The sequence below is a fragment of the Proteus sp. G2618 genome (assembly GCF_009915995.1).
Taxonomy (GTDB): domain Bacteria; phylum Pseudomonadota; class Gammaproteobacteria; order Enterobacterales; family Enterobacteriaceae; genus Proteus; species Proteus terrae.
The window spans coordinates 288,358-346,028 of the sequence record NZ_JAABNI010000026.1 but is presented as its reverse complement, the minus strand read 5'-3'; the positions used below and the strand labels follow the sequence as shown (position 1 = coordinate 346,028).

Sequence of the window (57,671 nt, the reverse complement as noted above, 5' to 3'; positions counted from 1 at the left end):
TAAAAAAGGTAAGCTTTGAGCTAACTGCTGTAATCTAGTTGTCAGCAACTCGCCTTGATTAATTGCATCATAAAATTGCTGATAACAGAGTTCGGTGAGGGTTTCTTGTAAGCCAGTTAATTTAGCGAGGCTAGTTTGCTGTGCTTTAGCGCGAACAATGGCATTCTCAATTTCTAAACATTGCTGTTCAAAGCCCTGTTTTTTCGCTGATTGAATGGACTCAACAAAATGTTCAGATTGAGGATATAACGCTAATATCGCAATATCATCATTACTAGCTTTAAGCTCAATGAGAACATTATTTATTGTGTTCTGCCACTGCGTATTTTGTCGATTGAGGTGCTGTTCTAGCCCTAATTGTTGATAAATAGGTTGCAGCTCTTGGTGCAACAAACGCCATTGTTGTTCTGTGGTGATGGTTTTATGTAGCGTAATATAGTGTTCGGCTTTATCGTCGATACCACTTTGCGCCATAAAGTCTTTTAACTTACTGTTTCGACTATAATAATAAGGATTTAAGAAGCGTAAGAATGAAGGTTTGATCTTATCAGTAGCCGCTCTTGATAACGTTGCTAACATGGCATTATCTAACGGAGCGAGTAAGCGGAAAATTAAAGGATCGCAACCTTCACTATCAATTTGCTGTAAACGTGTCTCTAATTGCGCCAATTGAGCAATTAACTGCTCACCTTTACCTTGCTTACCTTGTTCATTTAAAAACAGAGTTAACCAACGAGATAAATTATCCCATTGTTGAGTATTACGATTTTTTAACTGCTGTTTACACTGCTCTAGTGTTGTTTCGTGAGTCGTTAATTTATCGATTGTAATTTGTTGATAAGGCAAGTTGTATGCTGCATCACGCTGTTTTTCTGCTTCGATAAATAGCGTGATATTTTCATTAAATTGGCGATATAGCGTACTTTCAGGTGAGAACAATACAACACCATTTAATGGTGTGTTTTCATAATTAATCGCATACCAATCTAAACCATATAACGTTAAGTTATCGATAAGCTGAACAAAAGTTGTTTTATTATATTGAGAAAGCAGTGAGGTTAATTTATCCGAACTTATTGTTAGCTTTTGTTGTGACTCTAATTCGAGTAATCCAGATAACACTTCTCGATATGAATAATCATATTGTTTATCCGTTAGATATAACGCTTTATAGTAGGCATCTAATGTTGTTTCATAAAATTGAATTAAGTTAAGCATTCTATCACGATTAAAAGGGGTATCTTGCTTAACATCTGCAATCAACTGCCGTTTACGCTCTAATTGTAGTTGTTCTCTAATTGCTGAAATAATCTCTCGCCCTTTAGGGTTTTGATGAATAATCAGCACCCTATCTTGCAATCCATTTGCAACTAATCGTTTATACACTACATCCAGCGCGGCAGGCTTTTGGCAAAGCACCAGTGCTGTTTTTTGTCGCCCTATTGCATCAGCAATTAAGTTAACAATAGTTTGGCTTTTACCTGTTCCTGGAGGTCCTTCTATTAATAACCCCGTTTGCTTTCTTGCCGCTTGAATAATGGTATTTTGAGAAGGATCTGCCAACGACAGCAAATAGTTATCAGCCAATGGATCTTGTATTTCTAACGTTTTTGCCTGTGTATTGACTTGCAACATAGTGGCAAGAGCCGTGCCGTTGATAGGTAAATTGGCAATTTGTTGTAAATCAGCACTTATCATTTGCCCAATAAAAGAGGTGTGAAATAACACTGCTGAACAATGAATATAAGCACTGTTTTCTGGTATTTCTTTAGTTAATGAAGGCAACGAGCTTAGTGAATGTTCAGTTGTGGTTAATAACGACGAAAGTGTGCTCATCATTTCACTGACACTCAAGCCCGTTTGTGACATTAAGCTATCGAGTACTTTTTGCCATTCATTAGCCGCAGGAATACCGACAAAATTCGCCAGAGCAGGATTTAAACGCACTGAGGCACGCTCTGTATCAAACCCAATTTGCACAGCACCTTGAGTGCCACCCAAAATATTCATTGAAACAGGCCACAAGAAAAGCGGTGCAATACGCGGTTTTATTTTATTAGGTTGCGTATTTAGTACTAAAAAAGGAAAGCCTAAATACATGCCGTTAATACCCGTATCTCGTTGGTAAGACTGAGTATTCTGTTGCAAGAGCCACAAGCGATTATTTAATTTTTCACGTTGACGTAATACTTCACCCTCTAATGAAAACAGCCTTTTCTTGCGGTTAATTAAATGCTCAAGTAAGTTTGTCACTTTTTCATTATCAGAACAGCATTCAGTTAAATCAACACGCCCCGCATTTGGCGTTAAACGCATTCTGACTAAATTACCGCGTTGACTTGTGGAAACTAGTTTCTTAGCAAAAAAATGCAATACTTCTAAAATATATTTTTGTGATTCAGGTACTTGCCATTGTTCAACGGGAATACAGAGCATCACAATAATATGCTCAAGAGGCAATCTACGAGTTAAAAGAAAATCATCAGCCCATCTATCAATAATATCGATATTAACACGCTTAAAATCCCCTATTCTTTCACTAAGCTGTTCAATAAGTTGATATCGAGGGGTGGCTAATAATGTTTTTGCTTGCTGTTTATCAAACGTCTTTATTGCAAGATTTCTGGCTAATTTAGCCGCATTATTCACCAACGAATCTATCGCGATATATTGCCCAATCTCTGCACTTAATAACAAAATATAGTCATTTTCATGCATGTTTTTACGATCAATTAATGCCCGTAGATTTTCATTATAGGCATCAGGAAATTCAGCACGAAGGATCTCCCAACGAGCCACTAATTGACTTAAAGAGGTGATTAACAAATAAAGCTGTAAACTTTCTTCATTTAATGGAATACGTTGTTGCTGAGCCCTCTCACGAACAGCGCATTGACGATAATAGAGCTGAACAAGCCAATGTGTCTCATCAATAGATTGCAGTTCCGTAGCAATAGGCTGACAAATTAATTGATAACCTAATAAGGGATGCTCTAAAAGCCATGAAGGTGTAATGATCTCGCCACGGTGAATCAATGGCATATTCGGATTTAAAATTCGTAACGCGAGAGTAAAACGTAAACTTGGCTCAATATCTTGTTTTTCAACTAATGACTGCAATTGGGTAACTTGCTTTCCACTATTATCAAATTGGCTTAACCAAGTCGTGATTTCACCATGAAGAAGTAATTGTGTGGCTTGATCCCAATATTGTGCTTGTGCCGCCACCATCGCAAACGCATCAGGTTGATTGAATTGATGATCTGCAAATTGAAATTGATAATATTGCTGATTTCCATTGTTGTGATTAATATCTGGCGCTTGTACCGCTAAACCTTGTAACCACGCATTAACTTCATTCCATTGCCAGCGTTGAAAGCGATCACGGCAGAGCAAGCCGCGTAAAAGTAATTGAATGTTGGGTTCTAAATTATCCGGTAATTCAACACCATTAGTCATTACTTGAATTAAAAACGCATTATCATGGATATGTTTAAAACAGGCTCCTTGCGTTAATTGCTCAAGTAAAATGATCCCCAAACTCCACCAGTCTGATGCTGCCGAAACACCCCCCGCTAATATTTCTGGCGCACTATAACGTGAAATTTCAAGCGGAGAGACAATATCGAGATCGAACTCAGATAAACATGCCGAGCCATATTCAATCACCACAATATCAAGAGGATCACGAGCACGGATCATCAAGTTTGAGGGTTTTAAATCACGATGGCGCACACCATGTTCAGTTAATGCTGCAATCGCCGTACCTAATTCGGAGACTAATACATTAATTTCATCCGATTGCCAAAAGTCACCGCGTTCAATAAATTGGCTTAGTGAACCACCGTTTAATCGCTCAGTAACGTGCCAAGCGCGATCCTCCCATCGACCCGTTTCGTAAAATACAGGAATATGGTCAATAGAGATCAGATTTAAGACTTGATAAATAGCAGGATCAGGCTCTTCACCTTTAAGATAGAGTGTTAATACACCTTCTTGATCTGTTTTGATATTGCTTACGTTATAGCGTTCTCTTTCACTATTAATAGAATTGATACGTTGTTCAAGACGCCAATCACCAATCAATCTAAACGTTTCATTATCGCTAACGTCGTTATTTTCAATCTCATCAGCCGGATCAGCACCACATTCAAAACAGATAAAATCATCTTCTCCCATCAAGTGTCCGTTAATACACTTTCTAGGCTGATCGTGATTAAGATCGGGAATTATCGCAGGTGTATCAATGGAAGAAGATATTGGAGGAGATGGACGCCACCCTGACTCATGAATAGGTTCAATCGTTAGATCCCATCCACAAAGCTTATCATTCACTTGTCCTGCACAGAAAATTTCGGTTAACTGACGCTCAGTTTGGCAGTGAGGACAAAAACGTATCATGGTCATCCTTTATTCCATCTCTCTTATCTTTTTATCTGTTTTAACTGAATATCTTGTTGTGCTAATACTTCACGCAAACGAGCCATATCGCCCTTTTGAGGAATACCTGTAAGGTAAATACGTCCTTGGTTATCCATTGAGAGATCAAGCACTTTATCTTCTTCGGTCACGCTTCTATCAAAGGCACTAAAACGCGCACGCCCCATCGCTGTTAAGCAATGAAGTTGCTGATTATCACTGCCTCGTAACATCAAACTTTGCGTGGTTTCCACTTGATATCGACCACTCATCAACGCATCAATTAAGCCTGACATTTTAGTGACTTGAGGTTCTATCTCATCCCAGTGATAACCACTGTAAATAAAAATATCCCCTGTGAATTGCTGACGTAGCGCGATTAATAACGCATAAAGCGCCTCTGGCTGTTCAAAAGGTTCACCACCCGAAATCGTAATACCATCAGCAAATGCAAACCAAGGTTGAATTTGTTGAATAAGTGCATCAACTGAGGAGCTTTCGGCTTTGCTTTCCCATGTATCTGGTGATAAACAGCCTTTACAGCGTAAAGAGCATCCTTGAAACCAGATACCAATTCGTTTTCCTGGCCCTAATGTTGTCACTGGAAAGTGAATCCGAGATAAACTGATCTGCATTAATTTGCCTGTGGCACCAAAATAATATTGGTCATTTCACCTATTTGAATATCCGCAATTTGATAGGCTTTTCCTACTGCTAAATCACTGTCAAAAATAGCCCTTGAGAGCGGGTTAATTAAATAAACCTCTAATTGGTTACGAATACCACGGCCACCATTTGATAAATCAGATAAACAGTAGGATTTTAACGTTGATTTAGCCGCCTCTGATATCGACAATGTAAGCGATTGTTTATCAAGGCTAGATAAGATATTTGCTACCATTTGTTCAAATATCTGCTCTGCGACATCTTCTCGAATAAAATCAAAAACGATAATGTTTTCACCTATACGGTTTAATAATTCTGGTCGATTTAAAACTAATTTAAAATGACGCTCTATTTCACTTTTTACTTTACGGCTGACATTTTCAAACGGTTCATGAGGCAGAACATTCGCCACTCTTTCACCATTATTATCAACGCGATAAATTCCAAGGTTTGAGGTGAATATAATTAAAGCTTCAGAAAAATAGACGCGATCACCACGCCCAGAGGTTAATACCCCATCATCAATAATTTGTAGGAATTTATCCATTAAATGAGGATGTGCTTTTTCTATTTCATCAAATAACACAACACTAAAAGGTTTTTCACGAATAGCATTGGTTAATTCACCACCAGAGTCATAACCGACATAACCTGGAGGCGCACCAATTAAACGTTGATCTGCATGTTCGGCACTAAATTCAGACATATCAAAACGAATATAAGCACTTTCATCACCAAACAGCAGTTGTGTCACCGTTTTCGCTAACTCAGTTTTACCTACACCCGTTGGTCCTGCTAAAAATAGCACGCCCCGAGGTCTTCCGCCTTTATTGCTACCGACACCCGTCATTGCACGCTTAATAATATCTAATAAATGCATGACAGCATGTTGTTGCCCTTTAACACGACGTTGTATAACTTGTGGTGCGTTACGAATTTTTTGTTTATCGATTTTTTGCCAAGGATCTTCCGTAATACCGACTTTGTAACGTCTTACCGCATCACTAATTCGCGTTATTTCCACTTCTTCGATACGCGCTAATTGCACTATCGCGACTAAATCCAGCAGTAATAGCCCCTCTGTTTCATCAATAAAATCATTAAGAAGTGACTCTTTTTCACTCTCAATAAGCGATGAAAATCCTGCCAATGACACCAATAAATTAGGTGCTAGCGCTCTGCGGATCTGGCTATCGGGTTTTGCAACAGGAATGGCGCGAATTCGAGGATTATTAACGGTAAACCAATCCGGTAAATCAGTCTCTTTTTCCACTACCCAAAAAACGCTATTAAAGAAAGGTTGATTATGTTCGCCGGCGGGTCTTGCTTTAGCTTGATGAGAAGTCACTAATGCTCGTGTAAATAAGCTATGTTCGGCAGGCGTAAGATTATCACGATGAGAAAGCAAGCAAGAGGCGAAATCGATACATAACGCAATCGGCTGACCTGTTATTGTTTGCCATTTTTCTAATACGCTATTTAAACTGTCGATATTGCCTGATGCGCGATCGCCCGTAACTGTTAATCCTAATTGTTGCATTAACATTGCGCCATCTTGTAAAGATTGCGTAGGATTAGCTACCCATTGAAAACCCGTTAACGGCGTGTAAGTGATGATATGAACGTAACCCACTTCATACAAACTGTTATAAAGTGTCTGGTTAAAAGGCAGTGGTGTTATTATATTGGGCGCAATTTCACTGGCTTGTAAGTCGCGTACATTACCAAATAACACAAACTGGCTTTTCAATGGAATAAAGCGAAGTAAATCACGTAACCAGCGTGGTTTTTGAAAAGCAGTATTCATATCATCCCTTAATGAAAATAAAATATATCTTACCTTAGTTCCTCAATATACAGGCTGTTTATATTGAGGACAGTGTTAATTATCTAGAGAGTTTGATCATAAAAATGAAAATAGAGCCATAAAGACTCTATTTAAAATAAGTGTTGTTGTAAGCCACATTACCACCAGCGATGAAAATGATGTACAGGGCCGAAGCCTTGTCCAACTTCTAAACTATCGGCATGTTCTAGCGCTTGTTGTAAATAGGCTTTTGCTTGTTCAACACAAGTTTGCCAATCAGAAACTTGAGGACGAATAGCCGCTAAAGCGGCTGAAAGAGTACATCCTGTACCGTGGGTATTTTTTGTATTAACGCGTTTTGAAGTAAATCGCCACTCGCCATCTTGAGTAAATAACCAATCAGGGCTTTCATTTTTAGTTAAATGCCCCCCTTTCATCAACACCGCTTTGCATCCTTGTTTTAGTAATGCATAACCTTGTTGTTTCATCGTTATTTCATCTTTAGCGACCTCACAACCTAGCAGTGCGGCCGCTTCAGGTAAATTAGGCGTGATCAAATCAACCAAAGGCAAAAGCTGATTAACCATTTTATTAACGGCATCAGGCTGCAATAGCGGATCACCACTTTTTGCAATCATTACGGTATCAAGTACAACAAAAGGAATGGCATATTGCTGAAGTTTGTTACAAACCACATCAATAATCGCGGCATTAGAGAGCATACCAATTTTGGCACTATCAATGCGAACATCAGACAAGACAGCATCTAATTGAGCGGCAACAAAATCGGGGGATAAATCATAAACACGACGGACACCACAGGTATTTTGAGCAACAAGTGCTGTCATTACTGTCGTGCCATAAACACCCAGTGCGGAAAATGTTTTCAGATCAGCCTGAATACCTGCACCACCACTAGGATCGGTGCCTGCGATAGACAATGCATTGAATCTCACTGATTAACTCCTCCTTTCACCAGTTACAGAAAAGTCGGGCTCTGTTAATCAGCAGAGTTACCTTGACTTCCCTACGCTGGCATTATCCAGATCAGGTTATACGGGTTCATCTCAGCCATAAGGCGCCCCGAGCCAAAGCCTGTAAATTCAGGCGATAAGGAGTATCGCACGCTCAAGATAAAGATGCTAGTTTGATAGCTAATCACGATTTATTAACTCTCTACTTTTGAGGCTTGTTATTCAGTAAGATAAATCAGCTCAGGTTGTATATAATAAATACTAAGCTGATGGCTTGTATTGCATGACACATCAATTTAAGGAATATATTTCCTGAAAATATGTGAATAAACATTATTCGCACGTTTTTGCTTTAGGATAATCTGCACAAAAAACCGACACCTTACTAAATAAAACGCTCACCACTTAAACGATTTATAAACCAACAAAGAATTTTTCTTTTTTTTATTTAACTCTTCTTATTCATTACTCTATTATCCTGCTGGAAATTAATCTCTTTTGATAAGTTGATGTTATTAATATTAAATTTATCTCAAGTTGATATCAATATTTCAATTAAGTCATAAAAATAGATATTTTGTGGATTTTTTCTGTTGAAGATGACTAAGCCTAAATTATATCTTACAGGCCTTATTTATTAGTTATTTATTTAAAATCTAATAAAAACTTAATTTTTTATTAAAAACAATACATTATCATAAAGAATAACAGCATTTAATATCAGACAAAATTACGTTCATAAGTACAATAAATCTATTTATTTTCTTCTTAACCGATTCTAATCCCTTAAGATTTTATTTAAGAAGTAAAGTTTCAGATACCTCTTATCTTAAATACTTGTCGATTAAATAACACTATTAGTAATGTTTATTTGTCATCACCAGAATCACTGTTTATGCCGTACTCGGAGTTATATTATGTCATCATCCTATTTTCACTCTAGCGTATTAGCAACCACGTTGTTTTCGCTTGCGTTAACAACAACTGCTTTCGCTTCTGAAAATAATACAAATACCCATCAGACTATTACGACAGAAAACCAACAAGTCACCAGTAATGCATCTCAATTTAATAATGAAGAGAGCTACTGGGGAAAATTTAAGCGTAATGTCAATCAAACTTGGGATAACGACCAATATAATTACTATTTACCAGTATGGACTTGGCATAACCGTTTTACTTACGATAGAGAAAAAACTAATCGCTATAACGAAACACCTTGGGGTTTTGGTATGGGTAAATATCGTTATGACAATGACGGTGATTGGCACTCTCTTTATGCGATGGCATTTATGGACTCAAATAACCGAGTACAACCTATTATGGGCTATGGTTTTGAGAAAATGTGGTATCCCGGCGATAAAGACGGGTTCCGTATGGGGGCAGGATTTACGCTAAGCATTACAGCGCGCCATGAATACAACTATATTCCTATGCCACTTCCTTTACCGTTAGTTTCTGTCGGCTACGGGCATCTTTCACTACAAGCAACCTATGTACCAGGAACTTATAACAACGGCAACGTGTTATTTGCTTGGTTACGTTGGCAGTAGTTTCCTTATTTTTGTCTATCAGAATAAGTGTAAGCAATAAAAATAGAACATAAAAAAACGCATCATTTAGATGCGTTTTTCTTATTCAGCAAAATGACTCAATCAATCTGTAATAACTTAAATATCTTGGCTTGCTTGAGTACTATTAGGTGCTTTCTTCATACGGGAAATCTTAAATCCAACCCATAAGAATGCAATCCAGAATGGCATTAAAATCACCGAAATATTCACTTGTGGCATAAATAAAATAATCACTAAAATCATGCATAAGAAAGCAAGGCAGATATAGTTACCATATGGATACCAAAGTGCTTTAAAGAAAGGCTCTACACCCTCTTTGTTTTTTGCGGCTCTGAATTTTAAATTCGCCAAACAGATCATAATCCAGTTAAGCACTAACGTGGTTACAACCAATGCCATTAATAGCTCTAATGCCTGATCAGGTAATAAGTAGTTAACTAAAATACCCAATGAAGTCGCAATTGCAGATAACAGTAACGACACGACTGGCACACCACGTTTATTAATACGAGAGAGTGCATGCGGTGCATTACCCTGTTTAGCCAAACCATAAAGCATGCGACTATTAGAATAAACACCACTGTTATAAACAGACAGTGCCGCTGTTAATACCACCGCATTTAAAATATTCGCGATTAGGAAATTATCCAAGTTATGGAAAATCAGAACGAATGGGCTTTCACCTTTAACAACTTGAGTCCAAGGATAAAGTGAAAGTAACACTAATAGCGAACCGATATAGAAAATTAAAATACGATAAACAACTTGGTTAGTCGCCTTCGGGATACTGACTTTTGGATTTTCAGCTTCAGCAGCGGTGATCCCCACCAGCTCAAGTCCACCAAAAGAGAACATTACAATGGCTAATGCAGACATAAAGCCCGTAAAACCATGAGGGAAAAAGCCTAACTCCCATAAATTACTGACAGAAGCTTGAGGGCCACCATTACCACTCGCCAGTAAGTAGCTTCCAAACAAAATCATCCCGACAATCGCCAATACTTTAATAATGGCAAACCAGAACTCTGTTTCACCATACATTTTCACGTTAATCAGATTAATTAAGTTGATTGCCACAAAGAAGATAGCAACAGAAACCCAAACAGGAATATCAGGTAACCAATAGTTAATATATTTACCTGCTGCGGTTAATTCTGCCATGCCGACAAGAATAAACATCACCCAGTAGTTCCAGCCAGATAAGAAGCCTGCAAATGGGCTCCAATATTTATTAGCAAAGTGACTAAACGAACCCGCAACTGGCTCTTCGGCAACCATTTCGCCTAATTGGCGCATGATCATAAACGCAATAAAACCACCAATAGCATATCCTAAGATAACTGATGGACCTGTCATATTAATTGTTTGCGCTATACCAAGAAACAGACCAGCGCCGACAGCACCACCCAGCGCAATTAGCTGGATATGTCGATTTTTCAGACCGCGCTTAAGTTCTGTCTGTTGCGACTCTCTCGCCATACATCCTCTTCTCTTTATTATTTTATCAACTTAACGTGTAAACTAATATTTACGATTTTGTTTATTTCAAGCCACCATTAAAACACTATTCTGACTTGAATAACAAATACATTTTATGCTAGGCGAAAAATAATAAGAAAAGCTATCTTTTAGTGATGTTTAGAGGGGAATAATGTGGTAAAGCGACAAAGACCTTGTTGGAAATCCTCTCCACGATCGCAAAAATTATCTAAAGCCACAAGATAGAGGCCAAAGGTAATGGCTAATGCAATAATTAAGCTAATAATTATTTTCTTTGCGTTCAATTTAAAATCCTTTAAATACATTTTGTTAGTATGACTTATCACATTATAAGCATTCGCTTAAATACGATAACAAGACAGGGAGTTGTTGTTATAAAATCCGCAATCAATTATCTCTATGAGTAAATTTAGCATAACTTTCATTATGAAAGGTAAACGCTTCCTCGACAGACTTCAGATAATTTGCATTATTTCGCTCTAAACTGTATGTAAAATGACCTTATATTATTTAATTACACATTTTGCCAACGATTTAGAGATAGCTATCCATTAATATGGATTTCTCTGTCTGCCATTTTTTGTATAAGATTAGGGAGTTAATTTTGATTTTTACCTTAACTTCATTGATAGAATGGAACTGTAATGCCACAAGATAATCATCTCGCATTGGTTTGCGCGCTAAGTAAATGGATTGAGGAGCATTTAGGCCGTGTTATCCATCTTGAAGAGTTGGCGGCTTATTCTGGGTATTCTCTTTGGCACATGCAGAAAATCTTTAAAGAAGTCACAGGCACCTCTTTAGGAAAGTATATCCGTCAGCGTAGATTAGCTGGCGCTATTCATTTATTACGTACCAGTGAGCGCTCTATCTTCGATATCGCCCTTGATTTCGGCTTTGGTTCACAATCTCACTTTACTTATATGTTCCGTAAAGAGTATGGCATCACGCCTTTCGATTTTCGGCAAAATCAAGAGATCGTTTTAGAAACCAAACAGCCTTTACATTTACAATCACCTTGTTGTGATTAACCCTTCCATTTATGTGGCATTATGCAGATAGCCTTTAATGTCACATAAATAATACTCAAGCTATGTGATGATAGACCGCTTCGCCCTTCCTTTATCATGATTGCTTTTATTTAATATGGGGATGCTAATGAGTATTAAGCTTATCGCTATTGATTTAGATGGAACCTTGCTCAACAAACAACACGAAATTACGCCTGAAGTAAAACAAGCAGTTCAGCGAGCAAAAGAGGCTGGAGTTAAGATTGTATTAGCTTCAGGACGCTCCTTTAATGGCATCTCTCCTTATTTAAAAACACTCGGTCTTGATACCTCTGATTGTTACTGTATCAGCAATAATGGTAGCCAAATCCATCAAGCAGATAACGGTGAGGTTATTATTCAAGATCTGCTCAATTTCGAGGATTACCTCTATTTTGAAAGCCTTGCTCGTGAAATAGGCGTCCATTTTCACGTTATTAGTGACAATAAGATTTATACCACCAATAGTCATATTAGCCATTTCACCTGCCAAGAAGCCTTTTTATCTTGGACACCGCTTTATTATCGTCCACTGAATGAAATGCAAACGGATATGTATTTTAGTAAGTTTATGATTGTTGATGCACCTGCTGTTTTAGATAATGCCATTCAATATCTTCCTACTAATATTTATGAGCAATATAGCATATTACGTAGTGCTCCTTATTTTATTGAAGTGTTGAACACCAATGTTAATAAAGGGAGTGCGGTTCAAAAAGTGGCTGAACATTTAAAAATTACACCAGAAAAAATCATGTGTATTGGTGATCAAGGTAATGATTTAGCAATGCTAAAATATGCTGGTTTAGGTGTTGCGATGGGAAATGCCCCTGAAGAAGTGAAGAAAGTCGCCAAATTCGTCACACTTTCTAATGAAGAGCACGGTGTTGCAGTCGCTATCAATAAATTTATTTAAACACGATCTTTTTTGTGTTTTATCGTGAATGTCTACAAAATTATATAGCAATTGTGATCCTTAGCAGAGGATCACACTGCTTTTCGACCAAAAACATAGCCTTTTATTATTCTATAATTGCTGTTAAATGAGCGTTAAATCTGCCTTTCTTCTTACATATCCTTCAGAATTTGTTACTATCAATTCACTTTTCGTTATTCAAACTGCATTTTCACAACATATTAAGCTGTTAATTAAGCTAGATGTAGAATAACAAATATAAATCATTTATATATTTTCTTCACAGACAGGTAGTTTAAGTTATGCTTTCTACAAAAGATATGCTCGTTCTTGGAATGATGGTTTTTGCACTATTCCTTGGCGCTGGCAATATTATTTTCCCCCCTATGGCGGGTTTTCAATCAGGAAACCTCTGGTTTAGTACATCTTTAGGTTTCCTTGTTACTGGTGTCTTACTCCCTTTCCTAACCTTAGTTATTGTTGCAATTCGCGGGCGTGGTGAGCGTCTTTCTGTTGATTTGCCTTCATGGGTTGCCGTTATTTTCTGGGTAGCACTGTATCTTATCGTAGGCTCTACTTTTGCAATGCCTCGTGTCACCAATACCGCTTATGAAATGGGTTTCTTACCTTTAGGGCTTATTGAGAAAAATACGGTAACACACCTTACTTTTGCACTTATTTTCAATATCACTAGTATGTTCTTCATGCTAAAACAAGGCACCATGATCAGCGCCATTGGTAAGTTTATGACTCCGGCACTGTTAGTCCTGCTGGTGGTTGTAGGTATTGCTGTTGTGGCTAAACCGATTTCCCCAATTGGTGAGCCAACAGGTCTTTATGCTGTTAATGGTTTCTTCTCTGGCTTTATTGATGGCTACCAAACCATGGATGTCCTTTCTGCTATGGCGTTTGGTGGTATCGTGGCTCGTGCTTTATATACCAAAGGTATTACTGAACCGCGTCAGATCGGTTTTATTACCGTAAAAGCCGGCATGATTTCAGTTTTACTGTTAGCCGCGCTTTATCTGTGCCTTTTCTACTTAGGTGCGACAAGCCACTCTGTTTCTGTCTTTGCTGATCCTGCTCTTAATGCCACTAACGGTGGTCAAATTTTCTCACGTTATGTTGATGCATTATTTGGCTCTGTGGGTACTTGGCTGATGGGTGGTATTGTTTTATTAGCCAGTATGACAACACTTGTGGGTGTAACAAGTGCCGCTGCAGACTACTTTGCGACATTCCATCATCGCTTAGGTTATCGTTTCTGGGTTGTGGTATTTACATTAATGACCACAATCGTATCAACTTTTGGTCTTGATACATTATTACGAGTGACTATTCCTGCATTATTAATGATTTATCCAACATCAGTCACATTGGTATTACTACAATTTATTCGTAATAAATTAAAAGCACCCCGCTTTACCTATCGCTTTACCATTGCAATCATTGTCTTAATGAGTCTTTTCGATACATTGAAACAATTGAAATGGTTAAATGCTGATTTACTACAATTATTTAGCTATATCCCGCTTTCTGATTATGGTTTAGGTTGGGTATTACCAGGTGTGATTGCATTCGTAATTTCGCTGGTTGTTAGCTTAAACCTTAAAGAAGAAAACCTTCCAGTAGGAAATACAGCAAAATAATCAACATATAACACCTAATTTCTAATACTGATTGTAAGTTGATAAAAAAAGCGTCTGCCAAATTTTATATTGGAGACGCTTTTTTATTGTCTACTTATCACAGGATATTTTAAGTTCGGTATTTCTCAATCAATGCCCTTAAAATCGCTTCTGATTGAGCATCAGGGATGCCATTGGCTTTCGTTGATCTAAAATGCATTTGGAAAGCTTTTACCACTTTTAGTGCTTTATTATCTAACACACCATTTGTTGGTGTTTGATAACCATATTGCTGTAATAACTTTTGGAAATTTGCCACATCAACCGGCTCTGAAGGATCTCTACCCGCTAAATAAGTTTGCACTAATTCCTTATCAGGCCAAGCACCTATTCCTTGATTTGCTAATCTTTCCCAAGGGAATAAAGGTCCCGGATCAACTTTTCTTTGAGGTGCGATATCGCTGTGACCTAAAACGTTTTGAGGTTCGATATCATAACGTTCAATAATATCTTTCATCACGACTGACATAGTCACGATTTGATCTGCGGTATAAGAATACCAATACCTAAACTTACCATTATCACGGTAACCCAGATTGACTATCTCAATGCCAATAGAGCAATTATTTAGGCTAGTTGCATCTCCCCACTGACTAATGCCTGCATGCCATGCGATTTGTCTTTCATCCACTAATGAAGTGATCACTGGTTTTCCGTCAATAGATGAAGGATGTGTGGGGATCAAATAATGGCTGCTAACTCGTCCCCCAGTAAGAACCTTAAGTGAGCGTTCATCATCTAGCGCGGTATAGTGCATCACTAAATATTTTACACAGTCATTAGCTTCCTGCTTATTAGGAATAACTTTAACTATATATTCACCTCTATCAATAAATTCTGGTTGCTTGGCACAACTGGTTAAGAGGCTTATTGCAATAAGTAATCCTATGTAATACCGACTAGATCTCATTTCTGATCCTTGATTTAATATTCCCAAAGTTAAATTGTAATAAAAAAACCCATATTAAAGAATATGGGTTTTGTGTTTTGACGCTTTTTTATTATTGCTTTAGTTATTGCCCACTTTTTCACATCGAACTAAAGGCTCATCAGGAATAATATTCTCATCCCAAATTCCTTCTTCAATATCATCTTGCAACTCTGGATATTGGCGAATATCAAATGTAGGCAGTAAACCGGCTTGTCGTTGCTGGTTATAATCTTTAACTAATTTTAAGGCGACACCAGAAAGCAAGATGATTGCGATTAAATTAGTCATTGCCATTAATCCCATTGAGAGATCGGCCATTTTCCAAACAAGAGGCATATCCGCTAAAGCGCCAAACATCACCATTGCTAAAGCCGCTGAACGTAAAAGAAACAGCCCTGTTGTGTGATTGCGCCCAAGAAAAATCATATTACTTTCAGCATAAGCATAATTAGCAATAATAGAGGTAAAAGCGAAGAAGAAAATGGCAATCGCAATAAAGGTACTTCCCCAACCTCCCACACTCGATGACAATGCCAATTGGGTTAATTGAATCCCGTTAATACCTTCAGGATAACTATCGAGTACGCCTGATGATAAAATGATCACCGCAGTAGCACTACAAATAACTAAGGTATCCATAAAAACACCTAGCATTTGAATATAGCCTTGAGATGCTGGATGTGGTGGATAAGGTGTAGCTGATGCCGCAGCATTAGGTGCCGATCCCATACCTGCTTCATTAGAAAATAGACCGCGCTGAATACCTTGTGTCATCGCTTGGCTAATACCGTAAGCAATTGCACCTGCGGCAGCTTCTTGTAATCCAAAAGCACTTTTAAAAATTAAAATGAAAACTTCAGGTAAGCGCTCAATATGATCTGCAACAACCCAAAATGCTAATAATAAATAAGCCGTTGCCATAATAGGAACAACTAACTCAGCAACTCGTGCAATCCAACGCAAGCCACCAAAGATAATAAATCCGCTGGTTAGTACTAAAAAGATCCCCACATAGAGTGGATCAAAATTAAAGGCAGAAGCTGTGGCTTGAGCAATAGAATTGGCTTGAACAGCATTAAAAACTAAACCGAAGGCGATAATCAAGAAAATGGCGAAGAGAACACCCATCCAGCGCATTTTCAATCCTTTAGTCATATAATAAGCAGGACCACCACGGTAATTGCCATCATCATCTTTTGTTTTATAAAGTTGCGCGAGCGTACTTTCTATTAATGATGTCGCCATACCTATTAAAGCAACGACCCACATCCAAAAAATAGCGCCAGGGCCACCCGCTGTTAAAGCAATCGCGACTCCCGTCAAGTTTCCAGTACCTACGCGCGCAGCTAAACTGGTGCATAATGCCTGAAAGGAAGAGATCCCTGATTTATCTGACTTGTGGCTATTTTTTAAAATAGAGAACATATGACTAAAATGTCGGATTTGTATAAATCCAGTACGGATAGTAAAGTAAATACCTACTCCAAGAAGTAAGTAGATAAGAACATATCCCCATAAAATGTTATTCGCAAAGTTTATTAGCCCTGTCAAATTAATCCCCTTATATAATAACGTATATAACCTATCCTTACATCGCTATTGAAATAAAAAAGTAAGCAGATATCGTGTAATTGAGTCAATTACTGAATCGAATCCGTCTTAAAGTAATATCAAAGATTACTGTGTGAAAAGCGAACTAAATGTAACACAACATTGTGTGATATGTATATTTTTTGTTTATTTTTTTACATGTTATTATTTTATTTTAATTATCTCGTTAACTAAAATAAACAATATTGCAAAATAAAAAAACCATACATATCATTAGGATAAATAATTATTTCTTTATTTTATTAACTCGAAAAAGTAAAGTAAATACTTTAGTCATTAAGTTAATCAGTCATTTTAGAAAAAAATAAACAGATTAAAAAAACATCAATTAATAACCTTTTCTATTTATCTAAAATAAGATTTAAATGAACTATTAAAGTGATTAATTAAAGTGTTTTTTTAATATCTAATTTAACATTTTGATATTTAACATTTAAGAAATAAAGATTTTTACAACAATTAACAATAAATATTTTATATTGTCTCATTAATAAAATGCTTTAATATTAATAAGATATTAAGGTAAGATAAAAAACAAACTTTGCATCCTTATTTTATCATACTTCCCCAATGTATTAATTCTAACATGGTTTGTTATCTTACATTTTTAAGAATACTGTTGATTAGTTTCTCTTCTCTTTTTTATTCACTTGCTATTCATTAATAACTCTCTTCTTTTTTGAACATTAATTAAAGTTTAATAACGCTTTATTTCATATTAATAAAAAAATGCAGAATCACGTAAGTTTACCTATTAACCATTTGGTTAATTTTATTTATACTATGTTTTTCCCTGGTGTTGTATTAATTTTCGCCCTGTTTCCCCAACAGGGCATTTTTTTATCCCAATATTTCAGCACCTTACCATAACCCCTTGTCAAGTAATACAAAATGAAAACACATGAAATATTTAATTGATAAATTAACATTATTTACTTATTTTTAATGCAAAATCCTTCATTATTTTCTTTGATCTAAGTCAAATTAAACATTCATATTATTTACTCTTTTCATAGGTAAACTGCTTTTTTCTCCATTTTAAAATCTATTTAATAAGGGTTAAAAATATTTTTTTTATCATTCGCCTTATTTCAATTACCCACAAAGTGGTATAACAATTAAAGAGGAATAAGATTTTATTGTTATATTTAATTACCTTGATTAAAAATTGACCCAAATAAAGTACATCATTTTTAATGCACATTAATGACTAATATCTTTATTTGCTTGCATTAATAAGCATGCTCTTTTACCTTACTTATATCGTTACAGAGGGATAAATAATGGGTTATAACCTTTCAGAATTGACACAAGAAGAAAAAGATAAGCTAAATATAAGTTTAGCTGCTTCAGGCGTCGCTTTTAAAGAGCGCTATAACATGCCCGTTGTAGCAGATGCTGTTTTAAGAGAACAACCTCAAGCTTTTCAAGCCTTCTTTCAAGAAAGGCTAGTATTTTATCGTGCAAGAAGCCAACACTATTCTCGTTTACCTTATGAACCTCCGGTAAAAAAATAGCAAACACTCAGCACGACTTTAATAATGATAAAAAAAAGAGATAAACCAAGGTTTATCTCTTTTTCTTTCAATAGATTAACGACAACTCACTATCATCTATCAATTATTTAGGAGAAACATAAGTAATCGTATTGTCATCACAATTGACTTGAACATTGTAACGAAGGTCTGTTCTTGCTCCTCTTACATTCAATACCATCTGATAGTTATTATTCATCTTGATAACTTCATTCGCATTGATACTAGCAACAGGTTTTGACCCTAACGCATTCTTATCATCTTGCCAGCGAGGTAGACGATTCTGTAAATAATCATTCTTTACTCGTGTAACAAGTTGATTGTTATCTAAATTAACGCAACTCGCAAAGGGAGCGGAACGCACAATATCGTCATTAACCTTTTCGATACTTTCTGCAGATACTCCAAAAGAAACAGCAAGTAAAAGACCTGCTCCAAGTATCCCTGTTTGACCAACTAACTTGCTTAATTTCATATAACCTCCCGAAAATATCTTTTAAAACAGGATGTGTTTTCAATAAGCATAGCATATGGTTAATAACACAATTGTGACATTTGTTAAAAAATTGTTTTATTCATTCTCATCATCAAATACGATGGATACAGATTCACGGGTTGTATGTTTCTCTCTTAATTCTTGAGCGACTAACTGAATTGCCTCTCCGCTACTCATTCCCTCAGCCATAAGAGATTGAATTTTTTCTACTGCTTTTTGTTGCTCTTCATGTGTTAATGTAGGCATTCCTAGAAACATAATGTTACTCTTATCTTTATTAACGTCTATTTTGTATTTACATGAATGTAATCTTTTTGATTACAATTTATTGTGCGAATAATACAACACATTTTGTTTATATGGTCATAAGATGGATATGCAATTACAACAACGTGAATTAACTTATACCCCTGATCTAGCACTGCGGGTATTTTCTCCTATTGCGTCATTGCCTTGGTCTAGTTTACTTCATTCTGGCTTTGCCGAACATCCTCATAACCGTTTTGATATTGTTGTCTCCGATCCGGCTATAACTTTGGAAACACGCAAACAAACAACAACCATCAAAGAAAAAAATGGTGCGGTGAAACGCTCTAAAAAAGATCCGTTCACACTTATTCAAACTGCGTTAGAACAATTCAATTTCCACCCAGAGCATAATGAATCGTTGCCTTTCTTGGGAGGCGCTTTAGGTATTTGGAGTTATGACTTAGGCCGCCGTTTTGAAACTTTGCCTGAAATAGCGAAAAATGAACTTAATTTCGCAGAAATGGCGATTGGTATTTATGATTGGGCACTTATTGTTGATCACCATTTAAAAAAAGCCACTTTAATTAGCTATCACAATATTGATGAGCGCTTACAGTGGTTAGAAAAACAAACATCCACATCTATTGATACCGCATTTACGTTAACAACCGATTGGCAATCAAACATTAGTAGTGATGAATATAACGAGAAAATTGCTAAAATACACCAATATTTACTTTCGGGTGACTGCTATCAAGTTAATTTAGCTCAACGTTTTTGTGCAAATTATACTGGTAGTGAATGGAATGCATTCTTGACACTGAATCAAGCAAATAAAGCACCATTCTCTTCTTTTATGTGTTTACCCAACAATTTTGTGATTAGTGTTTCACCTGAACGCTTTATTCATTTAGCTGATAATAAAATAGAAACACGCCCAATAAAGGGAACTCTGCCTCGTAAAGCATTGCCAGAAGAAGATGATGAACAAGCACAGTTATTAGCAAACTCTCGTAAAGATCGCGCTGAAAACTTAATGATTGTTGATTTAATGCGTAATGATATTGGCAAAGTTGCAGTAACAGGCTCAGTAAAAGTACCTGAATTATTTGTTGTTGAGCGTTTCCCTGCGGTACATCATTTAGTCAGTACGATCACGGCGCAGTTACCTTCACATTTAACAGCGACTGATTTATTAAGGGCAGCATTCCCCGGTGGTTCTATTACAGGAGCGCCAAAAATCAGAGCAATGGAAATCATTGAAGAACTTGAACCTCATCGTCGTCATGGATACTGTGGTGCAATTGGTTATATCAGTTTTTGTGGCACAATGGACACCAATATCAGCATCCGCACTTTATTGACTGAAAAAAATAAAATTTACTGCTGGGCTGGTGGTGGTATTGTTGCTGATAGCGTTGCTGAAAAAGAGTACCAAGAAACATTCGATAAACTTGGGCAAATATTAACTGTTTTAAGTGAGTCTACTGTCGATGACACCCATTGATACTTTTATCAATCGTTTTCAACTCACATTACCTGATGACAAGGTAAATCAGCCTCTTCATGCCCAAAAATCGGCGGCCGTCTTGCTGCCGATTATCAATAAACCTAACCCAACATTATTATTAACTGAGCGAGCATCAACGTTACGCTCTCATGCAGGACAAGTCGCTTTACCCGGCGGTAAACGTGATCCTGAAGATAGCAACCTTATTGCAACTGCACTAAGGGAAGCACATGAAGAAGTGGCTATTCCACCTAATGCCGTATCCGTTATTGGTCAGTTAGCCCCTTTACAAAGTTCTAGCGGATATTTAGTCACCCCGATTGTGGGCGTTATTCCTGCGGGCTTACCTTTGCGTCATAATCCTGCTGAAGTCGCCTCTATCTTTGAAATGCCATTAAGTCATGTACTTAATGCCCAACATTATCAACCGCTAGATTTTCATCGTGCTGGTGAAAATCATCGTATCTACTTTTATCCCTATAATGGACATCTTGTCTGGGGATTAACCGCCGCTATTTTACATAGACTCGCTTTGCATATCACTTAATACGCTATTTTATATTCAGCCTGTGCTTTTTATCACCGCCTTCACAACTCTACTTAGCTATTTTAAAAAAATGTTGTAAACTACATCATTAACGGGACGATATAATCGTAAAAACGATCCCTTTACTATAAATAACTATATTTTATTCTTTTTAACCCTCTCTCTTATTATTAAGGAGTCTGACGTGATTAGCGTTTTCGACATGTTTAAAGTGGGCATCGGACCATCTAGCTCTCACACCGTAGGGCCAATGAAAGCGGGTAAAGAATTTGTCGATGATTTAGTCAGCCAGGAACTGATTGCGTCTGTCACTCGCGTAGCTGTTGATGTTTACGGCTCCTTGTCTTTGACAGGCAAAGGTCACCATACTGATATCGCAATTATTATGGGGTTAGCAGGTAACGCACCAGCTACTGTCGATATTGACAGCATTCCCGGTTTTATTCGTGAAGTTGAAGAAACTGGCAAGCTATCATTAGCAAACGGCCTAAAAGTGGTCGATTTCCCAGCAGAAAGTATGCATTTCAGCAATGACAACCTGTCATTACATGAAAACGGTATGACAATCCATGCTTTTGCAGGCGACAAAGAAGTCTATAGAAAAACCTACTACTCTATTGGTGGTGGTTTTATCGTTGATGAAGAAAATTTCGGTAAATCAACATTAAATAGCAAGCCAGTTTCATACCCTTATGCAAGTGCAGAAGAGTTATTAAAGCACTGTAAAGAAACGGGTTTATCCATTTCTAGTTTAATGATGAAAAATGAGCTAGATCTGCATACTCAAGCAGAAATTAATGCTTATTTCGCTGATGTTTATAAAACAATGCAAGAGTGTATTGAACACGGTTTAAATACAGAAGGCGTATTACCGGGACCATTACGTGTACCTCGTCGTGCAGCTGCATTAAATCGCTTATTAACATCAAGCAACAGCCTGTCAAACGATCCAATGAAAGTTGTTGATCTGATCAATATGTTTGCACTGGCAGTTAATGAAGAAAACGCAGCAGGTGGACGCGTTGTCACAGCACCAACAAATGGTGCATGTGGTATCGTTCCTGCGGTATTGGCTTACTACGATCGTTGCATCGAACCTGTTACACCAGAAACCTACTTACGTTATTTCTTAGCATCTGGCGCAATTGGTATTCTTTACAAAATGAATGCTTCTATTTCAGGCGCTGAAGTAGGTTGCCAAGGCGAAGTAGGCGTAGCTTGTTCAATGGCGGCTGCAGGTCTTGCTGAATTATTAGGTGGAAGCCCTGAGCAAGTCTGTATTGCTGCTGAAATCGGTATGGAGCACAACCTTGGTTTAACTTGTGACCCAGTTGCAGGTCAAGTTCAAGTTCCTTGTATTGAACGTAATGCTATTGCTTCAGTTAAAGCTGTTAATGCCGCACGTATGGCAATCCGCCGTACCAGTGAACCTCGTGTTTCTCTCGATAAAGTCATTGAAACCATGTATGAAACAGGTAAAGACATGAATGCTAAATATCGTGAAACATCACGCGGTGGTCTTGCAATCAAAGTACAGTGTGACTAACTAGCACTATTTAGACGAAAAGCCATTCATTTTGAATGGCTTTTTTTATTTTGGCTACTTTATTTTTAATCATCACTTAACCCTTAGATAACTAAAGATAATAATCATAAAATACACATTTAAAATTAAGTAATATATCTTTCTATAATTTAAACCTTTCTTATTTTTCCATATTAAATATAAGCATTAAATATACGCATTAAATATAGGCTCATTGAATATTCATTTAATTTTTTAAGAAATAGAGCTTATAATTCTCAGGTGTATTTATTTCTATAAAAATTTAACTTCTTATTATAAAAATAATTAAAACCCATTGTTTATTATATGGTTAATTATTCATCATATTGAAATTTATCATTTTTTTAACATTTTGTGATTATTAATAATATATTTAAAACCACTCAATTTAATAATGATAATTATTATCAATATCATCTTTGAAATATAATAAATAATATGTTGCCTTTCGAAAATAATATGTTATCTTCTGCACCAAGTCATTGGGGAGTAGCCTGTCTTAAAATAAAAAACATTATTTTAAGAAATCTGTATCAACATACTCGCTTATTTTCATCTAGCGTGGTGCAGATGCCGTAATACGGTTGGCAAGACCATAGACACATGATTGTACTTCTTTGGTTGGGGGTCAATTGTGTGTATATGGAAATACCCCAACCGAGGCTTTATTATGAGTTTCTACGCTACTATCATTCTCGCCCTTGCCCTTTCTATGGACGCATTTGCTGTCGCAGTCTGTAAAGGTGCCACATTACACAAACCTCGTTTTCGTGAAGCACTCCGCACTGGATTTATATTCGGTATTATTGAAGCCAGCACCCCTGTTATTGGTTGGGCACTAGGCTTATATACTAGCCAATATATTATTCAATGGGATCATTGGGTTGCTTTTGGATTATTGTTTGTTCTTGGTAGCCGAATGATTTACCAAAGCTTAAAACGTGGTGATGATTGCCCTTGTGAAGAAGATGCTCCACAACGCCACGGCTCACTGTCTTTAATTGCAACCGGTATTGCAACAAGCCTTGATGCAATGGCAATTGGTGTCGGTTTAGCGTTCCTTCAAGTCAATATTGTTCATACCGCGATGACAATTGGTATGATGACGATGATTATGGCAACTCTAGGTATGCTAATTGGTCGTTATATTGGTCCAGTGCTTGGAAAAAAAGCAGAAATTATTGGTGGGATCGTATTAATTGCAATCGGCTTTAATATTGTCTTCGAACACCTAGAATTATTTATGTACGCCAAATAATCTCTAATAAAGTATATTAAAAAGCTTAGGTTTGAAATATTACGACCTAAGCTTTTTTATTAACTAAATAAACTATTTTTTATTTCATGTGATTAAGCATGACGTTGATAAACACGAATTAAAAAGTCGGTTTCACATTCAAAGTTTTTACTTTCTACTAATGACTGTTTTACTTCTTCACTTGCACGCCATGCAAATGGTGTCATCTGTAATAAATCAAAAGCCTGCTTGCCATTTAAATTCATCATATAAGCAACTTGATGTTCAGATACTTTATTAAATCCATCAAAATATTCTTCTTTTAATGGATGAAGATGTATTTCTGAATAAATTAGTGCTTTTAATTGATAGAGATGGCGAGGTGCTGGCGTAACAGTAATAATATAACCATTCTGTGCAATAACTCTTGCTAATTCATCACTATTACAAGGAGCATAAATGCGCACAACTGCGTTTAAAGAGGCATCACAAAAAGGTAAGCGCTGACTTGAAGCTACGCAAAAATGAATTGATGAATAACGTTTAGCAGCATATTTAATCGCGACTTTAGAAACATCCAAACCATACACTTGCGAGTTACCTGGTTTTAGATTTTGATAAAACTGGTTAGTGTAATAACCTTCACCACAACCAATATCCAATACAACACTGTTATCTTCAGGCAATAATGCTTGTATTAACTCAGCCACTTTATCTCGCATTGGCTGATAAAACCCCGCATCTAAAAACTCACGGCGTGCGTTTATCATTTCAGCGCTATCACCAGGCTCTTTTGAGCGCTTAAATTGTACGGGTAACAGATTTACATACCCTTCTTTAGCGCAATCAAACTGATGATTATTGTCACAAACCCAACTGTGAGCGCGAAGAGAAAGTGCCTGATGACATAATGGACATTGATAGGACATAGTAATATTTTTTGCATAACCCAGAATAAAATTGGGAGAGATAATAACATACCTCTCCCAATCTTGCGGAAAACCTTGCTCTTTATTTTTAATCTTAAATCATGCTTTCTATGCTAAGTCGCTTAATAAGCACAACTTATAGGCAAATCAAGTTCGTTTTAATTTTTCAGTGTTAGCGATAAATAACGCAATAACTAACAGCAAGATTGCACCTGACTGAATTAGCGTATCAACAGAGTCTTTATGCTCAACAATAATTAAACGTACGATTGCCGTTATTCCAATATAAATAAAATATCTAAGAGGGAAATGCCCGCCAGATAAAAAATACTTAACAATAAGCGCAATAAACTCAAAATAAAGAAAGTAGATCAAAATACCTTCTAACAATTGATAAGACGACTCTTCTGCACCTAAATTAAATAATAATGAAGCAATTACATATGTTTCTTTGATAAGAAAACTGACCAATACAATCGCTAAAATAAGTAATCCAATATTAAGCACCCACTGTAATATAGTGGCAATACATTTCAGTAAGTCTTCGCTTGATTTTCTCATATAAACTATAACCTAGTGAGATCATTCCATGATGTGTAAAAAATGATAAAAGGCCTATTAGGCAATTTGGCTAAATTTTAATAGATTTATGCATTCATCACACTATTTTTTATCTTTTAGAGCCAAAAAACCAAGAATAATGATGCAATAATCGCAATATTCACTTTTAAATTTCAACTTGTAAGCGGGTTTACTTATACTTAATTTAAGAGCTAATTTATTGAAAAGGCACACTATGGCTAACAAATACCTCGTTGCAATTGATTTATTAGAAGATAGCAGAATTCAGCGCATGATCGAAGATATTCGCTTCCTAGCTAGGAAACCAGAAAATTATTTCCATTTCATTACAGTTATGCCTAATTTACGCTCTTTAGAAGCTTATGGACTTAATTGTGATAGCCCGTCTGTCGTTGAGAAAAAGCAACAAGCTTTAGTTCTATTAACTGAAAAATTAGAACAATGTGTAAAAAAACAATTTAACTTACCCAAAGAACAATACCAATGTCATGCCGTTATTGGTACGCCTAATTACAATATTCTAGAGTTAGCAGAAAAAATTGATGCAGATACCATTATTATAGGTTCAAGCTCACGTAACCAACGCAATATATTGCTGGGTTCGACAGCGGATTATATTGTAAACAGTACGTCACGTTCGGTAATGGTCATTCGCAAATAAAATCACTAGCCCTCTTTTCTTTTGGCAATAATACTAGGTTATTTATTGCCAAAAGAACTCTGTGATCCCCTACGTTATAAATAGCACTAAATGCACCTTAATTTTTTTCATTTCAAATAGTTAACTTGTTAGAATACAGACCAAAAAACTAAAATTTCAGGTCTTTTTAGGTTCAATATTTACAATTAATCCTATTCAAAAGATAAAGACTGCCCTGCATTAAAATCTTTTGCATTAAGATATTTTCGTCCTAACACGCCCGTGCAATGACATCCATAGACATCAATGTTTGTATCTATGGCTTTTTTCGCGCGCTGCAATGCTGATGGTGTTGCACAACGTAAATGCAATCCTCCTACAATCGCTTGAATTTGGTTATTTCCTGTTATTTTTTTCGCATGTCCAATGATGGATTCGATACCCGAGTGACTACATCCAGTGATAATCACTAAGCCTTTTTTTCCTTGCCAAACAAGAAAACTATCATCAAGAACATAGTCATCTTCTTCACCTGATTCATGAATAATAACACCGTAGCGTTTATTCACTTGGCGCTGGGTTACTTGTCCTGAATAGATAAAGTTTTCTTCGATTGCTAACGGTGCTTGTGTTAATTCAAAAGAAAACTGTGCTTCAAGTTTTTTGCGATCAAATAAAGGCGCTAACCGTTTAAATTTAATATTTTTATTGCCTAAAAAAAGTGCTGAATAACGAACAGAAAACAGATGGGGATGAGCGATAATTCGAGGTTTATGAGTAAAAAAATCTGCGGGTAAATGCGTGAGCCCACCAAAATGATCATAATGCCCATGGGACACAACAATTGTTTTCAATGTGGTTAAATCAATACCCATTTTTTTGGCATTTGAAATAAAAGTAAGGTCTTTTCCAGTATCAAAGAGAATTTTAGCTTGGCACTCATCATCTTCTAACAATAATGACAAACCAGGATAGTGGTTAAGTTCAGGATTAATCGATTTGTTTTCTAGCAATGCAGTGATCGTTAACATAGGGGGTTTTTAATTATTATCAGGAGATAACTTATAGTAATTAAAAAAAGAATTTGTTCCAAATATAAAAGCTGCTGTTCTGTGCGATTGTTTTACTTTTTAAGTTGCATAATCGCTGTTACGCGCGAACGGAACATAACAGCGATATCACTAAATCTGCCAATATTCTTATTTATCATTTATAAGAACATTAGGCTTATCTTACTGCCCTACTTTCTTACTACCATAACAGAACGTTTTGCATAACGTGTAATATCTGCAGCCGTTGAACCTATATGATATGAATCATCTTCAGGATTATGTGAACCAATCACAATTAAATCAGCATTCACTTCATCAGCAACCTGCAATATTGCATCTCGTGGTGTACCAATACAAATGTGAGTTTGCATTCTATCGTCAGGTAAATCAAAACGTTCGATTATTTTTTTAAGCTCTTTCTCTGCGGACGTTTTTAAGCATCCTTGATCTAATTGATCACCATTCATAACAAGTCGATAATAAGAAGATTGTGGAAGTTTAGGAAGTACATACAAAAAGTGAACATAAGGATCTTCATTTTTTGCAATATTTTCCACTAACGGAATTGCTTTGTTCATCAGGTTATCTTCATCAATATCAATGGGAACCAAAATATTTTTATACATACCGTCTCCTTTTATTTTAATTGTAGGATAGTGTATTTTTAGAAAAATACCGGATGTAGTTAACATATTTTAAAAATATTTTATTTCAGAAAAATAACGTCTGTTTTTCACTCAAAACAATAATAAGAAATAAGTAAAAAAATAAATCAAAATAAATGGAAACTTTATTTTTAATAAATTTTTATTTTAAAAACTGGTAATTATTTTATTAGCAATGGCATTTTATTTTTAATAAAAAGCCTTATTAAATAATAAGGCTCTCTCGTTTTACTATGTAATCTATGTGGTTGTCGCTATGTTATTTTTGAACACCATTTTTCTGTTTGTTCTTCTTAACGTATTGATAACCAACTGCTAATGCGATAAACCACAATGGAGTCACACTTAATGCTTGGCGAGTATCATGTTCAAAAGCTAATAGCACTGTCATAAATGCAAAAAATGCAAGACATAGCCACGACATAATAATCCCCAAAGGCATTTTATAGATAGACTTCTCATGCAATTGTGGACGTTTTTTACGATATGCCAAATAAGAGCATAAAATCATACTCCAAATAAACATAAATAATAACGCCGAGACTGTTGTTACCAAGGTAAATACGTGCATAACATCAGGAATAAAATAAATTAATATAATTCCACATGACAGACATAAGCTAGTAAATAACAGCCCATTGGCAGGTACTGCACGTTTAGATAATTGGCTAAATTGTTTTGGCGCTTCGCCTTCTTTAGATAAACCGAATAACATCCGGCTTGTGGAAAATATCCCACTATTCGCAGAAGAAGCGGCAGCTGTTAATACAACAAAGTTTACTAAACTTGCGGCTGCAGGTATTCCTATCATAACGAATAGCTCAACAAATGGGCTTTTATCCGCCAAAATAGAGCGCCACGGAGTTACCGACATAATAATGGCTAATGCTAATACGTAAAAAGTAATAATACGGATAGGAATAGCGTTAATGGCTTTTGGTAAGGATTTTTCTGGATTACGCGTTTCCGCAGCGGCAGTACCGACTAATTCAATCCCAACAAAAGCAAAAATAGCAATTTGGAATCCCGCAAAAAACCCACTTAATCCTTTGGGGAACATCCCTCCATCATTCCAAATATTCTCTAGTGCTGCGGTGTGTCCTGCTGGAGATTCAAATCCAATACTGATAAGAACAATACCAACAATAATTAAAGAGACAATTGCGGTTATTTTTATCATGGAGAACCAGAATTCCATTTCTCCGAAGAGTTTGACTGTCGCTAAATTTAAAATAAGCAATGTCAGCACACAAATAAAGGATGTGCCCCACTCAGGGAAATTAGGTGCCCAATAACTAATATAAGACGTTATAGCTACAATATCGGCAATCCCCGTAATGACCCAGCAAAACCAATATGTCCAGCCGACAAAGAAGCCAGCCCATGGCCCTAATAAATCACCAGCAAAATCACTAAATGACTTATATTCTAAATTCGATAATAACAGTTCGCCCATGGCTCTCATCACAAAGAACAAGACAAAGCCAATTATCATATAGACAAAAATAATTGATGGCCCAGCTAACGAAATGGTTTTCCCTGATCCCATAAATAGACCAGTACCGATAGCACCACCAATAGCAATTAATTGAATATGACGATTTGTTAGCCCGCGCTGTAGAGTGGCATTTTTCACTCTAACGGGAGGAGAAATTTCTGTTTGATCTTCCATACAATACCTGAAGTGTTTTCATATTTTCGATGTTATTTTTACCGCTATTTTATTTTTTGGCGCGGTAATGTGTTTGCGAAATTATTGTGACACAAATCTCAGTATAAGTAATGAAAAGATCACTTTTAGTAAAATGAATGATGCTTTGATAACCAGATAAGATCCTTTCTTTAATTTATTCGGCGATATTTTATCCATTTGATAAAAAATCAAAATAAGCGCTTGACCATCGCATTTGAGAGGAGAATAATCAGTGCATCGGGTTGTTAGCTCAGTCGGTAGAGCAGTTGACTCTTAATCAATTGGTCGGGAGTTCGAGCCTCCCACGACCCACCAATTTTACACTGAGAAATCAGGCAATTGAACCACTTCACAAGAAGTGGTTTTTTGCTTTTAGAATAAACTGTCGCGGAAGTGTTACAGTTACCTTAAGCTGAAAACGCAAAATAATACGGCGATTAAAGAAAACCGCACCCGCTTATTTTTTATCCAAACCTAGAGTAGATAGAATTAATCAAAGAAAACAATTAATCTGGTTTAATTAAATAACTCAATATAAACTATCAACAAGCCTATTTTATCTCTTTTTTATCTTTAAATTCCCCACCAAAATCATCAATCAAAACATAGTTAATAGTGTTTATTTTACTATCCACTAGGTTGATTTGCTGTTTGGAAAATGGCGCTATCATTGGAATAAGAATATTAGGGTTATTTTCACTCGACGCTGATTTAATAGTGACATAAAAAGGTGTCGGATTTTCAATTGTTAACTGTTGATCTGATTTTGTGAAAATAAGAGCACTACTGACATCGGAAATCGCCATAATTAAATTATCAGGGCGATAAAATACTTTTACTTGCAATCTAACGACGACATTAATTAAGCCTTCATCATATTTTTTATTCGCTGGCTTAGGCATGATTTCATATAAATTCAGCCAATAAAGTGTCTCTTTTTCTTTATCTGTATTGGTAAACTTATTAATCACTCGTACCTGTTGTGATTCACTCGGTTTTAATTGTAATACTGGCGGTAGTGATAAAGCGGAAACATCAGTTATGGTCTCTGGGGTATTTTCTGGGTTACCATCATCCACCCATGTTTGAACCACCACCGGAAACTCACCATCATTTTTTATATTTAATGATGCTTCTCTGTCCGAATGATAAAGCACCACTCTTGAGCCATCTAATGCTAAATTCGCTTTGGCGATAAACGAAAAACACAGTAACAGAATAAAAATACTGATCCTTTTCATATTTATTGCACCTGTATAATCACTTGTAATGTCGCATTAAATTTACCCGCAGTTATTTTCTCTCTCGGTAGCGCTTCTAATGAGGCATATAATGTTTTAGTTAAATCGGCAATACCATTATTAAATGAGACCGAACTAGCATCATCATAAACAGGATACCAACCGTAGCCCTCACCTTGTCCTTCATTGGCTAATGTTGATAATAAATTTAATGCCATACCGGATGGGCGATATATTCTTACACCAACCCCTTTTGCCATACGAGAGTCAGTACCATAACCATCTGTCACTAAATGGGTAATTCCTGCGCCATTAGGTACTGTTAATCCTAATTCAATTGCCTTATTAACATTTGCAGGTCTGGGTAAAAACCCCATTGCGGTTTGTCCTACTCCTGTTCCACTAGAAATATTGCTCATACCATCACTCGCCGGTGGTGTTAATTGGCAATAAAAATCAATCGTAATAGGTAAAGTCACTTTTTTACCACTTGCTAACTCATTAATAGTGACCAATGGAAATGAAACGTAAGGCGTAACATTTCGCACAAAACAAGTGGATGCATTACGAATATAAATACGGCGAGACATGTTTACAGCAGCAGGCCAATAAGCATAAAAGCCATGATAATTTGTCGCGTGATCTGAACCATCTTTTAATAAATAAGAGAAATTGGAACTTTGAAAGGCGATATAACCTGCTGGTTGGTTAATAAAAGTAATTAAACCACTACTTGATTGTGCAGGTGGCATATCACCTGTTCTTTCATAATTAATCTTAAATAACTCTACTTCCATATTAGAGAAGTCTTTTGCTTTTACTAAGATCCATCCTTGGCTATCTCTTTCTAAATTATTTAAAGCGCGAGATTTCCAATAGCGACTATAATATTCACCTGTAATGGTATTTTTAATGCGAATACCTAGCCCTCTTGCCAAACTAATATAAGTATCATTTAAGCCTAAAGCTGGATTAACTAAATTTCTGCCACCATAGTTATAGTCACCATTCGTTGAATAGAACTCCCTTAATTTACCCTCTTCATCGGCTGTGCAACGAAATAATATTTGTTCAGGATCATAAACTTCATAACCCGCCTCGAAAAAAGAGACAAAACCACTCGCCACTAATGTACCCGGAATTTGAAACTGATCGTTATTAACATTAATGACTTTAGGGGTACTTCCCATTGATCCTGAATCATCCCGAGCACCTTGCCAACTTTTCGCTGAACCTTTACCAGGCTCGGTATAATACGAACTATTGGGATTCGTCGTCGTAGTTGTTATTTTATAACATGTTGCCAAAGCTAAAGAAGGAAATAGCATCAACGCCAATAAAATGGAGGACTGACAAGAAAGTAAACAGCGATTTAATTTCATAAGCATTGACCTGATAATAAAATGAGTTTATCGGCTTCTTTTTCTTCTGGTATTGAGTAAGCGATTTGGCAACTATCTTCATCTTTACCGACAGTCAGTGTCCCGTTTCTATTTTCAACCCTGACATAAATTTGGTTACTTTGCCCCACCATACCAACAATATGTCTATCCTTATCATAAACATTTTCACCTAATGCCAATACACTTTCAGGCTTAACCGAAATCAATACAGGATATCCGACTTGAGTTTTAAAAACGATTTTAGTACTTGAACCTGAATATGGTGCTATTTGCTTAGTATTTTCCAGCAATTCGATATTATTATTTCTAATATTTTTCCCATCCAAGCTAACATTATTATATTGGTAAGGAACAAGAGAAGGCACAATAGCATAACCAAAGGGATCTATGCGTGCCCCCATACCATTACTCACGCTCGCACCACTTGCACCTTTTGCTTCCACTAAAGCAAAAGAATCACTAATACGAGGTCCTAATGTTACTCCACCACTGTGAGCAACTAACGCACCTTGAATACCCACACTACCTTGAGTGTAATGTTTACCATTAGAAATACTGCCTGATAACGTAGTAAAAGGAAGCTGTTTTATTAAATGTAAACCACTGCCTACAGCTCTATTTTGTGTGTCATAATCTGCATTTACACTATAAGAAAGTGTTTTATCTTCTCCTAAAAGCCCTGATAAATTCGTTTGATAACTCGAATCATCACTAGAATGGCTAGAAGATAACGATAGCATTGGTGAATAATCAGAACGTCCTAATGGCATAGAAACAGACAACATCACCATATCTTCCGATATTGGATCAGTTGTTATTGGTGTAAAAGTATTATTCGCCGTCATTTGTCCTGTTTTTTGGCGGCTGTAAGCGAGGCTATAAGCAATATCTTTATAGGTATTTGAATAACCGATTTGATACTGAGCATCATGTCCTTTACTACCATAATAGTTACTGATAGAGCCTGAAATATAGAGTTGTCCCCATTTATCAAGAGACTGATTAACACTAAGTGTAAACTGACTTTCTTGGTTATAGCTGCTGGAATTCCATTCCATGTCATTGTTTGCACTTTTTCTCAACCCTAAAACATCATTATATTCGCGGAAATTCTCTGTTGAATATTTATAACCAGCCAGTGTAATAACAGTATTGGTTGGGCTAAAAGTACGACTATAACTAACACCTAATCGCCCACCTTGATAATTTTTGCCGCCCACTTCCGCATTTGAAAATGCCGAATTAAAACCAATTGCCCCTAATTTTGTAGCAATAACAGAGCCGACAAATACTGCTTGATATTGATGTCCTACACGCATTCCTGTATTTAGGGTTACCGTATTATTCACACCATATTGCAGAGCGATATCTGAAAAATAACTATTTTCTGAACCGAAATTATTCACTTCACCTGCGGTAAAATTATATTTAAAGCGACCAGCCCTTACTGACTCTGGTAATGCGGTAAATGGCACTGTGAAAGAAGAAACTTTACCATTACTTTCGTTAATTTCGACTAATAAATCCCCTTCATAACTGGTTGGATAAAGGTCATTTATTTCAAATTGTCCGGGAGATACCGTCGTTTGATAAATTTCAGTGCCATTTTGTTTTATCACTACACGTGCAGTAGTCGTCGCAATACCACGAATAACAGGCGCATAGCCTTTTTGAGAATCCGGCAACATTCTTTCATCAGACATTAATTGAATACCCTTAAATGCCAGACTTGAAAATTGTGCGCCTGTTGTATAAATATCGCCGACAACTAACATCGACTTTAATGTCAATAAAGGTTTTTGTAGATACGTTCTTATCCAATTAAATTCACTATTACTTCCCGATTTCGATGAGTTATAAGAATAAGACGCCTGTTGGCGAAATTGCCAAGTTCCCAGATTTACGCCCATGTTGACACTACCAAAACCATAGTCTGAAGTTTGTCCGTTCGATTTATTCTTATAGTAATTACCAGAATAATTGGTGAATAACATGGTGTTGCCTGCATCTAAATCTTCTTCATTAACATAACCTTGTGGTCTTCGTTTTAATAAGATTTGGGGCACTGCAATCATTATTCTAAAGTTAGAAGCATCAAATGAATCTACAATGTTTTTATCAATTTGGTTTAATACTAAACATTGACCATTATCTTGATTGATCTCGTTATCAAGCAAAATGCCCATTTCATCAATCTGTTGTTGATTAAAACAAGGCGTCACTTTACCTTTATCATTTAATTGAAAACTCACTGTTTTTCTTTCAAAAAAACGATTATTAATATATATATCAACATCGTAATCACCAGGCTCCACATAATTACTGTCATGAAGCTGATTAATGTTGATATTATTTTTGCTACCTAATAATAAAGAAGGATCAAATTCATAATCATCAGCAAAGGCAAAAGGCATTGATTGAATAAATAGAGAAAATGAGCCGATTAAGAATACGACTTTTATTCTCTTATTTAATTGTGCTGTGCTTTTTTCCATGAATTTCATTTCAATGCCATTTTTATTAATGAATTAAATCTGTCGCGCTATTCTGCCCACCTAGATCATTGAGGTATTTATAAGTCATTTTATCGGGTGAAAATGAAAGCTTCCCACCATTTTCAGCGACTAATACTTCTGTTGATAACGGAGAAACCATAGTTGATTTAAATATAAATTTTTGTCCCGAAGCATTAGTGGCTTCAAGTTGTGCAAATGACACAAAGAATGGTGAATCGTTTTTAATTTTTATATTGCCATTACTTTCTTTTGAGAATGATATTTGCTTCTCGATATTATTTAGCTTTGAGGCAATCGCTGTTGGGCGGTAAAATATTTTTAATCGATGATGCACAATAACCGTAAAGCTATTTCCTTCTTTTATGTCTTTATTCAGATCTTTAGGTGGAATTTGCGCCACATTTAAATAGAAAATAGATTCTTTATCTTGTGGTAAGCCTTCGCCAGTATAAATTAATCGAGCGTCTCTCCCTGTTTTAGGATCAATACGAAAAACTGGGGGCTGAACAACAAAAGGCGCATCTGCATTATCTGGGGTCGAATTAGGATTATTTTTATCCGCCCATATTTGCATAATGTAAGGGATTTCATCGTTATTCATAAACTTTAAAACTTCAAAGCGTGAATCTGATGAATATACAATACGTGTTTTTAACATGGTGACACTAGAATACGATGCTGTGCTATAACTTAAGAAAAATAGGGCAATTAACATTATTATTTTTTTCATTACTTCTCTTCCTCTTATATAAATAGAAAAATGTCTCCTTTATATAAAGGAGACATATAAGCATTATTGATAAGAAATAGAGTACTGCACGCTACCTTCTACTTTGCCTGCTGTTGCAACATCATCAGCATAATAACGCACAGCGTAATCATAAGATGCTGATTTTTCGTTTGCTTTTAATACTAAACCTTCGTTACCTACACCAGTTAAATCAATTTTAGTGCCTGTTTTCGCAGGATCAATAATTTCTAAGCTTACGTTGTTATTTGCTGCTGTATTGCCAATACGACCTTCTGTTGTCAGATTATTAGCAATAAAAATAGTTTTAATATTTGTATCTGTTGGTTTAGAACCCGTACAACCACTCACTGCGATAGTAAATGGTGTTTGACCTGCTGTTTTACCCGCAGTATCTAATGCAGTTACAGGTACTGTAGGTAATAAAACAACCGGAAGCGCTGAATTACCATTAACAGTTACAGTACAAGTTTCATCAGAAACTTCACCTTGAAAGCGAATGGTATTATCAGAAGCTGCATAAACTGTTGATGAAAAAACACCTGCGATCATCGCAGCAAGAAGTATTTTATTCATAATAAAACTCTCTCCGGTAATATATCTAAATAAGTTATTTTGGGATTTTAATAAATGAAAAGGCAGACACGAAATAAAATAGGTTTAATAACCTTATTTCATGTTTATTACGTACTAATATTTAAGTATGTATTATTATCGACTTATTTACTCATAAAATGCAACTATCTTCATCATATATAGCGGTTAATACGTATATATTTTTCGATTTTAAGCATATTCTTATAGTCTAAATATGACTATTACGCATTTTTTAACAAAAAAATATTAGTTTTATTAGGATTAATATCAAAAATAATATTATTTTACTTTAATTTGATATTTGTCATTTTTAATAAAATAATACCAATCATTCATTAATTATTTTTAAATTTAAAAATAAAATCGTTTCTATTCTTTATTTGATTATCTAATAATTACTTATATCACTATTTTCTTTCAGAGATATTTAAATTAGATTAATCAATTAATATTTAGTTAATTTATTAATCTAATTTATAATTAGCACATTCGTTATATCAAATTTAATACAACCATAGATTGTTTAATTTATTTTTATTAACTTATTAATAAAGTATAAGGATGATATTTTTGAATAACGTCATCTTTTCACTCGTTATTATATTTTTATATTACCATTTATATATTTCTTTAATCTAAACGTAAAACATTCTCAAAATTATTTGCTTTCGATTTGCTTGGGGTGATAGAAATACAAAGTCTGTTTTCTGCCTTTTTTAATAAAACCTCATAATTTCCTACAGAGAGAAAAATAATTTCTCCAGCACGATACTGTGGATCATCTGGCTCTAAATCACCACCAGTTGTATCCTCCCCTGCACCAATAAAAATTTCACCTGATGGGCAACTGATATTTATTTTTACATCTGGATCTTCGATGTTGTCGCATAGATTTATTGTGTAAAAACCATCATTACCTAACCCAATAAATGCAATATTACCTTTGTTCATTTCCTCTAATTCATCGTCTGGTATGCTCCACCAATCGGCTGTATCTGATTTTCTATGTTGGATTGCTTGTAAATCAAAAATTGCCAGAGTTGCTGTATCAGTCATAAAAGAAAACACGTTTGACATCTTAATGCTCCCAAAATAGTTCTAAACGAACCTAAATATCTTTTCTTTTTATATACCGTTAATCATATAGGATTTTATCTATACTATTTAGCAAACCAATTCCCTATACTAGACCTATATTTTATAAATCAAAATGTAGCTTGAATACATATACTCTAAATAATTCAAGATGCCGCTAGGCGACAAGTGAATGAGTCGCTAGGAGCATACACAAGTATGCGACTAGTGCGAATGAGCCTAGTCAACAACGCTACGACTTGAAGTATGACGAATACATAACATGGACGGTCTTATGAAATCACAACTACTCCTTATCACCTTTTCCCTTTATGCGGTTTCCTCATTTTCAGCAATCGCGGCTTCAACTCAATGCACCGATATTGAAAAACAAACCAATATTGCCAATAACGATATTATATTGCTCAGTTCTTATAACGGTCCGGTTAAATCAGTCACGATGACAAGCACCATCCCCCATGACGGCCGTTTTAAAGCATTTAAAGGTGAAATTCACTTTGATGAGTGTGGAAAGTTATTAAAAGATAGCACATCAATGCAGGAGTACTTTGAAGGTAATGTAGAAACTAATTTAATAAGAACATTACCTAATAACCCTTCTGTTATCCGATATCAATTCCAGAGAAAAAATGCCTACGGCTCACACTCTATCTATATGCAAGAAACCTATCATAAAGATGAGCAGAACCGCTTCAACAAAAAAGTAATTCAATATTACTCAAATGATGGCGCTTTACTGGATACAGTCACCAGCCAATTCGACTATAAAGACGGGCGCATTATTAAAGAAACTAGCAAATCGTCTGATCCTACAACTAAGATTATCACAACAGTGTACACCTATAATCCTCAAGGAAAACTACAATCCGTAATAGAAGACGGCAAAATAAATGTAGAGTATCAATATGATCCTGAAGGAAAAGTTGTGACTCAATCAAACTATATCAAAGGCATTAATGGAGAAGATAAAGCCTTTATCACTACTTGCCTTGAATGGGACAAATTTGCTAATTGTTCAAAAGAAGAACTTGAGAGTACGATTAAATTTGATGATGAGGTGGTGAATTTTAGTAAGGCTATGCTTCATAACGAGTTTATTTACTACGAATAATATTTATATTATGTTTTTTGTATCAAATTTAAGTTGATAATATAAAAATCAGACTATCAAAAATAGACTGGTTTTTATATTTATTACATATATTCTTATCTATAGTTAGTATCTATAGTTAGATCCCCCTCGTGATACTTTCATTAAAAAACAATTTGTGTAAAACTACTTAAATCAATTAATGATGAATATGCTTTATCGCATGTTCTCTTTTAATAAAATTTAAGATGGTTCATTATATGAAATTTCCATTATTTTTTATTTTTTCTTTATGCACACTTTTTATTACATTTCCTGCTTCTGCGATATCAACATCTTGTGAGCAATCACAAAAACAAGTGAATGCATCTAACAATATGTTCATAATGATTGATTTCAATTATGGCCCAATAAAAACAATTATCACCACCAGCAAATTACCTGAAAAAGGCCGACTTAAAGCCTTTAAAGGAGAGGCACAATTTGATGAATGTGGCGTTCTTACTAAATATGATTTTTCTACACAAGAATATATTCATGAACATATTGAGACAAATCTTTTAAGAATGTCTACACCTTATAACATTAAGTATAAATATCAGTTAAAAAACAGACATAGAACACACTCTCTTTATCTAGTTGAATTTTATGGAAAAAACAATCAAAATCAGTTGATAGATAAAACATCTCATTTTTATGATGATGATGGCTCATTAATTGGCACTGACTTTGCTGAACTAATATACAATAATAAAAAAATTGTAGCAGAAACAATTATTAAATCCACGGCTGAAAATCAAGGCAATTCAATTAAATATTATTATGATAAACAAGGGCGCCTTTTAAAAGCGATGGATCATAGTGGCGTTATATTAGAATTTAATTATGATAAAGATGGTCGAATTTTGCGCCAGATGCAAATATTTACCAGTCTATATGATGATATAAGAGAATATGACAACACCTGTCGAGAATGGGATAAATATAATAATTGCTTAATCTGGGATATGGTAAGTGAAGTAAGAAAAGATGATAAATTAATCGACACAAGTACTGCCACTGTCTACCATGAATATGAATATTATGAATAAGTTACCAGTGTTAAAAATTTAAAATCACACTCTATTTTTAGTTTATTATGATATTACATAACAAAGGCCACCTTATTAAAAATAAAGTGGCCTTTTATTTATCTATTTTTCTATATTTTATTATGTATTCTGATATTGAGTTTCAGCTTCATCAAAGCGTTGTTGGTTTTCTTTGCTTGGCTCTTTACCCATTAAACTAATAACAACGATAGCGATAGAGGCAAAGATAAAACCAGGAATAATTTCATATAAACCAAACCATTTATATTGCATCCACACTAACACGGTCAAAGCACCAATCAACATTCCGGCAAAAGCACCATTACGGGTCATACGTTTCCACAGAACAGAAATAAGGATCACTGGACCAAAGGCGGCACCAAAACCTGCCCACGCGTTACTGACTAAATCAAGCACCTTATTGTTAGGATCACGCGCTAAGAAGATGGCAATAATCGCAACTAATAACACCATGCCACGCCCTACCCAAACTAGCTCTTTTTGGCTCGCACTTTTGCGAATAAATGGTTTGTATAAATCTTCAGTTAACGCACTTGCACAGACTAATAATTGACAGCTTAGTGTACTCATTACCGCCGCTAAAATTGCAGATAATAAAATACCAGCAATCCACGGATTAAAGAGCAGTGAAGCCAGCTCCATAAAGATACGTTCATTTTTAGCCGTTACCGCACCCGCTTGTGCTGGATTCATTTCAAAGTAAGCAATACCAAAGAATCCAACCGCAACAGTTCCCCCTAAACAAAGGATCATCCACGTCATACCAATACGGCGAGCTTTACGAATAGTTTGGTTAGAATCAGCCGCCATAAAACGTGCAAGGATATGAGGTTGTCCAAAATAACCTAATCCCCATGCCAATAATGAAATAATGGCGATAAAATCAAGCCCTTTAAACATATCCAAATAAGATGGATCTTTCGCTTTAATGATAGCAATAGAAGTATCAATGCCACCTACTGAGAAAATAACAATAATAGGTGTCAAGATCAGAGCAAAAATCATTAACGTTGCCTGAACAGTATCAGTCCAACTTACAGCAAGAAAACCACCTAAAAAAGTATATGCAATCGTTGCAAGTGCACCATAAATCATCGCTTCGTGATAAGGAATATGGAATGTAGATTCAAACAACATTCCACCAGCAACTACACCTGATGCACAATAAATAGTAAAGAAAGTAAGAATAACAAGTGCTGAAATGATACGTAGCATTTTGCTTTTATCATCAAAACGCGATGTCAAATAATCGGGTAACGTTAATGCATTATTGTTTTTCTCAGTTTGCAAACGTAAACGCCCAGCAACTAAACGCCAGTTTAGCCACGCACCTAAACAGAGCCCGATAGCTATCCAACTTTCTGAAATACCGGCGAAAAAAACCACGCCCGGTAATCCCATCAATAACCAGCCGCTCATATCTGAAGCACCCGCTGAAAGCGCAGTAACAACACTGCCCAGTCGCCGACCGCCAAGAATATAATCATCAAAGTTTTTTGTTGAACGATAAGCAAGGTAGCCAATAAAAAGCATACCCAAGATATAGATCGTAAATGTAATTAGCATTGGCGAAGTTAAGGCCATAATTGCAGTTCTCCATAAATCTGTTTCCGATCATCGGTATGCTTTTGACTTGTACAGGAACGTTGCACTTCGTTGCGCATTAATGATCTTTTCAGTTTTTAATTAAAATAATTTCTTACAGCAACAGATAAAGCATTCACATCAATCCTAGAATAGGTTAACTGCATTTAACAAGAAATTAACGTTTAAATGTTTAAATTTTGTTTATGACTTCACACTATTTGTCTTAATTAGAAGACACATTATAAATGCAAACATCAACAAGATAAATATAATTTATTGATTTATATATAAATATATAGAAAAAATAAATTACACTATTTTTAATCACTCACAAAACCTGACTACTTTCACATTATTTATAAATAAATTGTTAACAATGTTGCACAAAGTTGCAACATGAATGATATTAATAAAAATAACGGGTAACTGTACTTGTGAATTAGAAATAGAATATAGGAGCACTGCATGAGTAGCACAACAATGGGTGTTAGACTTGATGAAGAAACCCGCAATAGATTAAAAGAAGCTGCACAGAAATTAGATAGAACATCGCATTGGTTAATTAAGCAGGCTATTTTCGATTATCTAGAACAAATCGAAAATGATCAGGTTAATCTTGGTAATTCAACATTTGCAGAACAAGATATTGATGAAAGCACTGAAATACCAACCGCTCATTATCAGCCATTCTTAGAGTTTGCTGAACATATTCATCCGCAATCTGTTCTACGCTCAGCAATTACTTCTGCATATCGGACACCTGAAACACAAGCTGTACCTATGTTATTGCAACAAGCGACATTACCTGAAAATGAAGCCCAAGCAACGCATAAATTAGCCTATTCCATCGCCGAAAAATTACGTAAACAGAAAAATGGTGTTGGACGCTCAGGGCTAGTTCAAGGTCTATTACAGGAATTCTCACTTTCTTCACAAGAAGGTGTCGCCTTAATGTGTTTAGCAGAAGCTTTATTGCGTATTCCTGATAAAGCCACTCGTGATGCACTTATCCGCGATAAAATCAGTCATGGAAACTGGCGCTCACACTTGGGACAAAGCCAATCTATGTTTGTGAACGCGGCAACATGGGGCTTATTATTCACAGGCAAATTAGTTTCGACCCATAATGAAGAAAAGCTATCTAACTCTTTAAATCGCATTCTCACCAAAAGTGGCGAGCCATTAGTTCGTAAAGGCGTTGATATGGCGATGCGTTTAATGGGCGAGCAATTTGTTACTGGTGAGACTATTTCTCAAGCACTCGCAAATGCACGCAAACTTGAAGAAAAAGGCTTTAGCTACTCTTATGACATGTTAGGAGAAGCCGCATTAACAGAGAAAGATGCACAAGATTATTTAGTCTCCTATCAACAAGCCATCCACGCAATTGGTAAAGCCTCTAACGGCAGAGGTATTTATGAAGGTCCTGGAATATCTATCAAGCTTTCAGCATTACATCCTCGTTATAGCCGTGCTCAATATGAGCGTGTTATGTCCGAGCTTTACCCTCGCCTACTCTCATTAACATTACAAGCAAAGCAATACGATATTGGTATTAATATCGATGCAGAAGAAGCAGATAGACTTGAGATTTCACTCGATCTACTTGAGAAACTCTGTTTTGAACCTGAATTAGCAGGTTGGAATGGTATTGGCTTTGTTATTCAGGCTTACCAAAAGCGTTGTCCATTAGTTATTGATTATGTGATTGATTTGGCACGTCGTAGCCGTCGTCGCTTAATGATCCGTTTAGTAAAAGGTGCCTATTGGGATAGCGAAGTAAAACGCGCTCAAATTGATGGTCTTGAAGATTATCCTGTCTATACTCGCAAAGTGTATACCGATGTCTCTTACCTTGCCTGTGCGAAAAAACTACTCGCATCACCTAATTTTATTTATCCGCAATTTGCTACACATAATGCGCACACACTGTCAGCAATTTATCATTTAGCGGGTCAAAACTATTACCCCGGACAATACGAGTTCCAGTGTTTACACGGTATGGGTGAACCACTTTATGCTCAAGTTGTTGGTAAAATTGCAGACGGGAAACTAGGTCGCCCTTGTCGTATTTATGCGCCCGTAGGAACTCATGAAACATTACTTGCCTATTTAGTGCGTCGCTTACTTGAAAATGGGGCTAATACGTCATTTGTAAACCGAATTGCTGATACCACAATTTCTCTTGATGAATTAGTGGCAGATCCGGTCAAAGAAGTGAATAGAATGGCTCAAGCCGAAGGCCAAGTTGGGCTTTCTCATCCTAAAATTCCGCTTCCTCATAAACTGTATGGTGATGAACGTAAAAACTCACCGGGCATTGATATGTCAAACGAACATCGCTTGGCATCACTTTCTAGTGCCTTATTAACATCAGCAACTGAAAATATACATTGCGAACCTTTATTAGGTGATACGTTTAATTCTTCAGAGAAAACACAAGAACCTCAATCTGTGTTAAATCCAGCCAATCATGCTGATATTGTCGGTACAGTAAGAGAAGCAACAGAAGCCGAGGCAGATTTTGCCTTAACCATTGCTCAAGAAAAAGGTGAAATCTGGTTTGCTACACCACCAGCGCAAAGAGCTTCATTTTTGATCCGTGCTGCGGAGTTAATGGAACAACAAATGGGCCCTCTTATGGGAATACTCGTGCGCGAAGCAGGTAAAACTTACAGTAATGCGATTGCTGAAGTCCGCGAAGCCATTGATTTTCTCTACTATTATGCGGCTCAAGTCGCTCAAGACTTTGATAATAATACACATCGACCTTTAGGGCCTGTGGTTTGTATCAGCCCTTGGAACTTCCCATTAGCTATCTTCAGCGGACAAATTGCGGCAGCTTTAGCAGCAGGTAATACCGTTCTAGCAAAACCCGCAGAGCAGACACCTTTAATAGCATCAAAAGCTGTTGCGCTTTTCCATCAAGCAGGTGTTCCTTCTTTTGCACTACAACTGCTACCGGGGCAAGGTGAAACCATTGGTGCACGCTTAGTGGCTGATGAGCGTGTTCGAGGTGTGATGTTTACAGGTTCTACGGAGGTTGCTCATATTTTACAAAAGACCTTAGCGGGTCGATTAGACAGCGAAGGTCGCCCAGTGCCTTTAGTGGCAGAAACGGGGGGCTTAAATGCCATGATTGTTGATTCATCTGCATTAACAGAGCAAGTCGTAACTGATGTAATGGCATCCGCTTATGATAGTGCTGGTCAACGTTGTTCTGCTTTACGTCTGTTATGTATTCAAGAAGAAGTGGCTGAGAGTACTATCGAGATGCTTAAAGGTGCGATGGCTCAAGCAACAATGGGTGATCCAAGTTTACTATCTACAGATATTGGTCCTGTTATCGATAAAGAAGCAAAAGCAGGCATAGAGAAACATATTCAATCTATGCGTACAACTGGCTTCGAGATTTATCAAGCATCACACAATAGTTTGTCAAAACACGCTGAAAGTAACAGTACCTTTGTTCCGCCGACTTTAATTGAATTAGATAAAGTCAGTTCATTGAAGAAAGAAATCTTTGGCCCTGTGTTGCATGTTGTACGTTATGCAAGCCAAGATTTGCCAGCATTATTAGAAGAGATTAATGCAACCGGATACGGGTTAACAATGGGCGTTCATACACGTATTGATGAAACCATTGCTTATGTTGCCTCAAATGCCAAAGTCGGAAATTTATACGTTAACCGTAATATGGTCGGCGCAGTTGTGGGTGTTCAGCCTTTTGGTGGTGAAGGATTATCGGGTACGGGTCCGAAAGCAGGCGGCCCTGTTTATCTATATCGCTTATTATCTAAACGCCCTGAAAATGCCGCAACGCAAACATTAGCACGCCAAGATGAAACACTTCCTCTTGATACTTCTATGCGTAATACGTTATTACAGACTTATCATAAGTATATGGAATGGCTATCAAACAAAGCGGATAAACCACATTATGAAGCTTTAGAGAAATATGCCCTTGCATCACAAGCAGGAACACTGCGTGTATTACCGGGCCCTACTGGCGAACGCAATACTTATCAATTAGTCCCTTGTGGTAATGTGTTGTGTATTTCAGATAACGAGCAAGATGCATTGACTCAAATTGCCGCTGTTCTCGCTTCTGGTTGTCATGCTGTTGTGGTTAATAGCCCATTCTCACAAAAAACATATCGTGAATTACCTGATAGTGTCAGAAAAGCCATTACATTGACTGAAAACTGGAATGATGAGTCACTGAAAATAAATGCGGTGATTTACCATGGTGATGGTGACCAATTACGTGAAACTTGCCAGAAAATTGCTCAACGCAAAGGAGCTATAATTTCTGTTCAAGGATTCTCTCGTGGTGAAACAGGTATATTGTTAGAACGTTTACTACATGAAAGAGCATTAAGCATTAATACAGCGGCAGCTGGAGGTAATGCAAGCTTAATGACGATTAGTTAATTTTCTCTTCTCTTTCTCTCCTTGTCTTTGAGACCACCTTTAAAGTCTGTTTTCTTAAAGGTGGTTTTTTATTTTGCTACCCTATTATTTCTAAAGAGATAGTTAAAAGTGTTATTTTTTTAATGCTGTGACTGTTCTCACTCTTTTTATATTTATTATTCGCGACGAATTAGTTTAGTAAATATACTTACGCCCAAGTCAACCTAGAAGTTGATTTAATTATATCTTTATGAATACCTGAAACTTGCGCCCCACTGTGGGCGCTTTTTTTATCTATTGATGCAATTTACTCAGTACAACATTGCTTTTCATCGTTGATAGATAAATTTAGAAATAAAAAAGAAATTGAGTAAGAAAAAATAGGAAGGATTTAGAATTAATAGAAAAGAAAAAGGAGCAGGCTAGGCTACTCCTTTTAAGGTCTCTCTTGAGCGCAATTAGTGACTGCTACTCATTGATGGGGGCTCTTGGCACCAATCAAGATATTGCTCGTACTTACGTAGTGCAATATTGTAGTTACTAAATGCAGAGGGAGTGAGCTTTTTACTCAAGTCTGACTGAATTTTCTCTGTCGTAAACTCTTGACGAGGAAAATTAGTTGAAGTCAGTAATTCATCGAGCCGACGTAAACGAACCACATACTCACGAACAGTACTGTGGCTCATCTCCGTTTGTTCAAACAAATACTGCTTAAAAGACATAATGTCAAAGTAGTCAGTTTCACTATTACAGTAAATCTCACTACAAAAACGGCATAGCGCAGAGAACTTCTCTTGTAACGTTTCCCACGTTTCATCATCAACTAAATCCGTCATTTCAGAAATGGCTTCTTTATTGATAACTTGGCGATTGAATACGAGAGAGATCCGATCAAGCGCCTTGTGGCAATGTAGACAATGAGTCTGGCTGTGTTTATAGTCTTTAATGTAACGGCTTAGCGGCCGTTTCTTTTGTGTTGAAACAGACATAAGAGATAAAGCCCTGTGTTGTAGTCTTAATAAACAAAAACAAAAATAAGCAAAACTTCTATTTCTCTGGGTTTAAGCGTGCTCGCAGCCTTTTTATGGCTTGGCTGTGTAGCTGGCTCACGCGGGATTCCCCGACATTAAGCACTGCGCCTATTTCTTTCAAATTAAGTTCTTCCTGATAATACAGAGTAAGAACCATTTTTTCCCTTTCGGGAAGCAATTCTATCGCGTCTATGACTCTTTGGCGAATATCACTTTCTAATAACATCTGTAATGGATTGTCATCATGATCTTCGTCTTGAGACGGTTCACAGCTTTCACCGTAAATTTCATGCCATTCGTCATAAGAGAACAATTGGCTGTTATTCGTATCCAATAGGATCTGCCGGTATTCTGCTAACTCAATCTGCAAATGATCAGCAACTTCCTGTTCTAATGGTGGTCGTCCTAGATCCTGCTCTAATTGATGAATAGAATGCGTTACTTCTCTTGCATTGCGACGCACACTACGTGGCGCCCAATCTCGACTGCGCAGCTCATCTAACATAGAGCCACGGATACGTTGAACAGCATAAGTGGTAAAGGCAGCACCTTGCATTGAGTCATAACGCTCAACGGCATTTAGCAGCCCAATTCCACCTGCTTGCAAAAGATCATCCAATTCAACACTCGCAGGTAACTTGACCTGTAATCGTAATGCTTCATGGCGAACCAACGGGACATATCGCTCCCAGAGGCTATTTTTGTCCATCACGCCTTCGGCGGTATACAAATCACTCACAACAAAAGACACCTTTGGATAAAAGACCGGAAACCATTATCTGGCGAAATAGATTTAGCAATCGGCTGAACAGTGAAGCAAAAGCGCCTCTTTTTCACCTATGCCAAATTTTCAGCAAAAGTTGGGTTTTCATTGATAAATTAATTTGTCATTGCATTACGAGAACTACTTTACCTTAAAACACTCGGTCTTAATCCTTAGAAAAACCGTTAATTAAATTGATATTTTATCTCATTAAAAGAAATCAACGCATTGAATATGCATTCTGTTCATAAAAAAATAACATATAAATCATAGTATTTTATTTTGTGAGATTTTAGCGTCTAATTGGCGAGTTAAAATACTCATAAATGATTAATTAAAAAAACGATTGTTTTGATGAAAAAAACACCCACTACAAAAATTGCAGTGGGTGTCAATTGAGGATTATTTAAAGAGAAGATTAACGTAATAAAGAAAGAACAGACTGTGGAACTTGGTTTGCTTGAGCCAATACTGAAGTACCTGCTTGTTGCAGAATTTGTCCACGGCTCATATTTGATACTTCTGTTGCATAATCCGCATCTAAAATACGGCTACGGGAAGCCGATAAATTATTCACAGTGTTATTTAAATTATTAATAGTAGATTCAAAACGGTTTTGTACCGCACCTAATTTAGAACGCGCTTCATCAACTTTATTAATTGCACTATCTAATGTTGCAAGTGCATCATCATTTACAGTGAGTGTTTTTACATCGACACCCGCATTGGCAGTAAATTCGTTAGCTGTTACTGCCGATGTTGCCTTGATCTTCACTTCATCATTTGAAGCACCTGTTAACTGGAGGTCAGATGCTGAAACTAAATAGTCTTTAGAATTAGTATTATCATGATAGATATATTTTCCATTGACTTCTTTACCATCTTCTTTATAGGTAGATAAAGTGTCACCACTTGACATTTTAGTTGCGCCTGTTAAAACTTTATTAAGATCGGCTTGAGTTGTAATAGCCGTACCTTTTTCAGTCACACCTTTTTTAGTCGTTGTTTCGGTATATAATTTATCGTTCCCAACCCCTAAAGTATCATTATCAATTTTATCCAATTTAAATTTAATCGTTTCTTTATCATTGGTACCGACTTGGATGGTCATTTCGGTATCACCATTCAATACTTTCACACCATTGAACTGGGTTTGCTCAGAAATACGATCGATTTCAGCGAAACGCTCAGTAACTTCATTTTGAATAGAACTAATATCAGAATTTGAATTAGTGCCATTTTTAGCTTGAACGGTCAGTTCACGAATACGTTGTAAGTTGTTATTAATTTCATTCAATGCTCCTTCTGTGGTTTGAGCAACTGAAATACCATCATTTGAATTACGAGAGGCTTGTGTTAAACCATTTATATTTGAAGTAAAACGGTTAGCTATCGCTTGACCTGCGGCATCATCTTTTGCGCTATTGATACGCAGACCAGAAGATAAACGCTCAATAGCTGAGCCTAAAACGCCTTGTGATTTATTTAAATTATTTTGAGTCACTAAAGACAGGTAATTGGTATTAATAACTTGTGCCATACGATATTCCTTCGACTTGATTTTAAAATTTTTTTCATGAATAGGTTTGTTATTACGCCACTGTAATAACGTTGCCTAAACACTATCGTCATCAATTTCGAGGGTTTTACGGTTTTTGGCGTCGCGAAAATAGCAATAAAAGCCAGTCAGTTAATTTTTAAGAACTTATTGATTTAAAAGAAAAGAGAATTAAATTGAGAGAAAAATAAAAACTAAAAAAGAGTGGGTTTAAAGATAAAATAACAAGAGTCTATACTCTAAATAATCCAAAGTATAAAACTAGGCAACAAGTAAATCTATTCCTTAAAAAGTCTGGTCACATACATAAGCATGTGACCAGTGCGAGTAAACGTAGTCAACAACGCTGAGTTTGGATTATGACGAATACGATTGTCTATCTACTAAATCAGCAACTTCACCATAGACTTCAATTTTAGAAGTATCTATTTGATCTTCTAATTGTCTCAAGTCATAAATACTTTGAAGGCGTAACCAAAATTCAGGTGTGCTTCCTAATGCGGCTGCAATACGGATCGCTAATGAAGGTGTTAATGCTGTTTTACCTGTTAACAGACGAGATACAGTTGCAGGAGTTACACCAATATTTAAAGCAAAACGGCGCCCACTAATTCCCATATCAGCTAAATCTCGCGCAATAATTTCGCCGGGATGTGAAATTTTAAATTGTTTCATTAATGATAATCCTCATAATTTAGAATATAGGCATCACCGTTAATAAATTGGAAAGTAATACGCCAATTTGCTCTTACTGTAATCGACCAATATCCTTCACGCTCACCTTTCAATTTATGAAGTTTATAGATTTGGCGATTGAGTTCGCTAATGTTTTGAGCTACATCAATCGCTTGTAGTCTATCATTAATTCGTTCAACATCCTGAGCAAGAACGCCAGATGTAATACCCTTTTCAAAAAGCTGTTTTAATCCTTTATGCCCAAATGATTTTATCATCTTTAAACCCATATTACACGATATGTAACACACTAGTGGGTTGTTACAATCACTGCAACATAAAATGATTTTTATCGTTTTCTTTAGGAAAAAAGCTACGTTGAAATAATTTTTGAAAATAGATGAAGGAAAAATATAGATATGCTTTACCACAAAAAAACAAAAAAAGGCCCTCTTACGAGGACCTTTTGGATATAGAAAGGTATCTTTTGTGTCAGTGTACGAATTAACGTAACAGAGACAGAACAGTTTGTGGTACTTGGTTTGCTTGAGCAAGTACTGAAGTACCAGCTTGTTGCAGGATTTGACCACGGCTCATGTTAGAAACTTCTGTTGCATAGTCAGCATCTAAGATACGGCTACGTGAAGCAGATAAGTTGTTAACAGTATTGTTCAGGTTAGTGATAGTAGATTCAAAACGGTTTTGAATCGCACCTAATTTAGAACGAGTTTCATCAACTTTGCTGATTGCTGAATCTAAAGTTTCTAATGCTTTTGCATCAACAGTAAATTTGTCTTTACCATCGTCAGCAACGAATGCATCACCTTTAGTTAAAGCAACTTTATCTGCTGTTACAGCACCTTTAGTTGCGATATGTTTAGAGCCATCATCATAAGTAACAACATATTTATCAGCAACAGGTGTGCCATCTTCTTTATATTCAGCAACAGATTTAATTGTTGCATCAGCAAAACCGGCTGTTGCAGTTCCATCAACATCTGTTGCAGAAACTGATTTACCTTCAGCAACAACTTTACCTGTACCTGCTGTTTTGGTAAATAATTTATCGCTATCTACACCTAAAGTACCGTTATCAATTTTATCTAAGTTAAATTTGATAACTTCGTTGTCGTTGGTACCTACTTGGATAACCATCTCAGCTTTTTCGCCGCTCAGTACTTTAACGCCGTTGAACTGAGTTTGTTCAGAGATACGAGTGATTTCGTCAAAACGTTCTTTAACTTCGTTTTGGATTGATTCGATATCTGAATTAGAGTTAGTACCGTTTTTAGCTTGAACTGTTAACTCACGGATACGTTGTAAGTTGTTGTTGATTTCGTTCAGAGCACCTTCAGTCGTTTGAGCGATAGAGATACCATCGTTCGCATTACGTGAAGCTTGAGTTAAACCGTTGATGTTAGAAGTGAAACGGTTAGCAATCGCTTGACCCGCTGCATCGTCTTTAGCGCTGTTGATACGCAGACCAGAAGACAGACGCTCGATTGCACTTCCTAAAGCTCCCTGAGATTTGTTCAGGTTGTTTTGAGTTACCAGAGATAGATAGTTGGTATTAATGACTTGTGCCATAGCTAGATTCCTTTAAAATCAAGTCGATAAAATAAAAGTTTGCCTATTCATTTACGGTGTCAATCACCGGCAACAAGTTTATCGGCACCCCACATACAACCTTTAACTTTTCCTACAAATATTTCTGCGATTTTTTATAGAATTAACATCAAGCCGATGATAAATAAGAAAATTAATTTATTATTTTTTTATTAAATTTTTATCTCAAGCCATTTTTCAGTGATCAAAATTCGACTTTGGTCATCAATAGCAATAAAAGGCTTCTATATGGCAGCCTGTTTCAGTCATCAAAAATACCAAATAGACGTAAACTTTTCGCCGATTCTACCGATAACGCTTTTTGAGGATTATTTTACGAACACAGAAAGGAGACCGGTATGGCTGGTATTGCTTCATTAGGCGTGGGCTCAGGGATGCCTCTTAGCCAAACATTGGCACAATTAGAGGCGGCGGAAAATAAGCGCCTTGAACCCCTTGATAAACAGATGAAAAGCTACGAAGCGCAAATTACCGCTTACGGTAAAATTCGTAGCCAACTTGATAAGTTACAAAAAGCATCAGAAGATTTAAAGAAATTCGATAAGATTGTTGCAACCAAAGTAGACGATGAGTTTGATGCTTTTAAAGTGACGACGGATGGTAAAGCCAGTATTGGTAACTATACCGTTTCAATCAAAGAACTAGCTCATGCACAAACATTAAAATCAAGAGCTGTTAGTGACGTAAAAATGCCTATTGGCGACCCTTTAGGCGAGGGTAAAACACGTACATTAGTAATTACTCAACCAGGTGAAAAAGAACCTTTAAGAATTAAATTAACTGATGAACAAACCTCAATGATTGAATTGCGTGATGCAATCAATAAAAAAGAGGGTAATGTTTCTGCCACTATCGTTAAAGCAAAAGATGGCGTTAACCATTTAGTACTGACTTCTCGTAAAGAAGGTACTGACTCACAAATGGAAATCACTGTTGAAGGTGATAGTGAACTTAATGACTTTCTTAGTTATTCCACTAAAACAAACAGTGGAGCAATGCAAGAGATCGTTAAAGCAAATAATGCACAATTAACGATTAACGGTATTGATATTGAACGTCAAACTAATGAGATTAAAGATGCTCCAGAAGGGATCATCTTAAACCTTAAGAAAAAGACTGACGATAATAAAGACGCCGTTGATAAGCCTGAAATAGTGACTGTTGCTCGTGATATTGAGCCAATGAAAAAAGCTATCCAAGCTTGGACAGACGCTTATAACGAGTTAAACAGCACCTATAAATCTCTGACTAAATATACTCAAGTAGAGAAAGGTGAAGCGGCATCTAAAGATAATGGTGTATTACTCGGTGATACTACCAGCCGTATGATTATGTCTGAGCTAAAAAGCTTTGTAACAAGCTCACAAGGCACCTCAGATATGGATACCCTGAATAAAATGGGTATTAAATTTAAGGTTGATGGCTCTTTAGATATCGATAGCAAAAAACTGGATGAAGCGTTAAAAGAAAAACCGGCTAACGTGAAAGAGTTTTTTATGGGTGATGGTAAAGAAACTGGTTTTGGTACTCAAACCTATAATTACCTGAAAAAAACCCTGCAATCTAATGATGGTACTTTAGATATTGCCACTGATGGTGTAAAAAAACGCAAGAAAACATTAGATAGCCAAATTAAAAACACGGAACGTAATATTGCAGCCACGATGGAACGTTATAAAAATCAGTTCCAACAGTTAGATAAAATGGTTAACTCCATGACTAACTCCAGTGCTTCAATCGGCCGTTTATTAATGTAATTTTTTAAAAGTAGGACACTATGTATCAACAATCAGCCAGTAAAATGTATGCTCAAATCGACGTTGAAAGCGAGATTTTAAATGCCACGCCTTACCAGCTGATCCAGATCCTATTTAATGGGGCGCTTAGCGCCCTTCGCCGTGCATTAATATTAATGGAACAAGGAAATATCGCGGGTAAAGGCGAAAATATTTCTAAAGCCATTAATATTATTGGCAACGGATTAAAACAAGGTCTGGATAAAGAGAAAGGGGGCGAGCTTGCAGAGAATCTGGAGCTCCTTTATGACTATATGGTTAATCAGCTACTCGATGCTAACTTAAAAAATAACCCAGAAAAAATTCATGAAGTCATCAAGCTCTTAACTGAAATTTCTGATGCTTGGCAACAAATCGGCACACAGATTAATTCTTATTAAATTAGAGTGGACAACAATATGGATATTATGGCGGCTTACGAGCAGGTTTTAAAATCAAGTGAGCAAATGTTAACGCTTGCCAAAGATCAGCAATGGGACAAGCTGATAGAAATGGAAATGGATTATTTAAAAAGCGTTGAAAGTATCACTAAGATGATAAAACCAGCTGACGGTGAGCTGAGACTACAACAACGCCTCACGGATATGCTAAAGAAAATCTTAGAAAACGAAAATGAGACGCGAAATTTATTACGGGCTCGTCTAGATGAGCTTGGTATATTAATAAGACAGACTGAACAAGAGCAGAGGGTACAAAATAGCTATGGTCAGTTTACAGAACATAGTTATTATCCTGATCTCAATCTTAAATAACTCTCCTCTGCGCCAAAAGCGGTTTTATTAGCTAATGGCGTCTTTACTTAGAAAAAGTCACTCTTATTATTCAACTTAACTTGTTATCGGTAACGTAAAAATTAACATTTACCTTTTTATATTTTTGTTTTTTGATTTTTGTTTTTTGATTTTTGATTTTTGATTTTTGATTTTTGATTACATAGATTGTATAGATTGCACTAACACCATATCAATATGTGGAATGTTATCTTCAAGATACGTTTCTGAATCGATAACAAAACCATGTGATTGATAAAATGAGACTAAATATGCCTGTGCCATTATTTTTATTGTATGGGTGTTAAATTGACGACACGTAGTTGCAATCGCCTCTTTTATTAACTGATGCGCAATACCACTTCCCCGCTGATTTTGAGCAACAATAACCCGCCCTATTGAAGCTTCTTTAAATGCGATACCTTGCGGCAACAAACGAGCATAAGCAATAAGTTGCTGACTCTCTTCCTCTTTGGCAAATAGGTGTAATGTATTTTGGTCTACCCCATCCAGATCTTGATAAGCACATTGCTGTTCACAAATAAAAACCTGATTTCTTAATGCCAAAATAGCGTAAAGCTCATCTGTCGTGAGTTGTGAGAATGATTTTAAAATCCAATTCATGCGCTTTATCCCGCAGTTTAAAGTAATAAAAAACAATCAATGATAATGCAATATCATCGACAAGAACTTTGTTTCATCGCTTGGTTGAATATAAAGAGTGAAATAGTAATGTTGATAGTGCGTTTTTATAGTAAAAACGAAGAAGAATAGAGACTCAATACAGAAAAATAGGCAATAAAGCCGTTAATCTAAATACGTTCAGACTCCCCACGAGCCTTGATGACTTCTCTTATAGACTTCAAGAAAGATAATCTTAAAGTCGTTCTAACCCTTTCCACGCTCTATTTTTTACTTCAGTCACTAAAATGGCTGGATTTAAGGTTATTTTTTCTGCAATCGAAAAAGCCAACTCGATAACTTCTTTATGATCTTTAGTTTCAGTATGGTAATTAAATTCTGCAAGAGGCAGGACATATTTACCTTTCAAACCATCGATCTCTTTTTTAAATCCTTCTTTTACCATCTTTTGTGTTAATAACACATAATCTGCATTTTCAGGATCAGATAATTCAACTCTAACAGTAAATTCAGGCATAGAAACCTCCTACAGTCTGTCTATGTCTAATAAAATTCTGTTAGCTCTCGAAAGGAAGTATATTAAATCAACAATCATTTTCCTAGTAAGAAACTGTGATAAATAATGTGATAGTGATTGAAATAGAAATCGCCCACTTCACTGTGGGCGACTTATTAGCTCATAATAATCTGATAAATAATAATTTATTTAATCACATCATAGAGTTGATGATTTGATAAATAATCCGCTGTTAAGCCTACTGACGGATCATATTGTACGCCAACGATCTCAGAGAATGCTTTACCCTCTTTACCTAATGAAACTTTACGTTCGTCTTTACCCGTACTTTCATGAATAGAATAAGTTTTACGACGCATTGCTGTATATTTATCTGCATCATTAGCAATATCGGTGTGATAGCCCGTAATTTGTGCATCCGTTAAAGCTAATTTATTGGCTAAATCACAACCCCAACGAGTTAAACAAACTTCTGCAAAATGACGAACCACTAAACCTGGTGCATATAATGCGTTTTCACCTTCACTACCATCAATAGAAGCATTACCCACTAATGTGGCATGACGTCCTGAAATAGGGAAAATATGCATTTTAGTATCAGCAGCAACAGTTGGGATAACACAAGTAAATCCTTTAGAGCGCTCATCTTTTGCATAAAATCCGACATATTCTTTGACGTTTTTACCAAGTGCCACTTTTTCAGGTTGGAAATTCAGTGGACCCGGAACAGGATCGATAGCAAAAATGTTCACAGGGATATCTTTTAATTGAGAGTCTGCCAACATTGCATTCGCTAACATATGGCAAGTAATACCACCACGACTCCAACCCACTAAGTTAACTTGTGTTGGAATAATGCCATCTTTGCGGAAGATACGAATAATTTGCTGCTGAAGTTGTTGTTGAGTGACTTGACGATCGCCATAGTCATATTTACGCCATAAAAAAGAGCCTGTTACTTTGACATCTTCAATAGGAATGCCCGCTTTTTTCAGTTGGTTATACTGCTCTTCTGTCAATTTTTCACGTTGCCAATCAAAGTTACCTTTCATTAAGCAAAGTGCGTGATTAACATTTTCTTCCCAACCACTACCAAATAGCGAACCTTTGATATCAGAGTAATTAGGGCTTTCAACCCATAAATCATCTTCTTGCAGATTGCCACTACCTGGGCCATCAACAATAAACCACTGTGCAAACTCTCGTCCTTGGTTGTTTTGCGCTAAAGTGGAAACTAATTCGCCTTGCCAAAAGGTCGGATTATTATTATCAAATGAGTTAGAGCCGGTACCACATAAATAAACGGTTAATACTGTCATAGTTTAAATTTCCTTTTATTAATAACCTAAAAATCACAATGATGATTTTTATTTCCTTGTATTGAGCTATTCCTTAGCCCACCAGCACATTAACCATAAGCCTTTTTTTATTCAATTATTAAAAGTAAATTAGTAGAGCTGAGATCACATAATTGAATTTCATTTAAGTAAAAGAAATAAAAAAACTCTATCAGATCAAGGTAATTAAATAATCTAAATAAAATCTTTATTTTTTATTATTTCTATTAGTAAATTAGCTTCTAAATATAGTGCATAAAATAACCAATTTTTAAATTTAAAATAAAAAAAATCCCACATTAATAAAATGCAGGATTTTCTATTAGGTAGAATGTCTTATAAACGATTAAAAGCAACTACTCTCACCGCAGGAATATCAGCTTGTGCCCCTTCGGCAACTTCCTGACATGCTTTATCTAACGCAATATGGGGTGTGATCCCACTTTCTGTTTCTACAATTTTATGTCCGGCGTAGGTATCACCATTTCTGGAACGCACTTTATACGCAATAAACCAATATTCCATATCATCACCGTTTACGTTATTAATCATGTAATTACCATAGCCGTTTATGACCCGCTTTAATGTGATAATAATCAATAATTTTTAGTTTAATAAAATCGTTTTATAAAAAGATTAAAGCGATAGAGGACATTTTAAGCATCACAATCCATTTCTGATTGGATCATTTTCTTTATTTTTACTGCTTTTTCAAAGTGATCCAATTTATGTGTCATAATCCACCATGTTGCAGCTTCCATTAATAATTCAGGGTTGTCATTTTTATTTGCAAAAAAAGCATAAAAAGATAATCCCACGCCCTCTCCTTTGACTGATATTTTATCATTACATATTTGAATTATTTTTTGTTGCAGTGATTTTCTCATATTCTCTCTATTTTTATTTTTCAACATGCCAATAAATAGGATAGAGCAAAGGCCCTATCCATGAAATTTGTTCCATAATTGAATAAGTAACCAAGCAGCAATAACCCAGCAAATCACTGCCGTAGCCAGTGCCGTAAATAATTTTACATAGTTAATCATCACATAAAGTGAAATTAGATAAACCAGATAAGGAATAACAGCCCACAGGCTAAAAATAATGGTGGTGCGTAACGCTTCAATAGAGCGTTCAGAGCCAACAATATAGTGTGCAATAAGCGCAAAAGTGGGAAATAGCGGAACCAATCCCGCAATATAGTAATGACGAGATTTCGATAAAACAGCGATTAATACCACAACAAACGCACCTATCAGTGCTTTAACCAGTAATCCCATTATTTTTTCATCAAGTTATAAAAACCTTAGTACTATC

The 57,671-nt window shown here is 36.1% G+C and carries 50 protein-coding genes, 1 tRNA gene and 2 riboswitches (1 of these 53 running past the window's edge); of the genes, 17 read left to right on the top strand and 34 right to left on the bottom strand.

Features of this window, described 5'->3' with window-relative positions:
• The 4 genes from GWJ01_RS18180 to thiD all read right to left on the bottom strand — a co-directional run.
• Positions 1–4,407 carry the 5' portion of a protein kinase domain-containing protein gene (locus GWJ01_RS18180; RefSeq protein ID WP_161711431.1) on the bottom strand. 1,851 nt of this gene lie to the left of the window's left edge, so the window shows 4,407 of its 6,258 coding nt (coding positions 1–4,407); it begins with the start codon at positions 4,405–4,407; the stop codon falls past the left edge of the window.
• Positions 4,408–4,424: 17 nt separating this feature from the next.
• Entirely contained in the window at positions 4,425–5,054 is a 630-nt protein-coding gene (locus GWJ01_RS18175) for a 4Fe-4S single cluster domain-containing protein (protein ID WP_161711430.1), read from the bottom strand.
• A complete protein-coding gene (locus GWJ01_RS18170) occupies positions 5,054–6,892 on the bottom strand; it encodes an AAA family ATPase (RefSeq protein WP_161711429.1) in 1,839 nt (612 codons plus the stop codon). The genes GWJ01_RS18175 and GWJ01_RS18170 overlap by 1 nt, the downstream gene beginning before the upstream one ends.
• A 158-nt stretch (positions 6,893–7,050) precedes the next feature.
• Entirely contained in the window at positions 7,051–7,848 is a 798-nt protein-coding gene (gene thiD, locus GWJ01_RS18165) for a bifunctional hydroxymethylpyrimidine kinase/phosphomethylpyrimidine kinase (protein WP_161711428.1), read from the bottom strand.
• A 51-nt stretch (positions 7,849–7,899) separates the two neighbouring features.
• Positions 7,900–7,988, bottom strand: a riboswitch (TPP riboswitch).
• Positions 7,989–8,783: 795 nt separating this feature from the next.
• Between thiD and pagP the strand changes: the two genes are divergently transcribed.
• Positions 8,784–9,419 carry a lipid IV(A) palmitoyltransferase PagP gene (gene pagP, locus GWJ01_RS18160; RefSeq protein WP_161711427.1) on the top strand — a complete coding sequence of 212 codons (636 nt, stop codon included), beginning with the start codon at positions 8,784–8,786 and terminating at the stop codon, positions 9,417–9,419.
• A gap of 117 nt (positions 9,420–9,536) precedes the next feature.
• On the opposite strand, the gene GWJ01_RS18155 is transcribed toward pagP, so the two are convergent.
• Both GWJ01_RS18155 and mgrB read right to left on the bottom strand, forming a co-directional pair.
• Entirely contained in the window at positions 9,537–10,919 is a 1,383-nt protein-coding gene (locus tag GWJ01_RS18155) for an amino acid permease (protein WP_161711426.1), read from the bottom strand.
• 149 nt (positions 10,920–11,068) lie between these two features.
• The gene (mgrB, locus tag GWJ01_RS18900; RefSeq protein WP_226892284.1) at positions 11,069–11,224 is read right to left on the bottom strand and encodes a PhoP/PhoQ regulator MgrB; all 156 of its coding nucleotides are present in this window, start codon (positions 11,222–11,224) and stop codon (positions 11,069–11,071) included.
• A 360-nt stretch (positions 11,225–11,584) separates the two neighbouring features.
• Between mgrB and GWJ01_RS18145 the strand changes: the two genes are divergently transcribed.
• The 3 genes from GWJ01_RS18145 (at position 11,585) to brnQ (ending at position 14,554) form a co-directional block, all read left to right on the top strand.
• Positions 11,585–11,971 (top strand): helix-turn-helix domain-containing protein, encoded by a 387-nt coding sequence (locus GWJ01_RS18145; RefSeq protein ID WP_006533085.1) that lies wholly within the window; start codon positions 11,585–11,587, stop codon positions 11,969–11,971.
• 127 nt (positions 11,972–12,098) lie between these two features.
• Positions 12,099–12,905 carry a sugar-phosphatase gene (gene yidA, locus GWJ01_RS18140; protein ID WP_161711425.1) on the top strand — a complete coding sequence of 269 codons (807 nt, stop codon included), beginning with the start codon at positions 12,099–12,101 and terminating at the stop codon, positions 12,903–12,905.
• A 302-nt stretch (positions 12,906–13,207) separates the two neighbouring features.
• Positions 13,208–14,554: a branched-chain amino acid transport system II carrier protein gene (brnQ, locus tag GWJ01_RS18135; RefSeq protein ID WP_161711424.1), complete on the top strand. Its 1,347-nt coding sequence runs from the start codon at positions 13,208–13,210 to the stop codon at positions 14,552–14,554.
• A 109-nt stretch (positions 14,555–14,663) separates the two neighbouring features.
• Here brnQ and GWJ01_RS18130 read toward each other — a convergent pair whose 3' ends face one another.
• Both GWJ01_RS18130 and GWJ01_RS18125 read right to left on the bottom strand, forming a co-directional pair.
• Complete coding sequence (locus GWJ01_RS18130; RefSeq protein ID WP_161711423.1) at positions 14,664–15,503, bottom strand: N-acetylmuramoyl-L-alanine amidase; 840 nt, start codon at positions 15,501–15,503, stop codon at positions 14,664–14,666.
• Positions 15,504–15,602: 99 nt separating this feature from the next.
• Positions 15,603–17,075 (bottom strand): alanine/glycine:cation symporter family protein, encoded by a 1,473-nt coding sequence (locus GWJ01_RS18125; protein WP_161711422.1) that lies wholly within the window; start codon positions 17,073–17,075, stop codon positions 15,603–15,605.
• A 1,343-nt stretch (positions 17,076–18,418) separates the two neighbouring features.
• On the opposite strand from GWJ01_RS18125, the gene GWJ01_RS18120 reads away from it, so the two are divergent.
• A complete protein-coding gene (locus GWJ01_RS18120) occupies positions 18,419–18,652 on the top strand; it encodes a DNA polymerase III subunit theta (RefSeq protein ID WP_088495265.1) in 234 nt (77 codons plus the stop codon).
• Positions 18,653–18,755: 103 nt separating this feature from the next.
• Here the strand turns inward: GWJ01_RS18120 and yebF are convergent, their stop codons facing one another.
• Together yebF and GWJ01_RS18110 are read right to left on the bottom strand one after the other, a co-directional pair.
• The gene (yebF, locus tag GWJ01_RS18115) at positions 18,756–19,145 is read right to left on the bottom strand and encodes a protein YebF (protein ID WP_088495264.1); all 390 of its coding nucleotides are present in this window, start codon (positions 19,143–19,145) and stop codon (positions 18,756–18,758) included.
• Between the two features lie 96 nt (positions 19,146–19,241).
• Positions 19,242–19,424 carry a YoaH family protein gene (locus GWJ01_RS18110; RefSeq protein ID WP_069367593.1) on the bottom strand — a complete coding sequence of 61 codons (183 nt, stop codon included), beginning with the start codon at positions 19,422–19,424 and terminating at the stop codon, positions 19,242–19,244.
• Positions 19,425–19,536: 112 nt separating this feature from the next.
• On the opposite strand from GWJ01_RS18110, the gene pabB reads away from it, so the two are divergent.
• The 4 genes from pabB to mntP all read left to right on the top strand — a co-directional run bounded on the left by pabB (position 19,537) and on the right by mntP (position 24,297).
• Entirely contained in the window at positions 19,537–20,922 is a 1,386-nt protein-coding gene (gene pabB, locus GWJ01_RS18105) for an aminodeoxychorismate synthase component 1 (RefSeq protein WP_161711421.1), read from the top strand.
• Positions 20,909–21,472, top strand: coding sequence for a CoA pyrophosphatase (locus GWJ01_RS18100; RefSeq protein WP_023581869.1), 564 nt, complete (start codon positions 20,909–20,911; stop codon positions 21,470–21,472). The genes pabB and GWJ01_RS18100 overlap by 14 nt, the downstream gene beginning before the upstream one ends.
• Before the next feature lie 184 nt (positions 21,473–21,656).
• Positions 21,657–23,018, top strand: coding sequence for an L-serine ammonia-lyase (locus GWJ01_RS18095; RefSeq protein ID WP_088495262.1), 1,362 nt, complete (start codon positions 21,657–21,659; stop codon positions 23,016–23,018).
• A 493-nt stretch (positions 23,019–23,511) separates the two neighbouring features.
• A riboswitch (yybP-ykoY riboswitch) is annotated at positions 23,512–23,625 on the top strand.
• Between the two features lie 84 nt (positions 23,626–23,709).
• Positions 23,710–24,297 carry a manganese efflux pump MntP gene (mntP, locus tag GWJ01_RS18090; RefSeq protein WP_006533102.1) on the top strand — a complete coding sequence of 196 codons (588 nt, stop codon included), beginning with the start codon at positions 23,710–23,712 and terminating at the stop codon, positions 24,295–24,297.
• A 92-nt stretch (positions 24,298–24,389) separates the two neighbouring features.
• Here the strand turns inward: mntP and rlmA are convergent, their stop codons facing one another.
• A complete protein-coding gene (gene rlmA, locus GWJ01_RS18085) occupies positions 24,390–25,205 on the bottom strand; it encodes a 23S rRNA (guanine(745)-N(1))-methyltransferase (RefSeq protein ID WP_161711420.1) in 816 nt (271 codons plus the stop codon).
• A gap of 147 nt (positions 25,206–25,352) precedes the next feature.
• Complete coding sequence (gene psiE / locus GWJ01_RS18080) at positions 25,353–25,766, bottom strand: phosphate-starvation-inducible protein PsiE (protein ID WP_023581865.1); 414 nt, start codon at positions 25,764–25,766, stop codon at positions 25,353–25,355.
• Positions 25,767–26,001: 235 nt separating this feature from the next.
• Here psiE and GWJ01_RS18075 point away from each other — a divergent pair, with 235 nt between their 5' ends.
• The gene (locus GWJ01_RS18075) at positions 26,002–26,448 is read left to right on the top strand and encodes a universal stress protein (protein ID WP_161711419.1); all 447 of its coding nucleotides are present in this window, start codon (positions 26,002–26,004) and stop codon (positions 26,446–26,448) included.
• A gap of 191 nt (positions 26,449–26,639) precedes the next feature.
• Here GWJ01_RS18075 and GWJ01_RS18070 read toward each other — a convergent pair whose 3' ends face one another.
• From GWJ01_RS18070 to cycA, 3 genes are all read right to left on the bottom strand, one after another.
• A complete protein-coding gene (locus GWJ01_RS18070) occupies positions 26,640–27,458 on the bottom strand; it encodes an MBL fold metallo-hydrolase (protein ID WP_161711418.1) in 819 nt (272 codons plus the stop codon).
• Positions 27,459–27,667: 209 nt separating this feature from the next.
• Positions 27,668–28,105 carry a universal stress protein gene (locus GWJ01_RS18065; RefSeq protein WP_075674138.1) on the bottom strand — a complete coding sequence of 146 codons (438 nt, stop codon included), beginning with the start codon at positions 28,103–28,105 and terminating at the stop codon, positions 27,668–27,670.
• A 298-nt stretch (positions 28,106–28,403) separates the two neighbouring features.
• Complete coding sequence (gene cycA / locus GWJ01_RS18060) at positions 28,404–29,816, bottom strand: D-serine/D-alanine/glycine transporter (RefSeq protein ID WP_088495259.1); 1,413 nt, start codon at positions 29,814–29,816, stop codon at positions 28,404–28,406.
• A 260-nt stretch (positions 29,817–30,076) separates the two neighbouring features.
• Between cycA and GWJ01_RS18055 the strand changes: the two genes are divergently transcribed.
• Positions 30,077–30,152 (top strand) — tRNA-Lys (locus GWJ01_RS18055).
• A 236-nt stretch (positions 30,153–30,388) separates the two neighbouring features.
• Here GWJ01_RS18055 and GWJ01_RS18050 read toward each other — a convergent pair.
• From GWJ01_RS18050 to GWJ01_RS18025, 6 genes are all read right to left on the bottom strand, one after another.
• Positions 30,389–31,078, bottom strand: a complete 690-nt coding sequence (locus GWJ01_RS18050; RefSeq protein ID WP_088495251.1) for a fimbrial biogenesis chaperone — start codon at positions 31,076–31,078, stop codon at positions 30,389–30,391.
• 2 nt (positions 31,079–31,080) lie between these two features.
• The gene (locus GWJ01_RS18045; RefSeq protein ID WP_237585727.1) at positions 31,081–32,460 is read right to left on the bottom strand and encodes a fimbrial protein; all 1,380 of its coding nucleotides are present in this window, start codon (positions 32,458–32,460) and stop codon (positions 31,081–31,083) included.
• Complete coding sequence (locus GWJ01_RS18040) at positions 32,457–34,976, bottom strand: fimbria/pilus outer membrane usher protein (RefSeq protein ID WP_161711417.1); 2,520 nt, start codon at positions 34,974–34,976, stop codon at positions 32,457–32,459. The genes GWJ01_RS18045 and GWJ01_RS18040 overlap by 4 nt, the downstream gene beginning before the upstream one ends.
• Before the next feature lie 25 nt (positions 34,977–35,001).
• Positions 35,002–35,727, bottom strand: a complete 726-nt coding sequence (locus GWJ01_RS18035; protein WP_161711416.1) for a fimbrial biogenesis chaperone — start codon at positions 35,725–35,727, stop codon at positions 35,002–35,004.
• Positions 35,728–35,790: 63 nt separating this feature from the next.
• Complete coding sequence (locus GWJ01_RS18030; RefSeq protein ID WP_088495248.1) at positions 35,791–36,321, bottom strand: fimbrial protein; 531 nt, start codon at positions 36,319–36,321, stop codon at positions 35,791–35,793.
• 651 nt (positions 36,322–36,972) lie between these two features.
• Positions 36,973–37,419, bottom strand: coding sequence for a DUF6386 family protein (locus tag GWJ01_RS18025; RefSeq protein WP_161711415.1), 447 nt, complete (start codon positions 37,417–37,419; stop codon positions 36,973–36,975).
• A 292-nt stretch (positions 37,420–37,711) separates the two neighbouring features.
• Between GWJ01_RS18025 and GWJ01_RS18020 the strand changes: the two genes are divergently transcribed.
• Entirely contained in the window at positions 37,712–38,548 is an 837-nt protein-coding gene (locus GWJ01_RS18020) for a hypothetical protein (protein ID WP_161711414.1), read from the top strand.
• A gap of 239 nt (positions 38,549–38,787) precedes the next feature.
• Positions 38,788–39,618, top strand: a complete 831-nt coding sequence (locus tag GWJ01_RS18015; protein WP_161711413.1) for a hypothetical protein — start codon at positions 38,788–38,790, stop codon at positions 39,616–39,618.
• Between the two features lie 120 nt (positions 39,619–39,738).
• Here GWJ01_RS18015 and putP read toward each other — a convergent pair whose 3' ends face one another.
• The gene (putP, locus tag GWJ01_RS18010; protein WP_088495244.1) at positions 39,739–41,223 is read right to left on the bottom strand and encodes a sodium/proline symporter PutP; all 1,485 of its coding nucleotides are present in this window, start codon (positions 41,221–41,223) and stop codon (positions 39,739–39,741) included.
• 468 nt (positions 41,224–41,691) lie between these two features.
• Here putP and putA point away from each other — a divergent pair, with 468 nt between their 5' ends.
• Entirely contained in the window at positions 41,692–45,660 is a 3,969-nt protein-coding gene (gene putA, locus GWJ01_RS18005) for a trifunctional transcriptional regulator/proline dehydrogenase/L-glutamate gamma-semialdehyde dehydrogenase (protein WP_161711412.1), read from the top strand.
• A 437-nt stretch (positions 45,661–46,097) separates the two neighbouring features.
• On the opposite strand, the gene fliZ is transcribed toward putA, so the two are convergent.
• The 6 genes from fliZ to GWJ01_RS17975 form a co-directional block, all read right to left on the bottom strand.
• The gene (fliZ, locus tag GWJ01_RS18000) at positions 46,098–46,628 is read right to left on the bottom strand and encodes a flagella biosynthesis regulatory protein FliZ (RefSeq protein ID WP_088495242.1); all 531 of its coding nucleotides are present in this window, start codon (positions 46,626–46,628) and stop codon (positions 46,098–46,100) included.
• Positions 46,629–46,686: 58 nt separating this feature from the next.
• Positions 46,687–47,409: an RNA polymerase sigma factor FliA gene (locus GWJ01_RS17995; protein ID WP_036912728.1), complete on the bottom strand. Its 723-nt coding sequence runs from the start codon at positions 47,407–47,409 to the stop codon at positions 46,687–46,689.
• A gap of 442 nt (positions 47,410–47,851) precedes the next feature.
• Positions 47,852–48,973, bottom strand: coding sequence for a FliC/FljB family flagellin (locus GWJ01_RS17990; protein WP_161711411.1), 1,122 nt, complete (start codon positions 48,971–48,973; stop codon positions 47,852–47,854).
• Between the two features lie 375 nt (positions 48,974–49,348).
• Positions 49,349–49,666, bottom strand: a complete 318-nt coding sequence (locus GWJ01_RS17985; protein WP_156733602.1) for a HigA family addiction module antitoxin — start codon at positions 49,664–49,666, stop codon at positions 49,349–49,351.
• Entirely contained in the window at positions 49,666–49,944 is a 279-nt protein-coding gene (locus tag GWJ01_RS17980) for a type II toxin-antitoxin system RelE/ParE family toxin (RefSeq protein ID WP_156733604.1), read from the bottom strand. The genes GWJ01_RS17985 and GWJ01_RS17980 overlap by 1 nt, the downstream gene beginning before the upstream one ends.
• A 226-nt stretch (positions 49,945–50,170) precedes the next feature.
• Positions 50,171–51,253 carry a FliC/FljB family flagellin gene (locus GWJ01_RS17975; RefSeq protein WP_161711410.1) on the bottom strand — a complete coding sequence of 361 codons (1,083 nt, stop codon included), beginning with the start codon at positions 51,251–51,253 and terminating at the stop codon, positions 50,171–50,173.
• Between the two features lie 377 nt (positions 51,254–51,630).
• On the opposite strand from GWJ01_RS17975, the gene fliD reads away from it, so the two are divergent.
• Genes fliD through fliT form a run of 3 tightly spaced genes read left to right on the top strand, consistent with a single transcriptional unit; the run spans position 51,631 to position 53,840 of the window.
• The gene (gene fliD, locus GWJ01_RS17970; RefSeq protein ID WP_161711409.1) at positions 51,631–53,049 is read left to right on the top strand and encodes a flagellar filament capping protein FliD; all 1,419 of its coding nucleotides are present in this window, start codon (positions 51,631–51,633) and stop codon (positions 53,047–53,049) included.
• Between the two features lie 20 nt (positions 53,050–53,069).
• Complete coding sequence (gene fliS, locus GWJ01_RS17965; protein WP_023581844.1) at positions 53,070–53,468, top strand: flagellar export chaperone FliS; 399 nt, start codon at positions 53,070–53,072, stop codon at positions 53,466–53,468.
• Positions 53,469–53,486: 18 nt separating this feature from the next.
• Positions 53,487–53,840 carry a flagellar protein FliT gene (gene fliT / locus GWJ01_RS17960; protein WP_088495238.1) on the top strand — a complete coding sequence of 118 codons (354 nt, stop codon included), beginning with the start codon at positions 53,487–53,489 and terminating at the stop codon, positions 53,838–53,840.
• A gap of 177 nt (positions 53,841–54,017) precedes the next feature.
• Here fliT and GWJ01_RS17955 read toward each other — a convergent pair whose 3' ends face one another.
• From GWJ01_RS17955 to GWJ01_RS17930, 6 genes are all read right to left on the bottom strand, one after another.
• Entirely contained in the window at positions 54,018–54,482 is a 465-nt protein-coding gene (locus tag GWJ01_RS17955) for a GNAT family N-acetyltransferase (protein WP_156733609.1), read from the bottom strand.
• Positions 54,483–54,735: 253 nt separating this feature from the next.
• Positions 54,736–55,017, bottom strand: a complete 282-nt coding sequence (locus GWJ01_RS17950) for a hypothetical protein (RefSeq protein ID WP_075673016.1) — start codon at positions 55,015–55,017, stop codon at positions 54,736–54,738.
• A 185-nt stretch (positions 55,018–55,202) separates the two neighbouring features.
• A complete protein-coding gene (locus tag GWJ01_RS17945; RefSeq protein WP_161711408.1) occupies positions 55,203–56,336 on the bottom strand; it encodes a hypothetical protein in 1,134 nt (377 codons plus the stop codon).
• A 354-nt stretch (positions 56,337–56,690) separates the two neighbouring features.
• Positions 56,691–56,906, bottom strand: coding sequence for a hypothetical protein (locus GWJ01_RS17940; protein WP_006533140.1), 216 nt, complete (start codon positions 56,904–56,906; stop codon positions 56,691–56,693).
• A 104-nt stretch (positions 56,907–57,010) separates the two neighbouring features.
• On the bottom strand, positions 57,011–57,241 hold the full coding sequence (locus GWJ01_RS17935; protein ID WP_088495235.1) for a DUF6500 family protein: 231 nt from the start codon (positions 57,239–57,241) through the stop codon (positions 57,011–57,013).
• 54 nt (positions 57,242–57,295) lie between these two features.
• The gene (locus tag GWJ01_RS17930; RefSeq protein ID WP_193775154.1) at positions 57,296–57,634 is read right to left on the bottom strand and encodes a GlpM family protein; all 339 of its coding nucleotides are present in this window, start codon (positions 57,632–57,634) and stop codon (positions 57,296–57,298) included.
• Positions 57,635–57,671: the final 37 nt, after the last annotated feature.

Excerpts from the sequence above, each read along its gene's own strand:
- GWJ01_RS18065 (WP_075674138.1), bottom strand. The coding sequence starts at position 28,105 with ATGTATAAAAATATTTTGGTTCCCATTGATATTGATGAAGATAACCTG.
- GWJ01_RS18015 (WP_161711413.1), top strand. The coding sequence starts at position 38,788 with ATGAAATTTCCATTATTTTTTATTTTTTCTTTATGCACACTTTTTATT.
- mntP (WP_006533102.1), top strand. The coding sequence starts at position 23,710 with ATGAGTTTCTACGCTACTATCATTCTCGCCCTTGCCCTTTCTATGGAC.
- psiE (WP_023581865.1), bottom strand. The coding sequence starts at position 25,766 with ATGAGAAAATCAAGCGAAGACTTACTGAAATGTATTGCCACTATATTA.
- pagP (WP_161711427.1), top strand. The coding sequence starts at position 8,784 with ATGTCATCATCCTATTTTCACTCTAGCGTATTAGCAACCACGTTGTTT.
- GWJ01_RS18025 (WP_161711415.1), bottom strand. The coding sequence starts at position 37,419 with ATGTCAAACGTGTTTTCTTTTATGACTGATACAGCAACTCTGGCAATT.
- putP (WP_088495244.1), bottom strand. The coding sequence starts at position 41,223 with ATGGCCTTAACTTCGCCAATGCTAATTACATTTACGATCTATATCTTG.
- GWJ01_RS18100 (WP_023581869.1), top strand. The coding sequence starts at position 20,909 with ATGACACCCATTGATACTTTTATCAATCGTTTTCAACTCACATTACCT.
- yidA (WP_161711425.1), top strand. The coding sequence starts at position 12,099 with ATGAGTATTAAGCTTATCGCTATTGATTTAGATGGAACCTTGCTCAAC.
- GWJ01_RS18075 (WP_161711419.1), top strand. The coding sequence starts at position 26,002 with ATGGCTAACAAATACCTCGTTGCAATTGATTTATTAGAAGATAGCAGA.
- GWJ01_RS17985 (WP_156733602.1), bottom strand. The coding sequence starts at position 49,666 with ATGAAACAATTTAAAATTTCACATCCCGGCGAAATTATTGCGCGAGAT.
- GWJ01_RS18155 (WP_161711426.1), bottom strand. The coding sequence starts at position 10,919 with ATGGCGAGAGAGTCGCAACAGACAGAACTTAAGCGCGGTCTGAAAAAT.
- GWJ01_RS18110 (WP_069367593.1), bottom strand. The coding sequence starts at position 19,424 with ATGTTTCTAGGAATGCCTACATTAACACATGAAGAGCAACAAAAAGCA.
- GWJ01_RS17935 (WP_088495235.1), bottom strand. The coding sequence starts at position 57,241 with ATGAGAAAATCACTGCAACAAAAAATAATTCAAATATGTAATGATAAA.
- GWJ01_RS17980 (WP_156733604.1), bottom strand. The coding sequence starts at position 49,944 with ATGATAAAATCATTTGGGCATAAAGGATTAAAACAGCTTTTTGAAAAG.
- cycA (WP_088495259.1), bottom strand. The coding sequence starts at position 29,816 with ATGGAAGATCAAACAGAAATTTCTCCTCCCGTTAGAGTGAAAAATGCC.
- GWJ01_RS18040 (WP_161711417.1), bottom strand. The coding sequence starts at position 34,976 with ATGGAAAAAAGCACAGCACAATTAAATAAGAGAATAAAAGTCGTATTC.
- GWJ01_RS18145 (WP_006533085.1), top strand. The coding sequence starts at position 11,585 with ATGCCACAAGATAATCATCTCGCATTGGTTTGCGCGCTAAGTAAATGG.
- brnQ (WP_161711424.1), top strand. The coding sequence starts at position 13,208 with ATGCTTTCTACAAAAGATATGCTCGTTCTTGGAATGATGGTTTTTGCA.
- GWJ01_RS18020 (WP_161711414.1), top strand. The coding sequence starts at position 37,712 with ATGAAATCACAACTACTCCTTATCACCTTTTCCCTTTATGCGGTTTCC.
- GWJ01_RS17945 (WP_161711408.1), bottom strand. The coding sequence starts at position 56,336 with ATGACAGTATTAACCGTTTATTTATGTGGTACCGGCTCTAACTCATTT.
- GWJ01_RS18175 (WP_161711430.1), bottom strand. The coding sequence starts at position 5,054 with ATGCAGATCAGTTTATCTCGGATTCACTTTCCAGTGACAACATTAGGG.
- GWJ01_RS17990 (WP_161711411.1), bottom strand. The coding sequence starts at position 48,973 with ATGGCACAAGTTATTAATACCAATTACCTGTCTTTAGTGACTCAAAAT.
- GWJ01_RS17950 (WP_075673016.1), bottom strand. The coding sequence starts at position 55,017 with ATGCCTGAATTTACTGTTAGAGTTGAATTATCTGATCCTGAAAATGCA.
- GWJ01_RS18120 (WP_088495265.1), top strand. The coding sequence starts at position 18,419 with ATGGGTTATAACCTTTCAGAATTGACACAAGAAGAAAAAGATAAGCTA.
- GWJ01_RS18070 (WP_161711418.1), bottom strand. The coding sequence starts at position 27,458 with ATGTTAACGATCACTGCATTGCTAGAAAACAAATCGATTAATCCTGAA.
- GWJ01_RS18035 (WP_161711416.1), bottom strand. The coding sequence starts at position 35,727 with ATGAAAAAAATAATAATGTTAATTGCCCTATTTTTCTTAAGTTATAGC.
- fliT (WP_088495238.1), top strand. The coding sequence starts at position 53,487 with ATGGATATTATGGCGGCTTACGAGCAGGTTTTAAAATCAAGTGAGCAA.
- GWJ01_RS17975 (WP_161711410.1), bottom strand. The coding sequence starts at position 51,253 with ATGGCACAAGTCATTAATACCAACTATCTATCTCTGGTAACTCAAAAC.
- GWJ01_RS18130 (WP_161711423.1), bottom strand. The coding sequence starts at position 15,503 with ATGAGATCTAGTCGGTATTACATAGGATTACTTATTGCAATAAGCCTC.
- fliD (WP_161711409.1), top strand. The coding sequence starts at position 51,631 with ATGGCTGGTATTGCTTCATTAGGCGTGGGCTCAGGGATGCCTCTTAGC.
- rlmA (WP_161711420.1), bottom strand. The coding sequence starts at position 25,205 with ATGTCCTATCAATGTCCATTATGTCATCAGGCACTTTCTCTTCGCGCT.
- GWJ01_RS18045 (WP_237585727.1), bottom strand. The coding sequence starts at position 32,460 with ATGAAATTAAATCGCTGTTTACTTTCTTGTCAGTCCTCCATTTTATTG.
- GWJ01_RS17940 (WP_006533140.1), bottom strand. The coding sequence starts at position 56,906 with ATGATTAATAACGTAAACGGTGATGATATGGAATATTGGTTTATTGCG.
- GWJ01_RS18170 (WP_161711429.1), bottom strand. The coding sequence starts at position 6,892 with ATGAATACTGCTTTTCAAAAACCACGCTGGTTACGTGATTTACTTCGC.
- putA (WP_161711412.1), top strand. The coding sequence starts at position 41,692 with ATGAGTAGCACAACAATGGGTGTTAGACTTGATGAAGAAACCCGCAAT.
- fliZ (WP_088495242.1), bottom strand. The coding sequence starts at position 46,628 with ATGTCTGTTTCAACACAAAAGAAACGGCCGCTAAGCCGTTACATTAAA.
- yebF (WP_088495264.1), bottom strand. The coding sequence starts at position 19,145 with ATGAAATTAAGCAAGTTAGTTGGTCAAACAGGGATACTTGGAGCAGGT.
- GWJ01_RS18030 (WP_088495248.1), bottom strand. The coding sequence starts at position 36,321 with ATGAATAAAATACTTCTTGCTGCGATGATCGCAGGTGTTTTTTCATCA.
- GWJ01_RS17930 (WP_193775154.1), bottom strand. The coding sequence starts at position 57,634 with ATGGGATTACTGGTTAAAGCACTGATAGGTGCGTTTGTTGTGGTATTA.
- GWJ01_RS17955 (WP_156733609.1), bottom strand. The coding sequence starts at position 54,482 with ATGAATTGGATTTTAAAATCATTCTCACAACTCACGACAGATGAGCTT.
- fliS (WP_023581844.1), top strand. The coding sequence starts at position 53,070 with ATGTATCAACAATCAGCCAGTAAAATGTATGCTCAAATCGACGTTGAA.
- pabB (WP_161711421.1), top strand. The coding sequence starts at position 19,537 with ATGGATATGCAATTACAACAACGTGAATTAACTTATACCCCTGATCTA.
- GWJ01_RS18050 (WP_088495251.1), bottom strand. The coding sequence starts at position 31,078 with ATGAAAAGGATCAGTATTTTTATTCTGTTACTGTGTTTTTCGTTTATC.